The sequence below is a fragment of the Sphingomonas sp. Leaf208 genome (genome assembly GCF_001421415.1).
GTDB lineage: Bacteria > Pseudomonadota > Alphaproteobacteria > Sphingomonadales > Sphingomonadaceae > Sphingomonas.
The window spans coordinates 1-57671 of record NZ_LMKH01000037.1 but is presented as its reverse complement, the minus strand read 5'-3'; the positions used below and the strand labels follow the sequence as shown (position 1 = coordinate 57671).

Sequence of the window (57671 nt, the reverse complement as noted above, 5' to 3'; positions counted from 1 at the left end):
GCGGTGTTCCTCCTATGCGGGACTCCCGGACCAAACATGCTGCACGTCATGACGCGCAGCATCGCCTTCGGCGCGCGGCGTAGCGTCGCGGCGATGGCGGGGTGCCTGACCGCGCTGGTGCTCGTGCTGGCGGCGTCGGCGGCGGGCGTGTCCGCGTTGCTCACGGCATGGCCGCGGGTGTTCGACGCGCTGCGTTATGCCGGCGTCGCATATCTGATATTCCTCGGGATTAAGGCGTGGCGAGGGGCGGGGTCTCCGATCGACGTCGGCGACGATACAACGCCGGTGGCACTTCCCCCGACCGTACCGGCGTGGCGGCTGTATCGCGGCGGGTTCGTGATCGGGATCAGCAACCCCAAGCTCCTGCTGTTCGCCGCGGCATTCCTGCCGCAGTTCGTCGACCGCGCCTCCCCGCAGGCACCGCAGTTCGCGATCCTCGTGGCGACCTTCGCGGTCGTCGAAAGCTTTTGGTACGGCGTGTATGCAGCCGGTGGGCGGACGCTCGCGCGGTATCTGACGCGCCCTGCGTTGCGACGCGCGTTCGACCGCGTGACGGGGGCGATTTTCATCGGGTTTGGGCTCGCTTTGCTGCGGGTGCGAGCATAGCGAAAGCGTGCCGCGCCATTGCCGTTCGGAGCGATAGCGCGCATAGCTGATGCATCGCGGCGCTTCGTACGGGCAGGCTGCGACTGAGAGATGCTATGCGCTCGCGCTCCGAGCCGGGAATGCCGCATGACGATCTATTCTACCCTCGCGCCATCAGGGGCCGCAGCGTGACGACGGGCACCGACACGGTCGTGCCGATCTCGCGCGCCGTCAACGTCAGCGTCGAACAGCCTCAGGTGGTGGCGATGTGCAAGAAGCATGACGCGATCATCAGTGCGATCGAGACGCTGCCATCAGGTGGCACGCGCGTCGTGCTGATGAACAGTGCCGATGCCGCGAAGATTATCAAGGCGTTTGGGTCGAAGGTTCTGACCGGAAATGTCGCGCGGACGCACTGGATGCGCGCGGTCTAGGACTGAATGTTTGATCCTCTCCCGTCAGGGGGAGGTGGCTGGCGCTTGCCAGACGGAGGGGGAGGACACGGAACGGATGTTTCGCTTTCCTCCCCCTCCGTCACCTTCGGCGCCACCTCCCCCTGGCGGGGGAGGATCGTCCATCGGTCAGTCGGCGACAGTGCCGACGACCGCGCCACCAGCGCCGCCAACGGCTGCACCCTTTTCGACGCTACCACCGGTCGCGGCGGCGACGCCTGCGCCACCGGCTGCACCGATGCCTGCGCCCGTGAGCGTCGAGCATGCGCTCATCGAGACGGCGGATGCGACCAGCAGGGCGGAAACGGCAAACTTCTTCATCTTGGATACTCCTGTCTCTCCGGGGGTATCCGACAAATGCTGCACCGCGGCATCGGTTCCGAAATATTGATGCAGATTGTGTTGGCGAGATCAGATCCAGCCGTCGAGGACCTGATCCGGCGGGCGATGGCCATCCGCCCACATCCGGATATTCTGGATGACGCGCTCGCCCGATGCCATCCGGCCTTCGAGCGTCGCGGAGCCCATGTGCGGCAGCATTACAACGTTGGGCAGCGCGAGCAGCCGCGGATCGATTGCCGGCTCGTGCGCCCATACGTCGAGCCCGGCGCCAGCGAGCTTGCCCGCCTCCAGCGCATCGACCAGTGCGCCCTCGTCGACGATCCCGCCACGCGCGGCGTTGATCAGGTACACATGCGGCTGCAGCAGCGCGATCCGGCGGGCGTCGATCAAGTCGCGGCTGTCGGCATTCAAGGGCGTGTGGATCGTGACGATGTCAGCTGCCCCGAGCATGTCGTCGAGCGATGCATGGAAGGTGGCGGCGAGTTGCGCCTCGCGGACCGCGGGCAGGCGGGTGCGGTTATGATAATGGATCGTCAGCCCGAACGCGCGCGCCCTCAGCGCGACCGCTTGGCCGATCCGACCCATCCCGACGATCCCGAGCGCCTTGCCGCCGATCCGGTGGCCGAGCATCCCGCCCGGGCTCCAGCCATTCCACTGGCCCGATCGCACCAGCTTCTCGCCCTCCGCCAGACGCCGCGGTACCGACAGGATCAGCGCCATCGTCATGTCGGCGGTGTCCTCGGTGAGCACCCCCGGCGTGTTGGTGACGATGATCCCGCGCGCGCGCGCCGCCTTCAGGTCGATATGGTTCACGCCCGCACCGTAGTTCGCGATCAGCTTCAGCCGGTCGCCTGCGCCGGCGATCAGCGCCGCGTCGATGTCGTCGGTCACGGTTGGCACGAACACGTCGCAGTCGGCCATCGCCGCGGCAAGCTGCTCGCGGTCGAGCTTGGTGTCGGCGCGGTTGTTCTGCGTGTCGAACAGCGCTTCCATCCGATCCATCAGCGTATCGGCCAGTTCGCGGGTGACGACAACCTTGGGGTTCGGACAGCGGCGTGTGTCGATCATGCGACCGGCTTGGCGAAGCCGCTCCTGCCCGTCAACGTCCCGTCACCGTCGGGGCCGCAACTTCGGTTGAGGAAAGAGGTTCGTCGCGATAGGAGTTCGGCTCGCCAGTTAGGACATGACCATGCGCATTTTCGCCGCCGCGCTTTCCGCTCTTGTTGCCGCCGCGCTGGTGCCCGACCCGGCGACCGCAGCCGACGCGACGAAGAAGAGCGTGCCATATTACGCGTCGATCTCGGCGTCGCGCGCGCGGATGCGGACCGGGCCGGCGCGGACCTATCCGGCGAGCTGGCTGTATCAACGCCAGGACCTGCCGATCAAGGTGGTCGCGATCTTCAAGGAGTGGCGCAAGGTCGCTGATCCCGATGGCACGGAAGGCTGGATGCAGGCGAATCTGCTCAGCGGCACGCGCACCGCGATCGTCCACGGCGCGGGGCCGGTGGAGATGCGCGAGAAGCCCGTCTCGTCCGCCAAATTGCTGTGGCGTGCAGCGCCCGGCGTGGTCGGGCGGCTGAGCCAGTGCGGCAATGGCTGGTGCAGGATGGACGTGAAGGGGCAGGCGGGGTTTGTTGCGGTTGGGGGGCTTTGGGGTGTCGAGGCTGGTGAAGTCTTGCCTTGAGGGTTGAGAGGGCTGTTTTGGTGGCGGCGTCGCATGATGCGGAAACCGACCCACCCCCGGCCCCTCCCTTCCAGGGAGGGGGGAGAAGGGGAGGGCGCCATAGGGTTGGTCTTCTGACTTGTTAGCTCCCCTCCCTGGAAGGGAGGGGGTGGGGGTGGGTTGGCCGCCGAAGACGGACAACGCTTGCCAGGATCGTCTCGGCTACGCCGTCTGGATTGCGGGCAACGTCCGAGTTCCAGAACCGGATTACCGTCCAGCCGAGATCTTCCAACCGCCGGGTCCTCGTCGCATCACGAAACGAGTCGATATGTTGGCTCCCGTCAAATTCGACGGCCAGCCGCACCTCCCGACACGCCAGATCGACGATGAACCTCTCCACGACCAACTGTCGCGTGAACCGCGGGCGGAAATATGCGACCTTGTGCCAGATCGCGATCTCCGCATCCGTCGGATGATTGCGCAGCTCCCGAGCGCGTCGCGTCATTTCGGGGGGAACGCGCGGCATCCTGTGAGACTGCGCTTGCGCGCTGCCGAGAGCAACCCACCCCCGGCCCCTCCCTTTAGGGAGGGGGGAGGTCAGTTCATTAGTTCCACTGCCATCGCGGTCGCTTCGCCACCGCCGATGCAGAGCGAGGCTAGGCCGCGCTTCTGACCAGTCGTCTCTAGCGCCGACAGCAACGTCGCCAAAATCCGCGCACCGCTCGCGCCGATCGGGTGGCCCAGCGCACAAGCCCCCCCGTGAATGTTCACCTTGTCGTGCGGCAAGCCGAGGTCGCGCATCGCGATCATCGCGACGACGGCGAAGGCTTCGTTGACCTCGAACAGGTCGATGTCCGACGCCGACCAGCCGGCCTTCTCCATCGCCTTGCGCATCGCGAACACCGGCGCGGTGGTGAACAGGGCAGGCGCGTGGGCGTGCGCGGCATGCGCTACGACGCGCGCGATCGGCGTGACGCCGAGCCGCTCGGCGACGCTCGCCCGCGTCATCACCAAGGCCGCAGCGCCGTCGGAGATCGACGAGGCGTTAGCGGCTGTGATCGTGCCGTCTTTCGAGAAGGCAGGCTTCAGCGTCGGGATCTTGGCGACGTCGCCCTTGGCTGGCTGCTCGTCGAGCGAGACCGTGGTCGTGCCCTTGCGACCGGCAATATCGACGGAAACGATCTCGCGGTCGAACGCGCCGGACTTCTGTGCACGCTGTGCCCGGTGCAGCGAGTCGATTGCGTAGTCGTCCATCTGCTTGCGCGTGAACTGGTATTCGTGCGCAGTGTCCTCGGCGAAGTTCCCCATCAGCTTGCCGGGTTCGTACGCATCCTCGAGCCCGTCGAGATACATGTGGTCGTACATCCGGTCATGCCCGATCCGCGCGCCGCCGCGGTGGCTTTTCGAAAGGTACGGTGCGTTGGTCATGCTCTCCATGCCACCCGCGACGAGCAGGTCGACCGAACCGGCCGCGAGCGCATCGGCGGCTAGAATCGCCGCCTGCATCCCCGAACCGCACATCTTGTTGACCGTCGTCGCCTCGACATGATCGCCAAGCCCGGCATTGATCGCCGCCTGTCGCGCCGGCGCCTGGCCTAGCCCGGCGGGGAGCACGCAACCCATGTAGATCCGCTCGATCTCGGCCGCCGACACGCCCGATCGCGCGACTGCACCGCGCACCGCGTCGGCGCCAAGCTGCGTCGCGGTCGCGCCGGCGAGCGCGCCCTGGAACGATCCCATCGGCGTGCGCGCGTAGGACAGGATGACGATGGGATCTCGATCGACGGCCACTTCACTCTCCATATATTCTTCTGCCCCCGTATCTGGGGTTGATGTGCGGCAATACAAAGCACTGCGGGATGCGCCTAGACCTCCCGTCATGGAAACACTCATCACGACGCTCAAATGGTGTGCAGCAGGGTCGGGGGTGATCGCCGCGTTCATGGTGTCGCTCGACTTCGGGCGGCGCGTGACTGGGTGGGGTTTCGTGCTGTTCGTCGGCTCGTCGATCGCGTGGCTGAGCGGTGCGGCCTTGACCGGGGACTGGGCGCTAGGCACGCAGAACATCGTGTTGTTCGGGATCAACCTCCTCGGCGTGTATCGCTACCTGGTGCGGAAAACGGGTGTCTGAGGCTGCGTTCTGGGCGGTGCTGCTGGGGGTGCTCGGAGCGATCATCGGCAGCTTCGTCGCGGCGCTGGTGACGCGCTGGCCCGACGGGCGATCGGTGATGCAGGGGCGCTCGGCGTGCGATGGCTGCGGGCGGACTCTCCGCGCGGTCGAGCTGGTGCCGCTGCTGAGCGCGCTAGTCCTGCGCGGCCGGTGCAAAGGGTGCGGCGTCGCGATCAGTCCGGTGCATTGTCGGATCGAGTTGGCGGGGTTGGTGATCGGCTTGGCAGCGGGGATCGTCGCGCCGGGGACGGTCGGCATAGCAGGCGCGGTGTTCGGATGGCTGTTGCTGGCGTTGGCGAGCCTCGACCTCGTCGCATTCTGGCTGCCCGATCGACTGACGATCCTGCTGGCTGCGACCGGACTCGCCAGCGTCGCGTTCGGTATCGACCCACCGCTTCAGGAACGGCTGATCGGCGGTATCGCGGGGTTCGGCACGCTGTGGCTGGTCGCGTTCGGCTACCGACATTTGCGTGGCCGCGACGGCATGGGCGGGGGCGATCCGAAGCTGTTCGGTGCGATCGGGCTGTGGCTCGGGTGGCAGATGTTGCCCGCCGTCCTGCTGATCGCGAGCATGATCGGGCTCGGCGTCGTCCTTGCCGCACACCTCAAGGGACGCAGCATGGCGGCGGACACCGCGCTTCCATTCGGCGCGTTGCTGGCGATCGCGGCTTATCCCGCGTGGCTGTTCATGATAGGCGTGACGCCATGATATCGCTCGCTCTTATGCTCGCGCTGCAAGCCGCGACGCCTGCGCCAGCTGCCAATTCAGGTCCGGGTCCCCTCGGCGCGATCGGCCAGCAGAAGCTCCCCGCCAAGGGGTGCGCCGCGTATCTCTGGAACATGGATGCCGGCCGCCAACTCGTCGCGATGGCGACCGCCGACCCCGCGCAGATCCGTCTCGCGATCGATGGCAAGACCTCCGACTACGCGATGACGACCCAGTCGCCTGCGATCGGCTTCGGCTTTGGCGGCGTCACGCAGTATCGCGGCGGCGACGTGACCGCGACGCTCGACATGGCGGTCGCGGTCCGCGCCGACATCTCGGCGGGCGCGACCGTGACGTCGGCGACGCTACGGATCGACCGTCCCGGGCGCGATACTGTCGTCATGCCGGTCGGTGGCCTAATCGGCTGTGTCTGAGGTTAATTTTTGTGAAACCAAGCCGTCCTATGTGCGTTACGTGGACGAAGATGGGGGTGAATCGAGCACGATCGCTGCCTGTAAAGGGGATCGTGTGACAGCTTCTAACAGCCGGCATCATTGGCTCGCTCTGGCGTTGGTAGCGTCGACAACGGGATTCGCGGGCGTCGGTTCCGCGCAGTTGGTGAAGCCTGGTACCGCCCCAGCCAAGGGTCCCGATGCGCCCAAGCCAAGCGATCAGCCGCAGTCGAACGATCCGCGTTCCGACGCGCCGATCGTGCCCGACGCCGAGTTCGACAGCGCGTTGCCGCGGTTGAGCGGTGACCTGAATGCGCCGCTCGAAGCGATGGCGCCGCTGCCCGCTCCCTCGACGCAAACACCGGCAACACCCGCCACTGCGACAGCCCCCGCGACAACGCTGGCGGGCGACGTCCTGCCGCCGACCGGCCCCAGTGATCCGCAACTCGCGCAGCCGCTGACGCCATTGTCGAGCTTCGACACGACCCCGCTTCAGACCGCGGCGGACATCAAGGACAAGGACGCGCCCGAGATCCGCTACGAGACCGCGACCAAGGGTCTAGACAAGGCGGGCGACGGGCTCGAAGGCGAATACAAGGCGCTGTCCGCGCTCGCCGAGGGCAAGGGCAAGGCCGCGAACGCCACGCAGGTCGCAGCGCGTGCGCGTGAGGACGAGGCGCTGGCGGTGCGGCTGTTGAAGTCGCTCGGCTATTACGATGCGACCGCGATCTCGACGATCGAGACGATCCCCGATGCCGACAAGACCAAGCCCGCGCGGCTGAAGGCGACAGTCAGCGCGCAACCCGGCCGGCTCTATTCGCTGTCGTCGATCACCGTGAAGGCGGACGCGACGACGCCCCCCGACCTTGTCCGCACGCAATTGCCGCTGAAGGTCGGCGATCCGATCGAGGCCGCGCGGATCCAGGGCGCGGAGGCGAACGTCAGCCTGACGCTGCCGCAGCAAGGATATCCGTTCGTCAAGGTCGGCGAGCGCGACATCCTGCTCGACGACCAGACCCCGACCGGCGCGTACACGCTGCCCGTCGATACGGGACCGCGTTCGTCGTTCGGGCAGCTTCGCACCGAAGGCGATCCGGTGTTCAATCTCGAGCATCTAAACCTGTTCCCGCGGTTCAAGTCGGGCGAACTCTACGACAACCGGATGACCGACGACCTGCGCGATGCGCTGGTCGCGACGTCGCTATTCTCGACGGTGTCTGTCGAGCCGGTGCGAACGGGTACGATCAATCCGGATGGCACCGAGCAGGTCGACCTGCTGGTGCGCCAGAGCGAGGGGAAGCCGCGCTCGCTCGGCGGCAATGTCGGGTTCTCGACCGGGCAGGGCTTCCGCGCGGAAGGCACGTGGCAGCACCGCAACCTGTTCCCGTATGAGGGCGCGCTGATCGGATCGGTGATCGCGGGTACGCAGGAGCAAGGTGTGTCCGGCACGTTCCGCCGCGCCAACGCTGGTCGCCGCGACCGCACGTTCAGCCTGACCGCGGGCGCGAACCATTCGAATTACGACGCCTATGACGCGTTCACGACCAGCGTCGGCGTCCGCTGGAGCTATGATTCCACGCCGATCTGGCAGAAGCCGCTGACCTATTATTACGGCGGCGAGCTCGTCGGTACGAACGAGAGCGTCTATGATTTCGGTCGCGGCGAGAACGTCCGGCGCACCTACGGCATCGTCGCGCTGCCGGGCCAGGTGAAGTTCGACCGCTCGGACAGCCTGCTCAACCCGACCAAGGGCTATCGCCTGACGCTGAACCTCAGCCCCGAGACGTCGGTCCAGGGTTCGGTCAAGCCGTACATCCGGACGATGATCGAGGGGACGTTCTACTACCCCGTCTCCAGCAGCATCGTCATCGCCGGGCGCGCCAAGGCGGGCTCGATCCAGGGCGTCTCCCGCGACGACCTTGCGCCATCGCGGCGCTATTACGGCGGCGGCGGCGGATCGGTGCGCGGTTACGGATACCAGCGGCTCGGGCCATTCGATCCCAACGGCGATCCGGTCGGCGGGCGCTCGCTCAACGAATTCGCGCTCGAGGCCCGCTACCGGTTCGGCGATTTCGGCATCGTGCCGTTCATCGACGCCGGCAACAGCTATGAGAGCAGCACGCCGAACCTGTCGTCCCTACGCTACGGCGCGGGCATCGGCGGGCGCTTCTATACCAGCTTCGGCCCGATGCGTTTCGATGTCGCGACGCCGCTGAACCCACGCGAGGGCGACGGCAAGATCGCCCTCTACATCTCGATCGGGCAGGCATTCTGATGGCCGAAAACGGCACTCCACCTGTTGAACAGGGCCCTGCTGAGCGGGACCAGTTCGAGCAGACCGAAACGGTGATCGTCGAGCGGCGCCCCCTGTGGCAGCGCATCCTGAAATGGCTCACGATCCTGATCGTGAGCCTTGTCGCGCTCGTCCTGATCGTGCTGTTCGGGATCAACACCGATCCGGGCCGGCGGCTCGTCGCGGACCAGATCGGCGGCTACACCACCGCGTCCGGCCTCAACATCAAGGTCGGCCGGATCGACGGTTCGATCTACGGCGCGATGACGTTCAGCGACGTGCGCGTATCCGATCCCAAGGGCGTCTTCCTGACCAGCCCGAAGCTCGCCGTCGACTGGCGCCCATTCGCGTTCGCCAAGAACCATGTCGACGTGCGTTCGCTGACCACGCCGCTGGTAACGTTGCAGCGCCGCCCGATACTCAACGCGACGCCGACCGATCCCAACGCGCCGCTGCTCCCCGATCTCGATATCGACGTGAACCGCCTGGTGATCGACCGCTTCCTGATCGCCAAGCCGGTCACCGGCCAGACGCACATCGTCAAGATCAACGGCGCGGTGCACATCGCCGACAAGCGCGCGCAGTTGACTACCAACGCGACCGCACTGACCGGCCCTGGTATCGCCGGCGGCGACCGCCTCGTGCTGAAGCTCGACGCGGTGCCCGAGCAGAACAAGCTCGACGTCAATTTGAAGCTGACCGCACCGGTCGGCGGCGTCGTGTCGACGATGGGGTCTTTCAAGGCGCCGCTGACGGCAAGCGTCGACGGACGCGGTAGCTGGGCCTCGTGGCAGGGTCGCGCCGTCGCAACACTCGGCGGCGGACAGCTGGCGAACCTCGGCCTGACCGCCAAGAACGGCCATATCGAAGTGCGCGGTTCGACGCGTCCCGGCCTGTATCTCGAAGGTCCGGTCGAGCGCCTGACGTCGCCGCAGTTGGACGTGGCGATCGATACCACGCTCAACGACCGCAAGGCCGACACGCGGATGACACTGAAGTCAGACGCGCTGGCGGTCGACGCCGGTGGTCTGATCGATCTCGCCAACAGCCGTTTTGGTAATTTCGCGGTCAACGCGAAGCTGCTGACGCCCGGCGCCATCCTGCCGAACCTGCGCGGTCGTGATGTCACGGCGCGCGTCGTGCTCGACGGTGCGTTCGCGACGCCGACAGTCGACTACAAGGTCCGCGCGGCGACGATCGCGTTCGGCGACATGGGCGTCGAGAACCTCTACGCCGAGGGTCTCGCGCGCGTGAACTCGGACCGTATCCTCGTACCGATCAAGGCGCGTGCACGTCGCGTGACGGGGCTCAATGCCGCCGTCGGCGGGCTCGCGACCAACGTCGCGATCGACGGCGACTTCGCGATCTCTGGCGTCAACGTCCTCTCCGACAACCTCAAGATCCGTTCGGACAAGATCGATGCGACCGCAGTGGTCGTCGCGAACATGGCGACCGGGCGTTACACCGGCGCGCTGAAGGGGCGGATCAACAACTACCGCGTCGACGGGATCGGGATCGTCAACCTGACGACCGATGCCAAGCTGGTACCGGGCCCCAACGGCGGCTTCGGGATCACCGGCCGCGTCGTCGCCCAGACGTCGCAGATCTTCAACGAAGGCGCGCGCAGCTTCCTCGGCGGCAACGCGATCGTCCGCTCGGACATCGGCTACAGCCCCGAGGGAATCGTCACCTTCCGCAATCTGCGCATGAACGCGCCACAGTTTCGCGTCACGCGTGGCGAAGGTCGGTTCGATCCGGCCACCGGCGCCGTGCTGGTGGATGCCGATGCGTATTCGACCGCATACGGCCCACTGTCCGCCCGCGTCACGGGCAGCGCGACCGCACCGGTCGTCGTCCTACGCGCGCCGCGTCCAGGGGTCGGCGTTGGCCTCGTCAATCTCAACGCGCGGATCGTTGGCCGTGGCGGCGCCTATGCCGTCACCGCGAGCGGCGGTACGAACTACGGCCCATTCACCGCTGACGTGCTGGTCAAGCCGGGCGCGCAACTCGCGGTCGACGTCCGCCGCGTGGTGTTCGCCGGGATCGTCGGCAGCGGCCGCATCGTCCAGACCGCGGCCGGCCCGTTCGCGGGCGCGCTCCAGTTCGCCGGGCAAGGCCTGTCGGGCAACGTGCGCCTCGCCAATCAGGGCGGCTATCAACGCGCCGACGTCGCAGTCCGTGCCAACGGCGCCAAGATTCCCGGCATGGTCGACTTCACCATCGGCCGTGCGATCGTCAACGCCACCGCGGTGCTGACGCCGACGCCACAGATCGTCGCCGACGCACAAGTCGCCGACATGCGCTACGGTGCGATCGTCCTCTCCGCGGCACGTGCGAAGGTGAACTATGTCGGTGGCAACGGCACCGCACAGGCGCTGCTGACCGGCTCCAACGGCGTACCGTTCCGCCTCGCGGTCAACGCCAAGCTCAGTCCCAACAACTACCTCGTCGCCGCGCAGGGCCAGGCAAACGGCATCGACTTCCGCACCGTCAATCCGGCGCGCATCCAGGCGGTGAAGGGCGAGTATCGCCTGTCGCCGACCCGGATCGACTTCGGTGGCGCAGGCGGTGGCTCGGCGCGCCTGGCGGGCAGCTACGGCCGCGGTACGAACGCGCAGGTCCGGCTCGATCGCCTCGACCTGTCGACGCTCTCCGCTCTGGTCCCGAACCTCGGGATCGGCGGCAAGGCGACCGGCAGCCTCGACTTCTCGCAGGCAAACTCGGCCGCACTGCCGACCGCCGACGCGCGTGTGACCGTCACCAACTTCACCCGTTCGGGTCTCGCCGCCGTCTCCGATCCCGTCGACATCGTGTTTGCAGGCACGCTCGGCGGCGACGGCGCGACCGGTCGTGCGCTGGTCCGTCGCGGGACGTCGGTCATCGGCCGCATGGTCGCCAACCTCCGGCCGCTGCCGGCCGGCGACGGCTCTTGGAGCACGCGTCTGATGGCCGCGCCGCTTTCGGGCGGGATTCGCTATAACGGCCCTTCGGCAGTGCTGTTCAGCTTTGCCGCGATCCCGAACCAACAGCTGTCGGGGCCGATCGCGGTCGCCGCCGACTTCTCCGGGCGTTTGTCCGCGCCACAATTGAACGGCGTCGTCCGCGCGGACAACCTGACCTACGACAACGAGACCTATGGCACGCGCCTGTCGCAGATGCGGATCGCCGGGCGGTTCTCGAACACCGACCTGCAACTGACCCAGCTCAATGCGAAGGCCGGCGATGGCACCGTGCAGGCGCAGGGCAGGATCGGGTTCGCGGCGGATAGCGGTTTCCCGATCGATATCCGCGCGACGCTGAACAATGCGCAGCTTGCCAAGAGCGACGCGATTAGCGCGACCACGACGGGCACGGTCCACCTTACCAACGGGCGCAATGGTGGACTGATCCAGGGCGATCTTCAAATCCCCGAGGCACGCTACCAGATCATCCGCCAGGGCCAGGCCGAGGTTCCCGAACTGACCGGTGTCCGCCGCAAGAGCGACATCCGCACGCCGGTTTCGACCGATCGCTCGGACGTGCCTGCGATCGGCAAGTTCAAGCTCGACCTTCGTGTCCGGGCGCCGAACCAGCTGTTCGTCTCGGGCATGGGCCTCGAGTCCGAGTGGGAGATGGACATGCACATCGGCGGCACGTCCGCCGCGCCGATCGTCACCGGCGGCATGGACGTGGTCCGCGGCACCTATTCGTTCTCGGGCAAGCGGTTCGAGGTGAACAAGGGCCAGATCCGCTTCCGCGGCGGTGCGCTAACCGATCCGGACATCAACATCCAGGCGACCACGACTACCAGCGACATAACCGTCATCATCAACGTGACGGGTACCGGTCAGCGTCCACAGATCGCGTTTACGTCGACCCCGGTCCTGCCGCAGGACGAAGTGCTTAGCCGCCTGTTGTTCGGGTCGAGCCCGGCCAATCTGTCGGCGACCGAGGCGATCCAGCTGGCGTCCGCACTGAACTCGCTGCGCGGGTCGGGCGGGGGGGGGCTGAACCCGCTCGGCAAGCTCCGCTCGGCGACCGGGTTCGATCGGCTGCGCGTCCTCGGCGCCGATCAGGCGACCGGGCGTGGCACCAGCCTCGCGGCGGGCAAGTACATCACGAAGAACATCTATGTAGAGATCGTGACCGATGCGAAGGGGTTCACCTCGACGCAGCTCGAGATCGCGCTGACCAAGGCGCTCAGCCTGTTGTCGGCCGCGGGATCGAGCGGCGGGCAGAGCGCGAGCGTGAAATATACGAAGGACTATTGAGTAAAGATCACAACAGGATAGGTTCGGTTATGAAACCTACGGCGTAACGCCGGGGCGCGAGGATGCAGCATGACCGAACATGTCGACGTGATCGTGGTGGGTGCCGGCATTTCCGGGATCGGCACCGGCTACCACCTCCAGACGCGTTGCCCCGACCGCAGCTACATGATCCTCGAGGGGCGGCAGTCGATGGGCGGGACATGGGACCTGTTCCGCTATCCCGGCATCCGCTCCGATTCGGACATGCACACGCTGGGATTCGTCTTCCACCCTTGGACGGCGGCCAAGTCGATCGCCGACGGCCCCTCGATCCGAGCCTATGTCGAGGAAACGGCGCAGGCGTACGGAATCGACCGAAAGATCCGCTACGGCCACCACGTAAAGTCCGCTGCGTGGTCGACCGAGGACGCGCGCTGGACCGTCGAAGCCACCGGCCCCGACGGTCCGATAACGTTGACCTGCAACTTCCTCTCGATGTGCGCGGGCTATTACAATTACGCCAAGGCCTATTCGCCCGAGTTCGAGGGGGCGGACAGTTTTGCCGGGCAGATCGTCCACCCGCAATTCTGGCCAGAGGACCTCGACTATAGCGGCAAGCGAGTCGTCGTGATCGGCAGCGGCGCGACCGCCGTGACGCTCGTGCCGTCGATGGCGAAGACCGCGGCGCACGTGACGATGCTCCAGCGCTCGCCGACGTATATCGTCGCGCGGCCGGGCGAGGACGGCGTGGCGAACTGGCTGCGCGGGAAACTGCCGGCAAAGGCTGCGTATGGCATCACGCGGTGGAAGAACGTGCTGATGGGGATGTTCTTCTACCGGATGGCACGGAAGAAGCCGGCTGTCGTGAAGGAGCGGATGATCGGCATGGTCCGCGACCATCTCGGCGCCGACTACGACGTCGCGACACACTTCACCCCGCGCTACAACCCGTGGGACCAGCGTGTCTGTCTGGTTCCCGACGGCGACCTGTTCACCGCGATCAATGCCGGCACAGCCTCGATCGTCACCGACACGATCGCGCGGATCACGCCTGACGGCATCCATCTTGATTCGGGGAAGGACCTGCCTGCCGACGTGATCGTCACCGCGACGGGCCTCGAACTGCAACTGATGAGCGGAGTGGCGTTCAGCCTCGACGGCAAGCCGATCGAACTCGCCGGCCGGCTACAGTACAAGGGCATGATGTTCGACGGCGTGCCGAACCTGTCCTCGACCTTCGGCTACACCAACGCGTCGTGGACGCTGAAGGCGGACCTGACGGCGATCTACATGTGCCGGCTGTTAAATACGATGAAGAAGCGCGGCCTGCGTCAGGCGACGCCGTTCAATGACGATCCGACGATGAAGAGCGAGTCGTTCCTCGATTTCACATCGGGGTACGTGCAGCGCGCCGCTGCGGCTTTACCGACGCAGGGAGAGCGCAAGCCGTGGAAGCTGAACCAGAATTACGCCCTGGACGTGCTCGCGCTCAAGTTCGGCTCGATCGATGATGCGATGCGGTTCTCCAACCCGGCGCGGGTCCCGGTGCGGCGGGAGGACGTTGCCGCCTGATGGAAATCTTGCAGGCCGGCATCTGCGATCAGGGTAGTGCCAAACGGCATCGACCGTGTCTGTAAGTCTATGTTCGTATGGTCGCGACGCTCGGGAATCTCGCGGCGAATGAATGTCGATCGACGAGTCACGGCAGCGGTGTCGTCTCGCTGTAGCATTGCCACCTTAGAGTGTCGGCTCGAACACCGAAACACGCTCTTATTCAGCGCGTCAGTGTCCGAGCCGATTCGGCATTCACCAGGGGCGAATGTTCTGGCCGTAGACCAGCGAGATAAGAAGATTCAGCATGTTTTTCTCCCTAATTGGCACCCGAAGATGCGCCCTCCGAGTATAGGTTAACGAAGCGTTAAACAATAACATTTGTAATTTGTTAACCATCTTTGTTCGACTGGTACATGCTAGGTGCTTAAGGGTATGTTTATGCGTCCGAGCTATCCGGTAAGGAATGAGGGACATTCCGCACGGTGAGTTCGAAGCCAGCCCGCACGTTGCGGCCATGCGCTTGCTGGATGCAGACTCGTCGGTCGAGCGTTCGCGCAACGCGATCTTCAAGGCATCGCAAGCTTCGTGGCGGTTCCTCGTGCTTGCCGAGATCTCTAATTTTTCTTTGCTACGCCGGCACTTGGGACGTCCGAGAGCGGACACCTTGATCGTCGATGTGGCGGCGCGAATCGCTGATACGTTGCCTGACGCTAGGATCGTGGTTGCGGGACGCGACTTGGCGGAGATCATTTTCGAGAGCGAGGCACGGCTGGCCTTGGACGTCGCTGTCGCCGCGCTGGAAGTCGCGTTCGAGGAACCGTTCGACATCGACGGGGAATCCTATGTCATCCACGTTCAGTTGGGCGCAGCCGCCGCGTCTGCGCACCGCGACGAGGTCCTGTTGATCGAGGAGGCCGAGCACGCGTTGCGGGAAGCGCGCGACGAACGCATTGCAATCGCGCGCGATGTGACCGGAACCCCAGCGGCAATGGATCGTGTCGAGCTGTCGCTGGACCTGACGCGTGCGATCGAGAAGGAGGAGCTGTTCCTTCAATACCAGCCTAAGGTTCACCTCCGCCGCCAGGAGGTTACGAGCGTCGAGGCACTGGTCCGCTGGAACCACCCGACGCGCGGGCTCGTGCTGCCCAACGACTTCATTCCTTTGGCCGAGGAATCGCGGGATATCGTCGCGCTCACATTGTGGACGATACGCCGTTCGATTGCCGATCAGAAAGCGCTGGCTGCGAGCGGTCACGACCTGCGAATCTTCATCAACATCGCGGGGGCATTGCTCGCCGACAAGCGCTTCGTTCGTCGCGCTTGCGAGCTGGTGCAGGCGAGCGGGGCGCAACTCGGGTTTGAGATCACCGAGACATCGGTCATCCGTGATCCGGAAAGTGCGATCGCGAATCTCAAGGTATTCGCGGATATCGGGATCGTTATAGCGATCGACGACTATGGGGCAGGCCTGTCGTCGCTGGCGTATCTGAAGCAGCTGCCGGCACGCGAACTGAAGATCGACAAGCTGTTCGTCACGCAACTCACCAGCTCGAATCGCGACCCATTGATCGTCCGGTCGACGATCGATCTCGCGCACGCGCTCGAGATGGAAGTCGTCGCTGAGGGCGTAGAGAGCCAAGCGGCGATGGCATTGTTGTCGGTGATGGGCTGCGACATGATCCAGGGTTTCCTGATCAGTCGACCGATCAATCTTGATGCGCTTATCCACTTTCTCGATGATGGAAAGTATCAGGCTATCGCGGCGGATATGCGCGCGCCGTTCAATCGGCTCGCGACCGTCTGGAAGCGTGCCTGACCGCAATGGCGCAACGCTGGATCGTAGCTGTTGCTGCCGTAGTTTTCGCGGTGATCGGACCGGCGGTATCCGGGCAATCCACCGCGGGTCAGGATAGCGATACCGTTGCCGTCAGGTACGAAGCTACCGTCGCCGATGTGAATGCGACGATGTTGATCGATCCTGCCAAGGCATTGCCGAAAGCGGTGGCTGCCGAACACCTTGCAGCGACGATCACCAACCAGAAGGCCCGTGGTATCGCGATCGCGAAGGCGCAATGGCTCCAAGGGGAATCGTATCTCCGGACGAACGATACCGACAAGGCCGACGCACCGATCCGCAGTGCGCTTGCCGCGGTAAAGACGTTTCAATCACAATCGAAGCTGCACGCCGACTTGTTGATTTCGATGGGCTGGCTAGATAGTTCACAAGGCCGCGCCGGCAGTGCGTTGATAGATTATCAAAGGGCGTTTGCGATTTATCGCAAGCTTGGAGATCTGCGTGGGCAATCGCGTACCTTGGTCTTCATCGCGATGCTCTATACCGAGGCCAAAGATCCGGATACTGCAGATAGATATTATCAGCAGGCTTTGGATATATATCACGCTGATGCCAATATTGCCGTATCAATTTATAACAATCGAGCTTTAGTACTGGCGGAGGACAAGCGGTTCAAGAAGGCGGCGGTCCTGTTCAAGAAGGCGCTCGATCTAGCTAAGCAGCTGAACAGCAAGAATTTGCTAGAACTCATCTACATGAATGTCGCGCGCGTGCAGTTGGCACTGGGCAATCTGGCGATAGCAGACCGTGCTATTGCGAGCGGACGGTCGATTGCCGACCCTGCCGATTCCAGTCTAGCCGGACGACTCACTGCAACCGCGGCGCAGTCTGCGCTGCAGCACGGTGACGTACCGCGCGCGCAACGGCTGATCGAAAGTGCATTGGCCGGAATTAATCCAACGACAACGGACACGGCGTACCGCGATGTTCATCTGACGGCGTATGATATCTTTACGGCGGCAGGCGACTCACCAGCAGCGCTCGTCCATCTCCAAGCCCTCAAGCGCCTTGACGACGCAGGCACCAAGCTCGCCACCGACACGAAGACCGCGCTGATGGCGGCGCGGTTCGATTTCGCTAATCAGGAGTTGAGGATCAGCCAGCTCAAGGCCAGCGAATTGCAGCGCAGCATCGCGTTCGAGCGCACGCAGGCGCGGACCCAGCGGAATATCTTCATCGCGACGGGCGCGGCGGTCGCGATCGTTATCGCGCTGTTGGCGATCGGGTTGGTTACGATCCGCCGCAGCCGGGATCAGGTCCGCGCCGCGAACGACGATCTCGCGGTGACGAACAGCGCGTTGAGCAAGGCGCTGGCCGCCAAGACCGAGTTCCTGGCCACGACCAGTCATGAAATCCGGACGCCGCTTAACGGTATTCTGGGTATGACTCAGGTGATGCTGGCGGACCCGAAGCTTCCGGCGGACATGCGCGATCGGCTTGGGGTGGTGCATGGCGCCGGGATCACGATGCGGGCGCTCGTCAATGACATCCTGGACATCGCCAAGATGGAAACCGGCAACCTGACGATCGAGGCTGCTGCGTTCGACGTCTGCGCGACAGTGAAGGACGCGGCGCGGATGTGGGAAGAGCAGGCGCGCGCGAAAGGCCTCTCCTTCACCGTCGATGTCGGCGGTTGCCCCGCGATGATCATGGGCGACGCCGCACGGGTTCGGCAGATCGTCTTCAATCTCCTGTCGAACGCGCTGAAGTTTACCAAGGCCGGCCATGTCGCGCTGAGCATCCAGGTCGGCGACGACGACCGGTTGCGTGTTGGCGTCACCGATTCCGGTATCGGTATTCCCGCCGACAAGATCGAGGAGATCTTCGAATCGTTCCGCCAAGCCGATGCCGGGACGACACGGCAATTCGGTGGTACTGGTTTGGGGCTGTCGATCTGTCGCAATCTGGCGCGTGCCATGGGCGGTGACGTGTCCGTCAGCAGCATCGTGGGGCAGGGGGCGACCTTCACTCTCGTCCTGCCGTTGGTCCGTGCCGTCTCGAAGGCGGTCGATATCGTCGAAACGGATACGCGACCGGGTACGCTCATCGTCGATCGCAACCCGATCACGCGCAGCATGTTCAAGACCTTGCTTGCACCGCACGGCGGCCCGATCACCTTCGCAGCGTCGGTAGAAGAAGCGGTCACGCGTCTTGCCGATGGCGACATCGCACGCGTGTTGATCGACGATGCGACGGTGCGTGTCGGCGACGACGCGCTGGGCGGGCTGTCTCGGGTTGCCGAGGCGGCGTATATTTCGGGTGCCGAAACGACGTTGCTGTGGCCTATTGCCGCAGAGGAAGAGCGTAAGGAACTGCTGGGTACGGGGATCACGCGGGTCGTCGCGAAGCCGGTGAGCGGAGGCACGCTGATTGCGAGAATGTTCGATGGATCGGTATCGACCAACGGCGTGAATCCCGACCTTGTATCGCATGCTGCATGAGGCGTAGAGGCGGCCATATGGCCACGATATATCCTCCTTTGATCTATGTTAAGCGGGGGGTGCGGTGAACGTTTTGTTCATCGAGGACGACCGGATGAACCGCCGCGTCGTCAAGGATATGCTCGACGTTGCCGGCGTGTCGATGGTCGAGGCGGAAAGCGCGGAGCGCGGTCTCGAAATCCTCGATGAACAGGAGTTCGCGATGATCCTTGTCGATCTGCGGATGCCGGGCATGGATGGCATCACCGCGATCCAGCATATCCGTGCTCGGGGCGACACCAAAGCCAAGGTGCCAATCATCGTCGTTACCGCGGATATCGCGCCCGATCTGCGGCAGCGCTGTCTTGCGGCGGGCGCGGACGACGTTATTTTCAAGCCGGTCGCGATGGATTCGCTGTTCGACGCGATGGGTATGATCCTGGCACGGGGCGCGGACGGCGACGGCCTGATCGTCTAGGCGTCGCTTTGACCGTGGCGCCCGAGCGCCGCGCCGAGCGATGCAGTCGCGCTGCCGCGTTTCGCTGGCTTGGGCTGAGACGGGTCTGGCGACCAGCCGGTCAGGAACACGATCTGGAATGTCTCGTGGGTCCGGCCACGATCGTCCGATGCGCTAGCGAAGGCAGCGGCGGTCCGTCCCACCGTCGCCGACACGAGAGGCTGGCGCTGGGCCAGGATGTTACCCGCCGCCATTCCGCGCAGATCACCGAGCAGCCGGCTGAGATCGCGGTAGCCGACGTCGAGCGTTTCGACATCGGCGACGGGCAAGGCGAACCCCGCCCGCATCAGCAGGTCGCCGGCGGATCGCACGTCGATCTGCGGGTGGAGACGCGCGGCGGGCCGCTCGCTTTCCGCGGACCTCAGTGCGCTGCGCAGGGCGGGCAGGCTCCCGGCACCGACGAACGCACCGAGAAACAGGCCGTCAGGACGCAGCACGCGGCGGATCAAGGCCAGCGCGCCGGGCAGGTCGTTGACCTGATCGAGTACGCCGGCGCTCACCACGAGATCGAACGAGCCATCGGCGAAGGGTAGGCGATCCTCGTCTGCCTGCACGCCGCCCGGCTTGGCGGCAAATGCGAACCCCGCATCGCAGCGTGCCACGCGGGCACCCGGCGGCGGGGTGAAGGCGCCGTCGAAACAACCGAGATCGAGGATGTCGGTAAAGTCGCGCGTCACTGCATCCAGTCGTTCCGCGATCCCGTCGAGCATCGTCGCGCGCAGGAAGTCGTGCTCGGCATAGCCAGGCGCGGCGCGATCCCGGCGGACACGGCGCGCGGCGCGGTCGAAGATCTCGGGGGCGGAGTTTTCTGAAACGATATCGGACACGTCTTCGCTTGTGCCGTGGTCGGTCGCCTCGGACAAGGGCTGGCACTCATGGGGGGCTGGATGAAGATACTCGCCCCGTTCCGCTTCATCGCCGGGATCGCCTTGCCGCCACGGTGCGCCGGTTGCGGCACGCCGGTTGCCGAGGATCACCGGTTTTGCGCGATTTGCTGGACCGGACTGCGGTTCCTGGGGCCGCCCCGGTGCGCCGGCTGCAACCAACCTTTCGCATTCGACCGCGGTGACGACGCACGATGTGCGGCATGCCTCGCCGATCCGCCGCGTCATGCCGGCGTCCGTGCGGCCGTCGCGTACGGTCCGATCGCGCGGACGCTGGCGCTGCGCCTGAAATATGGCGGGCGTATCGCCTTTGCGGAGACTATGGCGCGACAGATGCGGCGCTTGCTGCCGGACGAGGTCGACTTGCTGGTGCCGGTGCCGCTGCACCGCTGGCGAATATGGTCGCGCGGCTTCAACCAGGCGGCGCTGATCGCCGACGCCATTGCGAAGCTCTCCGGGGTAGGGCACGATCGCACCGTTCTGACGCGGCCCAGGCGAACGATCCTGTTGCGCGGACTTGGCGGACGACAGCGAGCAAAGGCGGTGTCCGGCGCGTTCGCGGTTACGGCGCGGGACCGCGTGCGGGGCAGGGCGATCGCGTTGGTGGACGACGTCTACACCAGTGGCGCGACCGCCGACGCGTGCACGCGCGCGCTGCTCAAGGCGGGCGCGCGATCGGTCGTGATCCTGTGCTGGGCGCGGGTCTTGCCGGCATCGGACGATTGACAACGGCAAACCGAGACCACATTTCCCGATTTATGGCTAAAGTCGAAATCTACACCAAGGCGTTCTGTCCGTATTGCACGCGCGCGCTGAAGCTCCTCGCATCGAAGGGGGTCGAGCCCGAACAGTTCGACGTCACGATGGGTGGCCCGAAAAAGGCCGAGATGGTCGAGCGGTCTGGCGGCCGTATGACGATGCCGCAGGTCTTCATCGACGGAAAGCACATCGGCGGATCCGACGATCTGGCGGCACTCGACGCGAAGGGCGGCCTCGACGCACTGCTCGCCTGATGGCGAAGATCGGCGTCCTCCAGATGACGAGCGGGATCGATCCCGCCGTCAACGCCGCGACGCTGGTTGATGCGATCAGGGACGCCGTAGCGGCGGGCGTGGAAATGCTGTTCACGCCCGAAATGTCGGGTCTGATCGATCGCGATCGGGCCCGCGCTGCCAACTCGATCGTCGCCGAGGATAATGACCCCGTGCTGGCGGCCGTCCGTGACGGTGCGGCATCGGCCGGCATTTGGGTCCACCTGGGATCGCTTGCGGTACGACGCGCGGACGGTAAATTCGCTAACCGTGGGTTCGTGATCGACCCGAGCGGCGCGATCCGCGCGCGCTACGACAAGCTTCATCTGTTCGACGTCGACCTCCCGTCCGGTGAAAGCTGGCGGGAATCGTCAGCCTATGTCGCGGGCGAGACGGCGACGGTCGTCGATACGCCCGCGGGCAAGCTCGGTACGTCGATCTGCTACGATCTCCGGTTTGCCGACCTCTATCGCGCGTTGAGCGATGCGGGCGCGACTATCCTGTCGGTCCCAGCGGCGTTCACGCGACCGACTGGCGCAGCGCATTGGGAAATCCTCTTGCGCGCGCGGGCGATCGAAGCAGGCGCGTTCGTCGTTGCAGCGGCGCAGACCGGCGTTCACGAGGACGGACGCGAAACCCACGGCCATTCGCTTGTGATTGATCCATGGGGCGATGTGCTGCTCGACATGGGTGAGGGCGCAGGGCTGGCGTTCGCGGAGATCGACGTCGCTCGGATCGAGGAGGTGCGGTCGCTTATTCCGGTCCTCGCGCACCGCCGGACGATTCCTCCGGTATCGACCGTCGGTTGATCGTCTTCGACCTGAAGTGCGGTGGTGGCCATGTGTTCGAGGCGTGGTTCGGATCGAGCGGCGCCTATGAAGAGCAACGCTCGGCGGGCCATGTCCGCTGTCCGGTTTGCGACGATGGCACGATCGCCAAGGCGGTGATGGCGCCCGCCATCTCGGCAAAGAGCAACAGCAAGGCGGCACCGCCGACCCCGGACGCGGTCAAGGTCGCGATGAAGATGCTTGCCACCCGGCAGGCAAAGGCGCTCGAGTCCTCGGAATGGGTCGGCACCGCGTTCGCCGACCGCGCCCGCGCGATGCATCTCGGGGACGAGAAACAGGCGACCATCCACGGTCAGGCGAGCCTTGCTGAGGCGAAGGCCCTTGTCGACGAAGGCGTTCCGGTTGCCCCGCTTCCCCTGCCAATCGTTCCACCGGGAAAAGTGAACTGATCCGCGGCTAACCGCGCCTTGGCGGAAGAGGTGGGATTCGAACCCACGGATGAGTTACCCCATCGCTGGTTTTCAAGACCAGTTCCTTAAACCACTCGGACACTCTTCCAACCTGTACCCGGCGAGCCGGGAGGACTGCGTCTAAGCGGAGAGCGTCGGGATCGCAACCGTTGCGATACGCCGTCTGTACGGTTGCATCAGATTGCGCGGAGAGTAGGTGGTCCGTTAGGCTGTTGGCATGGACCTAGACGCTATTTCGCACCACTTCTTCGGCACGACCGACATCGATACGCTTAGCTCAGGGGCTCTGGAGGCCGGTCGCGAGCGCGTTTCGATCGCGTTCGGTACCGAGCGGGATGCTGGGCGAAAATTCGCGCTTTGGGCCGTGTTGCGTGCGACCGGCGACGCGCTCGACCCGATGCGGGCGTTCAAGGATCCGCGTGAACAGCGTGCGGCTCAGATGTACGCATCCGCGATCGGAGCCGCCGACGCGGACGACTAATGGTCAGGCCGCGCGGCGTTCCACCAGCGCACGGTCGATCCGCCGGATCAGGTCCGCGATCGGCGGCATGTCGCTATCGCAACGACGCCCGCGAAGCGACGGCTGGTCGATCTGCATACGCTTGCCGAGCAGCGTAAAGACATCCTGTTTGCGTGCCATCGAGTCCGATCCTTACCGTTGGATGGGAGTATGCCGGCCAAGCGTTAACCAAAGGTTCGGCCGCGCGTCGGACGCGTAAATTAGTTCCGCTCTCCATGATGGCGATACGCAACGCTGGCGCCTGTCCCGCGTTCTGTGTGACGAAGCTGGCGTACCGCCATGGGTTTCACGGGGAGTCGGCCACTGACCACATATCCAACCGGCTGGACCGTTCTGGAGACCGTCCGGCACCTCGCCGCGGCATGGGATCAGGACAATTCGCACGAGACATTCCCGGCGGAGCGGATAGCCGACCTCCACGGCGCGGGCGCGCTGGCCGCGTTCAAGACGCTTGGCACGGGCGTGCAGACCGACGCGCTGCTCGACGTTCTGCGCGCGATCGGGGGCGCCGACCTCAGCCTCGGACGAGTATTCGAAGGGCATGTGAACGCCGTCCAGCTCGTCGCGACCTACGGCAACGACGCGCAGCGCAAGGCGCTCGATGCCGATCTCGCAGCGGGCAAGGTCTTCGGCGTCTGGAATACCGAACCGGCGCCGGGGCTCGCGATCCACGCCGCAGGCGACGATCGCTGGACGCTCGACGGTGCGAAGAGCTTTGCGACCGGGGCCGGGCATCTCGATCGCATCCTGGTGACCGCGCGCGACGCGAATGGCGACAAGCAGCTCGTGCTGGTCCGGATCGCGGGCGAGACTACGCGGACCGACAATTCCGGATGGCAGGTGCGCGGGATGCGGGGCACGTGCAGCGGGCGGTTCGACTTCACGGGTATGGAAATCGGCCGCGAAGGCGTGATCGGCGCGCCGAACGACTATGAACGCGAGCCACGCTTCAGCGCGGGCGCGTGGCGGTTTACGGCGGTCCAGCTCGGCGCGGTCGAGGCGCTCGTCCGGCATCTGCGCGATCACCTCGTCACGACCGGAAAGGGGGCGGACCCGATCCAGCGCGCGCGGTTTGCCGCCTGCCTGACCGAGACGCGGAGCGCAGGCTTGTGGGTGCGCCAGGCGGCGCATCTGGCCGAGGCGCAGGCGAGCGACGCCATCCCGCTGGTGCTGATGACGCGCGGCGTGGTCGAGGAGGCGGGCTTGAAAACGATGGAGGCGGCGGCGCGCTCGGTAGGTACTGCGTCGTTCTTCGCGGCCAGCCGGATCGACCGGATCACGCGCGATCTGGGGCTCTACCTGCGTCAGCCGGTCCCGGATCAGGCGCGCGACCGCGCGGCGGCGGCGTGGCTCGAGGATGACTGCTGGGGCGACGATCGGTGGTGGTAGCACCGGGCGGCAAGGCCTGGAGCAACCTTACGCGGCGCGCAGGGCGAATGACGGCCCAGACGGCTGCGGGGCAGGGGCCCTGGCTCGTGCTGGCGCCGCATCCTGACGACGAGACGCTCGGCTGTGGCGCGTTCATCGCCTCGGTAACGGCGGCTGGCGGCCGGGTTCATACGGCGTTCCTGACCGATGGCTCGGGATCGCATCCTGATGCGCCTGGCTGGACGGGAAAGCGGATCGCGGGGCTACGGCGCGGTGAGGCGCAGGCGGCGTTGACGGCCTTGGGTGGTCAGCATGACGCGCTCTATCTCGATTGGCCCGACGCGTCGCCGGCTTCGAACGGCGATCCGCTGTTCGTGCGTAGCGTCGATCGACTGGCCGCCTGGTGCAAAGCCCGCGGTGTCCGCCAGATTGTCGTGACATGGTCGGGCGAACCGCATTGCGACCACGAGGCCGCAGCCGCGCTCGCTGAGGCGGTGGCGAGCCGCGCGCGTTGCCGTCTCTGGCAGTATCTCGTCTGGGGCTGGACAGTCCCCGACCTGACCGAGCGCCTGCGCGGCGCGCGTGTGCTGTCGATCGCCACGGCATCCGGACGGCCCCGACAGCGTCGCGCAATGGCGTGCCATCGCAGCCAGCGCGGCGGGCGGATCGTGGGCGCGCGCGAGAACTTCCGGCTGCCCGGCGCGATGATGCGGCTGATGGACCGGCCGAACACCCTGTTGCTGGAGACTCGCGATGCGCCGTGAACACTCGATCGAGCCCGAATATTTCGAGGCGCTCTACAAGGACAAGGGCGACCCGTGGGCGTTCGAGACCAGCCCGTACGAGGCGGCGAAGTATGACGAGACACTGGCCGCGTTGCCGAAGGAGCGGTTCGAGAACGCGTTGGAGGTCGGCTGCGCGAACGGCGTCCTGACCGCGCGGCTCGGTGCCCGATGCGACGCGTTGCTCGCGCTCGATGTGTCGGAAACCGCGGTGGCGGCGGCGCGGGCACGGTGCGCGGACCAGCCGCATATCCGCATCGAGCAACGCCGACTTCCCGAAGACGCTCCCGCAGGTATGTTCGACCTGATCCTGCTGTCGGAGGTGGTGTATTACTGGGACAGCGCCGACATCGTCCGGCTGGCCGCGTACGTCCGCTCGGTGGCAGCGTCAGGCGGGTATGTGATGCTGGTCCACTGGATCGGCGAGACCGACTATCCCAAAAGCGGGGACGATGCCGTCGCCGAACTGCACGCCGCGCTCGGGCCCCGCGTCACGGTCGTTCGCAGCGATCGGCACGAAGCGTATCGTCTCGACCTCTGGCGACTGGAAGACGCGGGTTAGGCGGATCAGCGTCTGCGCCTCGCGGATCGCATCGGGCAATGTCGCGAAGCTGAGCTGGTCGCCTGGGTTCGCGGAGGCGGGATTTAGCGCCGCGGTCACCGCATACGTCTCGTGGAGCGGCGCATCGACCGGCTGGTCGATCCACCGCGCGACCGCGTCCGCCATGCCACCCGGCGCACGGCCAGAAATTCTGCACGACGTGAAGACGCGGACGTCGAGCGGGTGCCGAACCTGCCCACCATGCGCACGGATCCGGTCGAACAGGGCGCGGTCCTCGGCAACGGGAGGAGTGGGGGCGCCACCGATCCGGCGGTACATCGCGTAGGTCACCGCAATACTCGCGCCGCCTTCATAGAAATGGCGCGGCCAGGGATCATGCGGTTCGGTCTCGGCGCGCGCGCGGAGATAATCGAGCGCCGTATAATAGCGCCCGAGCTGATCGAGCCGCCGCCGTGCCGCCGCGCCAAGGCTTGCACGGTCGGACCGAAGCGTCAGCGCGCGCCCGGCTACCGCGTCGTTACCCGCATCGACATGCGCGACGATCCGCACGATCCAGTCCGCGGAGACGTTCGTGTCCGCATCGGTCGACAGTAGAAGATCGGTGGGATGCTTGAGCAGCGCGGCGCCAGCGTCGAGCGCAAGGCGGCGTGCCCAACCGGCGTGGCGCGCGCCCGGTAAAAGCGAAACGGCCGACCATGCGATCGTCGCATGCGTCGGCCGCCAGTTCGTCAGGATATCGATCGTGCCGTCGGTGCAGTCGTTCGCCATCGCAACGATGACGACCTTGCCGCCGTAGCGCCCCGCCGCACGATCCAGCGCGTCGAGGCAGCCGAGCAGATACTGATCTTCGTTCTTGACCGGAATGGCGATCGCCACCGCACGCTTAGCGTACGGTGGCGACGACCCGGGTTTGAACGAAGCGATCAAGCCGCCTCGGGGTTTTCGAACGCTGGTGCGTCGAGATCGACGTTCAGTTCGCGCTCCCAGATGCGGAGCTTGCCGAGCGTCTTGAGGAACGCGTCGACATCCCCCTTGTCGCCCAGCGCGATCACGCCGTCGTCCATGTCCTCGTCCTCGATGCCGGCCTTTTCGAGGAACGGCTTCGCGTCGGCGTTGAAGCCGATGAACTTGGCATGCCCGAAAGCGTCGCTGACGAAGTCCTTGGCGGTCTTGTCTTTGCCGAGCTTCTTAGCCCCGTCCGCCGACACCACGATCGCGACGGCATCGTAGAGCACCGACGGCGCGCCATCGATCTTCTGCTTGCCCTCCGCGAGCGTCCCGTCGTCGAGCGTCGCACCGGCAACCTTCGGTGCGATGATCTCGTACGTGGCCTTCGCCGCGACGATCCCGTCGACCAGGGCCTGCACGATCGCTGCCGGAGCACCGTCGGTAACAAGGATGCCGAGCTTGCGACCCTCGAAGCTGCCGCTGGTGTTCTTCAGGATGCTGAGGGCATCCGAAGCCGGCAGGTCGGTCCGCGTCTCGACCGCAGCCTTGGCCTTTGGCGGCATCGCCTTGAGCCCGAGACCGGTCGCAACCGTCTTCGCCAGCTTCTCGTCGATGTTGAGCAGATGCCCGACCATCAGTTCGCGGATATCGACCCGCTCGACCTTCGACAGCTCGAACGTCAGCGCATCGCCGATGTGCTTCTGCTCGATTGCGGTCTGGCTGATGAAGAACTGGCGCGCCTGGCTGTAGTGGTCGGCGAACGTCGCCGATCGCACCTGCGCCTTGCGTCCCGTCTCCTGCGACGGGAAGTGCTTGTAGCCCTTCGACGGGCTCTCGCGCGGCGTACCCGCCCAGCTGTTCGGCTCATAGTTCGCACGACCCTTGCGGGCATGCATCGCCATGTGACCGTCCTGCTGGTAATTGTTCACCGGGATCTTCGGCGCGTTGATCGGAATATGCGTGAAGTTGGGGCTGCCGAGGCGCTTCAGCTGCGTATCGAGATACGAGAAGTTGCGGCCCTGCAGCAGCGGATCGTTGGTGAAGCCGATCCCCGGCACGACGTTTTGCGTGCAGAACGCGACCTGCTCGGTCTCGGCGAAGAAATTGTCGACCAGGCGATCGAGCTTGAAGCTGCCGATGATGCGGACCGGGATCTGCTCCTCGGGAATGACCTTGGTCGCATCGAGCACGTCGAACTCGAAATTGTCGGCGAACTCGTCGTCGAACAACTGCACGCCCATGTCCCACTCTGGGAAATTGCCCTGATCGATCGAGTCCCAAAGATCGCGACGATGGAAGTCGGGGTCGGCACCGTTGATCTTGACCGCCTCGTTCCACGCGACCGACTGAAGGCCCAGCTTCGGCTTGAAGTGGAACTTGACGTACGTGCCCTTGCCCTCGGCATTGACGAGGCGGAACGTGTGTACGCCGAAACCCTCGACGAAGCGGAAGCCGCGCGGGATGGTGCGGTCGGACATAATCCACATGACCATGTGCATAGATTCCGGGGTCAGGCTGATGAAGTCCCAGAAATTGTCATGCGCGGTCTGCGCCTGCGGGAAGCCCCGGTCGGGCTCCTGCTTGGCGGCATGGATCAGGTCGGGGAACTTGATCGCGTCCTGGATGAAGAACACCGGGATGTTGTTCCCGACGACGTCCCAGTTACCCTCCTTGGTGTAGAACTTGACCGCGAAGCCGCGTACGTCGCGTGCGAGATCGGCCGAGCCCTTGTTGCCCGCGACCGTCGAGAAACGAAGGAACATCGGCGTCTGCTCGCCGACTTCGGTCAGGATGCCGGCGCTGGTGAACTCTTCCAGGCTCTCGGTCAGCGTGAACGTGCCGTGCGCGCCATAGCCGCGCGCATGGACGACGCGCTCGGGGATACGCTCGTGATCGAAGTGGAAGATCTTCTCGCGGAAGTGGAAATCCTCGAGCAGAGTCGGCCCGCGATCGCCAACCTTGAGCGAATTCTGGTCGTCGAACACCGGGATGCCCTGCTGCGTCGTCAGCACGTCGCCGTCGCCGCTGGCGACCTGATGGAGTTCGCCGCCTTCGCCGATCAGCGTCTCGAATTTGGCGCCCTGCGGTGGCGTGCCGGTATCCTTGGCGATGGTCTTGGTCATGTGCCGTCCTCGTAGCTTCTCAGGACCCACAGCGCGCGGGACGCGCTAAGAGTTGCACCGGAAACGGTGACTTAATGCAGATCAGCAAGATTGCGGGGAGAGGGCGTGAGCAGGGAGAAATGCCGGAGGGCGCGCGTTAAGCCGCGATAATCCCCAGCGAAAGACCAGCCATGCACATCGACCTGACAGGCCAGGCCGCGATCGTTACCGGCGCGAGCTCCGGCCTCGGCCGCGCCTCCGCCATCGCTTTTGCGAAGGCGGGCGCGAAGGTCGCGGTCAATTACAACAGCAGTGCGGACAAGGCGCGCGAGGTGGTCGAGGCGATCGAGCAGGCCGGCGGTGAAGCGTTCGCCTGCGAAGCAGATACGTCGGACGAGGCGGCGGTACTGAAATTGTTTGACGAGACGGTCGAGCGGTTCGGCGGGGTCGACATCGTCTTCGCCAACGCCGGGATGCAGAAGGACGCGGCCTATGCCGACCTGACGCTGGAGGACTGGAAGCGAGTCATCGACGTCAATTTGACCGGCCAGTTCCTCGTCTCGCGCGAAGCCGTGCGGCGGTTCCGCAAGCAGGGCGACCGCGGTGTCAGCCGATCGATCGGAAAGATCCTGTTCATGAGTTCTGTGCACGAGGTCATCCCCTGGGCGGGCCATGCCAATTACGCCGCGTCGAAGGGCGGCAGCGGGATGCTGATGCGCACGCTCGCGCAGGAAATCGCCGGCGACCGCATCCGCGTGAACGGCATCGCCCCCGGTGCGATCGCGACCGAAATCAACGAGGACGCGACCGCCGACCAGGACAAGCTGCTCGAACTGATCCCCTACGGCCGCATCGGCGACCCCGAGGACGTCGCCCGTGCGGCCCTGTTCCTGGTGTCGGACGCAGCGGACTATATCGTCGGATCGACGATCACCATCGATGGCGGCATGAGCCTGTATCCCGGCTTCCGCGATAATGGCTGACCATGGGGATAAGCACGCCATATCGATCGCGGATCACGGCGCGATCGGTAATCTGGAGACGATCGCGCTGGTCGATACGGCGGGCACGATCGACTATCTCTGCTGGCCGTGCCTCGATAGCGCGTCGGTCTTCGCGCGGCTGCTCGACGGCGACAAAGGCGGTCATTTTTCGGTCGAGCCCGACCTGCCCGACGCAAACATCGTCCAGATGTACCTGCCCGAGACCAACATCCTACTGACCCGCTGGATGGCGAATGCCGCGAGTGTCGACTTGGTCGACCTCATGCCGGTCGGCAACGACAAGGACGACGCGCCGTCGCGGCTGGTCCGTCGGCTGACCTGCACGCGCGGATCGGCGAGGGTCCGCGTCCGGTGCGCCCCGCGGTTCGACTATGGCGTGATGGGACGCATGGCCTCCGTCACGACGTCGGAGGCGGACGTATCGCGCGGGCGGTTCGATCACGAAAGCGGTCTTGCGCTCGCGGTTCACGGTGCCGCGACGCTCGTCGCAGACGGCTGCGACCTGACCGCCGAGATCCACCTGACCGAAGGCGACACCGTCTCGCTGATCCTCAGCAACCCCGACGACGTTTCGCTCGATACCGAGACGCTCGATGCGATCGTCGAGAAGGACATCGCCTATTGGCGCGCCTGGAGCCGCAAGTCTCGCTACCGCGGCCGCTGGCGCGAGACCGTCGAGCGCTCGGCGATGGCATTGAAACTGCTCACCTCGCGCAAGCACGGCTCGATCGCCGCCGCCGCGACTTTCGGCCTGCCCGAAGCGCATGGTGGCGTGCGAAACTGGGATTACCGCGCGACGTGGGTCCGCGACTCATCCTTCATCGTGTATGCCTTGCTCCGGCTCGGCTATCAGGGCGAGGCAGTCGGCTTCCTCCACTGGGCGATGGACCGCGCGCAGGCGTGTTCGAAGGGTCATCTCGGCGTCATGTACGCGCTCGACGGCGGCGAGATCGCCGACGAACGCAAGCTCGACCTTGCCGGGTTCGAGGGCGCGACCCCGATCGTCGTCGGCAACGAGGCGAAGGACCAGACGCAGCACGACATCTACGGCGCGCTGCTCGATGCGACCTATCTGGGCAGCAAATACGGCGAGCCGATCGCGCATGACTCATGGGTCGCGATCGGGCGGATCGTCGATCAGGTCTGCGAGACGTGGGACACACCGGACTCGGGCATCTGGGAAGTCCGCGGGCCGAAGAAGCATTATCTCCATTCGCGACTGATGAGCTGGGTCGCGGTCGATCGCGCGGTGCGGCTGGCGCAGAAGCGTTCGCTCCCCGCGCCGTTGGTCCGCTGGTCGGAGACGCGGACGGCGATCCACGACGATATCTGGGCGAACTTCTGGAACGACGATCTTGGCCGGTTCGTCCGCGCGATCGGCGATGCGCCGGATGATCTGGCGGTCGACGGCGCGTTGCTGATGATGCCGCTGGTCCGCTTCGTCGGCGCGACCGATCCCAAGTGGCTCGCGACGCTGGAGGCGATTGGCGAGGATCTGTCCGACGATGGGCAGGTCTATCGCTACCGGATCGACGACGGCCTGCCGGGGCAGGAGGGGACGTTCGTCGCCTGCTCGTTCTGGTACGTCGAATGCCTCGCGCGAGCAGGGCGCCTCGACGAGGCGCGGCTGAACTTCGAGAAGCTGCTCGCGCATGGCAACCATCTCGGCCTGTTCGCCGAGGAGATCGCGCAGGACGGCAGCTTCCTCGGCAATTTCCCGCAAGGCTTCAGCCACTTGGCGCTCATCAGCGCGGCCTTCTACCTCGACCGTGCGCTCGACAGCGACGGGCCGCGGGAATGGGCATGACAATTTTCACTGACGTAAGGACGACAGCATGAACCTCGATATTACAGGCAAGATCGCGCTCATCACCGGCGCGGACAGCGGCATGGGCAAGGAAACCGCCCGGATGCTGCTCCAGGAAGGCGTCCGCGTCGCAATCACCGACCAACCCGGCGGCGATCTCGACGCGAGTGTCGAAGACCTTAAGGCGCACGGCGAAGTGATTGCGGTCGAGGCGGATCTGACCAAGCTCGACGACGTGAAGGCCTTGTTCGCCAAGGTCCGCGAACAGCTCGGCGATCCGGACATCCTGGTCAACTGCGCAGGCGTGACCGGCGCAACCGGCGACTTCCTTGAAGTTGATGATGAAGGCTGGCAGTCAACGCTCGACATCAACCTGATGGGCGCGGTGCGCGTCTGCCGCGAGGCGATCCCGGCGATGCGCGCCGCGAAATGGGGCCGCATCGTGCTGATGAGCTCCGAGGATGCGGTGCAGCCCTATGTCGACGAGCTCGCCTATTGTGCGTCGAAGGCGGGGATCTCCAGCCTGTCGAAGGGGCTGTCGAAGGCCTATGGGTGCGACAACGTGCTGGTAAACACCGTCTCGCCCGCGTTCATCGCGACGCCGATGACTGACAAGATGATGCAGAAGCGTGCCGACGAGAAGGGCACGAGCTTCGACGAGGCGATCGAGACGTTTCTCGAGGAGGAGCGCCCGGGGATGACCCTGAAGCGTCGCGGGACGTCGGAAGAGGTCGCGTCGGCGATCGTGTTCCTGTGCTCGGAACGTGCGAGCTTTATCAACGGTGCGGATATCCGAGTGGATTCGGGTTCGGTGATGACCGTCGCGGGGTGAACGCTCAGGCATCGCTAGAGCGTAACGAAGAAATCCTCCCCCGCCAGGGGGAGGTGGCAGGCGCAGCCTGACGGAGGGGGAGGCAGGCAAAACCTCTGTTCCGTGTCCTCCCCCTCCGTCGCTCCGCGCCACCTCCCCCTGGCGGGGGAGGATCGTGGAAGCAGAGGCTGCTTACCCCTCGAACAAATCCTTAAACTGCCGCGGCTGCGACCGGAGATACTGCTTCGGCGCCTTCACCTTACCCCCAAGATGCGCCGCCGCATGCCAGGGCCAGCGCGGATCGTAAAGGATCGTTCGAGCCAGCGCGATCATGTCCGCATTGCCCGTCCCGACGATCGCCTCGGCCTGCTCGAAATCGGTGATCAGCCCGACCGCGACGACCGGGATCGACACCGCCTGCTTCACCGCCCGCGCGAGCGGCACCTGATAGCTCGGTCCGACCGGGATCTGCTGCTCGGGCGTGATCCCACCGCTCGATACGTGGATCGCACTACACCCACGCGCCTCCAGAGCCTTCGCGAACGCCACCGTCTGCTCCGAATCCCAGCCGCCTTCGACCCAGTCGGTCCCCGATACACGCATCGTCACCGAGCGTTCGGCCGGAAACGCAGCCCGAACCGCATCGTAAACCTCCAGCGGGAAGCGCATCCGGTTCTCCAGGCTGCCGCCATACGCATCCTCGCGCCGGTTCGACAGCGGCGACAGGAACTCGTGCAGCAGATACCCATGCGCCGAATGCAGCTGGATCGCATCGATCCCCAACCGAGTAGCACGCACTGCGGCCGCCGCAAACGCATCGCGCACCCGCGCCAGCCCCTGCGCGTCGAGCGCCACCGGCGCGTTATCGTCGCGCAGGAACGGGACTGTCGAAGGCCCCTCGGTCTGCCACCCGTTCGGCTCGCCCGGCGCGATCTGGAGTCCACCCTTCCACGGCACCTCGCACGATGCCTTGCGCCCGGCATGCGACAACTGGATCGCGATCGGCATGTCCGACCAGCGCCGCACGCTCTCGATCACCCCAGCCATCGCCGCCTCGGTCGCATCGTCGTACAGCCCGACGTCGCCATAGGTGATCCGCCCTTCCGGCAGCACCGCGCTCGCCTCGATCGTCAACAGCGCCGCGCCGGACAGCGCAAGCTGCCCAAGATGGATCTGGTGCCAGTCGTTCATGCAGCCGTTGGTCGCCGAGTACTGGCACATCGGCGCGATCACGATCCGGTTGGCGAGCTTGAGGTTGCCGACCTTGAGCGGCTCGAACAGTTTCGGGCCGCTCATGCGAGGATCGATCGGATGGTGTAAGGCATGTGCATGTCCTTGATACGTAGAAGAGTGCCGCGAAAACTCGCTGCTGCCTGCGGAACATAGGAACGGGCGGGCGGGTTTCACGGCAAGGAATGCTGCACCGCGATAAAGTCGTGCCCGCAGCGATGATTACGACACGAAGAGGGTCCTCGCATTGCATCTACTGCCCGACACGCTCGACGCCGGCTCGGCCTATCCCCTCGGCGCGTCGTTCGACGGCCTCGGCGTCAACTTCGCGGTCTATTCCGCCAATGCCGAGAAGATCGAACTCTGCGTCTATGACGAGACCGGCCGCCGCGAGCTGAAGCGCTATCCGCTCCCCGAATGGACCGACGAGGTCTGGCACGGCTACCTCCCCGATGCGCAACCCGGCCTCGTCTACGGCTATCGCGCGCACGGCCGGTACGCGCCCGAGGAAGGCCACCGCTTCAACCCGAACAAGCTGCTGCTCGATCCCTACGCCAAGCAGATGATCGGCGAACTCCGCTGGACCGACGCGATGTACGGCTATCAGGTGAAGTCGCCGCGCGCGGACCTGAGCTTCGACAAGCGCGACAGCGCGCTGACGATGCCGAAGGGTGTCGTGACCGACAGTCATTTCGACTGGTCGCGCGACGTACGCCCGAACACGCCGTGGTCCGAGACGGTGATCTACGAGGCGCATACCAAGGGCCTGACCAAGCTGTTCGAGGAGGTCCAGCCCTCCGAGCGCGGCACCTTCGCGGCGCTCGGCAATCCCAAGGTCATCGATCACCTCAAGCGCCTCGGCGTCACCGCGATCGAGCTGCTGCCGATCCACACCTATATCCAGGACCGCTTCCTCCAGGAGAAGGGTCTGCGCAATTACTGGGGCTACAACACCCTCAACTTCTTCACGCCCGAGCGATCGTTCTTCGCGACCGACAGCCACGACGAACTCCGCCGCTCGATCCGCCGCCTCCACGCCGCCGGGATCGAGGTGATCCTTGATGTCGTCTACAACCACACGTGCGAAGGCTCCGAACAAGGGCCGACGCTCTCCTGGCGCGGGCTCGACAACGCGAGCTATTACCGCCTCGTCAAGGACGACCCCCGCTATTCGATCAACGACACCGGCACCGGCAACACGCTGAACCTGACAAAAGCCCGCGTAATCCAGATGGTCGCGGACTCGCTCCGCTACTGGGCGACCAGCTTCGGCATCGACGGCTTCCGCTTCGATCTCGGGCTGACGCTGGGCCGGACGGACACCGGCTTCGATCCCGGCGCAGGGTTCTTCGACGTGCTCCGCCAGGATCCCGTGCTCGGGAGGCTGAAGCTCATCACCGAGCCGTGGGACATCGGCCCCGGCGGCTACCAGCTCGGCAACTTCCCCCCCGGTTTCGCCGAGTGGAACGACAAGTACCGCGACACCGTGCGGAAGTTCTGGCGTGGCGATCACGCCCAGCGCGCCGATCTTGCCGCGCGCCTGACCGGCTCCGCCGACCTGTTCGACCGCCGCGCACGCCGCCCCTGGGCGAGCGTCAACCTGCTCGGTGCGCACGACGGCTACACGCTCGCCGACACCGTCGCCTACGAGGAGCGCCACAACGAGGCGAACGGTGAAGACAACAACGACGGCCACTCGAACAACTGCTCGCGCAACTGGGGCGTCGAAGGCCCGACCGAAGACCCGGCGATCCTCGAGACCCGGTCGCGCGTGATGCGCTCGATGCTGACCACGCTGTTCGCCTCGCTCGGGACGCCGATGCTGGTCGCGGGCGACGAGTTCGGCCGCACGCAGAACGGCAACAACAACGCGTATTGCCAGGACAACGAGATCAGCTGGCTCGACTGGAACAAGGCCAAGTCCCCCGAGGGCGACGCGCTGATCGACTTCACCGCGCGCCTGATCGCGCTGCGCCGCGACTACCCGATGCTCCGCGCCGGCAACTTCCTCTACGGTGAGGACACGCCGGCCGAGGGCCTCAAGGACATCGAATGGTGGGACGAGCGCGGCCTGCAACTGACCTCTGAAGATTGGGAGAACACCAACGGCCGCGCGCTGGTGATGCGCCGCGCCTGCGAGCAGGAGTCGGGTGAGGTGCAGGTCATCTCGTTGCTGCTCAACGCGTCGGAAGGCCCGCTGACCTTCCATATGCCGCCGCCAGCAGAGGTCGAGCGCACCGTGTTGATCGACAGCAGCAAGCCGGAGCAGAGCGCGACCTTGATCAAGGACAGCTACGAACTGCCGCAACAGGGCGCGGCATTGCTGTCTTGGACGATCGCAGCAGCATGACCTGGGGACCGACGCTTTCCGAGGACGGGACGGTCTTCCGCCTTTGGGCACCCGACCGCAACGAAGTGACCCTGGAGATCGCGGACGGCGACGCGGTCCCTATGACCCGCGACCCGGAGGGGTGGTTCAGCGCGAAAGCCCCCGTCAATCCCGGCACCCGTTACCGGTTCAAGCTTGCCGACGATCTGACGGTCCCAGACCCGGCCTCGCGATTCCAACACGGCGGCGTCCACGGCTGGAGCGTCGTCGTCGATCCTGACGCCTACACGTGGAGCACCTTGGACTGGCGCGGCCGGCCGTGGGAAGAGATGGTCATCCAGGAGGTCCATGTCGGCACGCTCGGCGGCTTCGCGAGCGTCGCGGACCACCTCCCGGCGATCGCCGAACTCGGCATCACGGGAATCGAACTCATGCCCGTCAACGCGTTCGGCGGCACCCGCAGCTGGGGCTATGACGGCGTGCTGCCCTACGCCCCCGCCGAAAGCTATGGCACCCCCGACGAGTTGAAAGCGTTGGTCGACCGCGCTCATGAACTCGGCTTGGCCGTGTTTCTCGACGTGGTCTACAATCACTTCGGCCCCGACGGAAACTACCTCGGCGCCTATGCGAAGGGTTTCTTCCACCCCGAAGTCGACACGCCCTGGGGTGGTGCGGTCGCGGTCGACCAGGCGCCGGTTCACCGCTATTTCGTCGATAACGCGCTGATGTGGCTGAACGAGTACAAGTTCGACGGCCTCCGTTTCGACGCGGTCCACGCGATCGAGAACGACGCGTTCCTAGACGCGATGGCCGCCGAACTGCGCGCAAAGACCGCCGGCCGCCACGTCCACCTCGTCCTCGAGAACGAAGGCAACGACGCCGATCGCCTCCATCCCGCCGCGTTCGACGCACAGTGGAACGACGACTTTCACAACGTCCTCCACGTTCTGCTCACCGGCGAGACTAGCGCCTATTACGCCGACTTCGCCGATCGCCCCGCAGAGCGCCTCGCGCGCTGCTTGGGCGAAGGCTTCATCTACCAGGGCGAAGGCTCCCCCAACCATGACGGTAAGCCGCGCGGCAAGCCCAGCGCGCATTTGTCTCCGACCGCGTTCGTGGCGTTCCTCCAGAACCACGACCAGATCGGCAACCGCGCGATGGGCGAACGCCTGACGCTGCTCGCCGACCGCCGAAAGCTCCGCGCCGCTACCGTACTGCTGCTGCTGGGTCCACAGATCCCCTTGCTCTTCATCGGCGACGAGCATGGGAGCGAAAGCCCGTTCCTGTTCTTCACCGACTTTCACGACGAGCTAGCGGACGCGGTGCGCGAAGGCCGACGCAAGGAATTCGCCAAGTTCGCCGCCTTCGCCGATCCCGAAGCGCGCGAGGCAATCCCCGACCCAAACGCGCATGAAACCTTCCTCCAATCGCGCGCGCATCCCGGCGCCGATGCGGCCGAGTGGCAGGACCTGTACCGCACCCTGCTCAAGATCCGCCACGAGCAGATCATCCCCCGCCTGCGCGACACGACCGCGACCGGCGCCGAAGCGATCGGCAAGGGGGCGGTCGTTGCGCGCTGGAAAATGGGTGACGGTGCAATCCTGACAATTGCGCTCAACCTCGGCGACGATGTCGTTGATTTTCCCGCAATAGAGGCTTCGCCGATCTTCGCCGATGGCGGACCTGGGGAGGCTGCCAGCGTGGCAGTCTGGCTGGATCGATGAGCAGCCTCCGGACACTCGCTGTTGCGGCCGGCCTGCAACCCGAATGGCAGGACGCAGCGGGTCGTCGCCAGACCGTCACCGACGGTGCGTTACAGGCGATCCTGGACTGCCTGGGCCATCCATCAAAAAGCGAAAAGCAGATTGCCGAAAGCCTCGCCGCGATCGAAGCGCGAGATGCGCGAGGCGTCCGCTTCTTGTCTGTCGATGTGGGAGACCCGATCCGGCTGACATCGAAAGTATCAGGCAGAGCCGAGCTTACGTTCGAAGACGGTACGACGCGCTCTGTCACGGTCGATAACGGCGAATTGAGTCCGATAAGCAAAAGCGGCTACCACATGCTTGAAATCGATGACAAAGTCATCGACCTGCTCGTGGCGCCGTGCCGCTGCTACACGATCGCCGATGCGCTACCTCGCCGCAAACTCTGGGCGCCCGCCGTCCAGATCCCGAGCCTCCGCACCGACGTGCCGAAGGCGTTCGGCGACTTCGTTTCGCTAGCCGACGCCGCCCGAGCCTTCGGCCAGTGCGGCGCCGATGCCCTCGCGATCAGCCCCACCCACGCGCTGTTCCCCGCCGACGCCAGCCGGTACAGCCCCTACGCACCCTCGAGCCGGCAATTCCTCAACGCGCTGTACGGTGACCCGGCCGCATTCGGTGCAAAGTCCGACGGCCGCGACTTTCCCGAACTGATCGACTGGAACGCCGCAATCCCCGAAAAGCTCGCGCGACTACGCAAGAGCTTCGACCAAGTGCTTTCACCGATTGAAGAAACGCTGACAGCGTTCAGGCGGCAAGGTGGCGACGACCTCGAACGCCATTCCGAGTTCGACGCCCTCCACGCGCACTTCTGCGCGACCACGGGCGCGCGCGGCTGGCAGCAATGGCCCGTCGAATATCGCGATCCCACAAGCCCTACCGTCCGCCGCTTCGTCGCGGAGCATGCGAACGACGTCACGTTCTACATCTTCCTCCAATGGCTAGCCCGGCGCGACCTCGACGCCGCGCAGACGGCCGCCAAGGACGCCGGCATGGCGATCGGTCTCATCGCCGATCTCGCCGTCGGCATGGACCCCGGCGGCAGCCACGGCTGGAGCCGGCGCAGCGACTTGCTCACCGGCCTGTCGATCGGCGCGCCACCCGACCCGCTGGGGCCGGACGGTCAAAGCTGGGGCATCACTGGCTTCGACCCGCAAGCGCTCCGTGACACCGCCTTCGCCCCCTTCATCGCGACCATCCGCGCTGCGCTCGCCCATGCCGGTGGCATCCGCATCGACCACGCGTTCGGCCTTCGTCGCCTCTGGGTCGTTCCCGAAGGCGCGTCTGCCGCTGAGGGCGCGTACCTCGACATGCCGTTCGAAGACCAGATGCGGATCGTCGCGATGGAATCGCAGCGTGCCAAGGCGATCGTCATCGGCGAAGACCTCGGCACCGTCCCCGATGGCTTCCGCGAGGCGATGGACGCGCGCGCCATGCTCGGCATGCGCGTCCTCTGGTTCGAGCGCGACGCGGACGGCTTCGTGCCTCCCGCCAAATGGTCGCGCGACGCGGTGGCGATGACCGGTACGCACGACCTTGCCACCGTCGCAGGCTGGTGGAGCGGCCGCGATATCGACTGGACATGGGACCTCGGACGCAAATCCGACGCTGCCGACAAACCAACGGACCTTGCCGCTCGCGCCGAAGACCGCGTCGCGCTCTGGTCTGCATTCGACACCGGCACCGAACAGCCAACCCCCGAAGACACCGACCAAGTTGTCGACGCCGCCATCGCGCACGTCGCCAGCACGCCCTGCGCGCTCGCCATTATCCCGATCGAGGATCTCGCCGGACTGGTCGAGCAACCCAACCTCCCCGGCACGATCGACGAACACCCCAACTGGCGCCGCCGCATGCCCGACACGACCGACGCGCTGCTCGCCCGCCCCGAAATCGCCGCCCGCATCGACACGCTCAACGCCACGAGACCCGCATGATCCCGCCTACAACGCCGCGCGCAACCTACCGCTTCCAGTTCCACAAGGACTTCACCTTCGCCGACGCCGAAGCGCTGGTGCCGTATCTCGACGACCTCGGGATCAGCCACCTCTACGCCTCGCCGATCACCACCGCGCGAAGCGGGTCCACCCACGGCTACGACGTCGTCGATCCGACCCGGATCAATCCCGAACTTGGCGGCGAAGAGTCGTTCCGCAGTCTCGTCGCAGCGCTTCGCGCGCGCGACATGGGCGTCATCATCGACATTGTTCCAAACCATATGGGCGTTGCCGGAGGTGAGAATGCGTGGTGGAACAACGTTCTAACACACGGCGAAGACAGCGAATTCGCGCGCTACTTCGATATCGACTGGCGCGAGAAACTCGTCCTCCCGATCCTCGGCGATCCGCTCGCCGAGACGCTCGCGAGCGGCGCGTTGAAGCTGGAAAAGGTCGACAGCGGCTACGTCCTCAAAGCGTACGGCGAACATCGCCTGCCTATCCGCGACGAGGACCAAGCAACCGCAACGACCGAAGAACTCGCATCGCTGATCGACCGCCAGCACTACCGCCTTGCCTCATGGCGCGTGGCGAACGACGAACTCAATTGGCGGCGGTTCTTCACGATCAACGACCTCGCCGGCCTTCGCGCGGAAGACCCGGCCGTGTTCGACGCCACCCACGCCCTCTATTTCCGCCTCTACGCAGAGGGCCTGATCGACGGCGTCCGCGTCGATCACGTCGACGGCCTGACCGACCCGGCCGGCTATTGCCAGCAACTCCGGGCGCGTCTCGACGCGATCGAACGTCCCGCGGATGCACCGGCTGGACTTTCTTACATCGTCATCGAGAAGATCCTCGCCGACGGCGAACCGCTCAACACCGACTGGGGCGTCGACGGCACCAGCGGGTACGATTTCATGGAGCAGGTCACCGCCTTGCTCCACGCACCCGCCGGGGCAGAACCGCTCGCCGAACTCTGGGCTGACATAAGCGGCCGCTCCGCCGACTTCGCGCCCGAGGAACTGCGCGCGCGGCAGGATTTGCTCGCGTGGCAGTTCGATGCGCAGCACCGCCGTTGCGTCGAGGCGTTCGTGGCGCTGGCCCGCTCGACACCAGACTGCGATGGGTTGACGAGGGGCATGCTCCGCCGCGCGATCGAGCGGCTGCTCTGGGTCTTCCCGGTGTATCGAACCTATGGAACGGGCGAGGGGGCGCCCCTCGCAGACGCCAGGATCCGCGACACCGTCCGACAGCGGGTTGCCGAGTTCGTCCCGCCCGGCGAAAGCGCGGTCGTCGACCGGATCCTGGGTTGGTTGGCAGGCGAGGGGCCAGGCGACGTCGCACTCGCCGCCGAAGCGGTGCGCAAATTCCAGCAACTTTCGGCACCGATCGCCGCCAAGGCGGTCGAGGACACCGCGTTCTATCGCTATGGCCGCCTGCTTTCGCGCAACGACGTCGGGTTCGACGCGGCGCGTATCTCGCTCGATATCGACGCCTTCCACGCCGCGATGATCGAGCGCGCTCGCGACTGGCCGTCCGCCATGCTTGCCACCGCGACGCATGATCACAAGCGCGGCGAAGACGTCCGCGCGCGGCTGGCGGTGCTCAGCGAGATACCCGATCTCTGGCGTTCGCGTGTGGAGCATTGGCGCGAACTGGCTGCACCGTATGCGGGCGGCGTTGATCCCGCCGACACCTATATGCTCCTCCAGACGCTGTTCGGGGCATGGCCGGCGGACCTCAAGGTGTCGGATGCCGAGGGACTTTCGGACTATGCCGAGCGGATCGTCGCCTGGCAGGAAAAGGCGTTGCGCGAAGCCAAGCTCCGGTCGTCCTGGGAGGCGCCGGACGAGGCGTACGAGACCCGCTGTCACGATCTGGCGCGGGCCTCACTCGATCCCGAACGGTCGACGGACTTTATTGAGGACATGACGGCATTCGTCGATCGGATCGCGCCCGCCGCAGAGCAGAACAGCCTCGCGCAGGTTGTGTTGCGCTATACCGTGCCGGGCGTGCCGGATCTGTATCAGGGTACCGAGATCGCCGATCTGAGCCTAGTCGATCCGGATAACCGGCGGCCGGTCGATTATGCCGTCCTGCGCGATACGCTGTGGGCTGGCGGTGCACCCAAAATGCGGTCGATCAAGCATCTGCTGGATCTCCGGCGGAAGCATCCTGCGCTGTTCTCGAACGGTAGCTACGCGCCGATCGCCGTCACCGGGGAGCGCCGCGACCATGTCATGGCGTTCCAGCGGGAGCATGAGGGCGCGACGCTTCGCTGCACCATCGCATTGCGGTGTGCCGAGCGGTATCTCGACGGGATGACGGCGGCCGACTGGTGGGGCGATACCGCGTTGTCGTCTGGCGAGCGGATCCTCGAACTGCTCGGCGAGGATGGCGTGCGGGTCGATCTCATGGCATCGGATCCAGCGCTGGCAGCGTGACCAAGACGCTGCCGGGGAACGGTTTCAGAAGGAACAGAACGATGAAGATCAGCGCACGCAACCAGATTTCCGGCACCATCGTCTCGATCACGCCGGGTGCGGTCAACGGTTCGATCAAGGTCGACATCGGCGGTGGCAACGTCGTCACCGCGAACATCACAGAGGAAGCGATCGCCGACCTCGCACTTGCGACCGGCGATACCGTGACCGTCCTGATCAAGGCGAGCGATGTCCTGATCGGCAAGTGATCGCATACCGGCCGTTCCCGCTTCGATGCGGGAACGGCCAATAGGGGTTACAGCCCGAAGCGCAACGTAGCGCGGAAATCGCGGCCGGCGAGCGGTGCGAAGTCCTTGAGGAAGCTCGTTGCGCGGCGTGCGTTCACATCGAACAGATTGTTCGCGCTCAGCAACAGCGTCGTCTTCGAATCCTTGCCGAACGGGCTGAGACCGATCGAGGCGTTAACCATCGTGTACTCGTTGGTCTTCGTCTCGAACGCGGCGATGCGGTTCTGGTCGAACACGTGCTCGACCTCGACGCGGCCGTTGATCCGGTCGCCCTGCGCCTCGATACCGCCCAGCACGCGCATCGGCGGAATGCGTGGGACGGGGCCTTGGTCGACGATGTTGGCGTGGACGTAGTCGCCGAGCACGTCGGCATTGACCGCATAGCCGCCGATCTGTGCGACCTTCACCGACGCATCAGCCTCGAACCCGTAATAGCGCGCATCGGCCTGCTGGTACTGGAAGCAGGGCAGGTCGACGGTGCGGCCCGAGTGATCGGCCGCCGCCTGGCAGACGGTCGACGCGACCTGGTTCTCCGAGATGTAGTTCGAGAACCAGTTGTAATAGGCCGATGCGTCGAAGCTGAAGCCGTCGCCATGTGCGTGCAGCGTGCCTTCGAGACCCCATGACTTCTCGAGCCGGAAGTTCGGATTGCCGAGTTCGTACGCCTGCGTGCCGGCGTGGGCGCCGTTCGCGAACAATTCTTCCGCCGATGGCGCACGCTCGGTGCGCGAGCCGTTCAGGCCGACGCGGATGCTGTCGGTCAGCGCGTAGGATGCGCCAAGCGAACCCGAGACCGAATGATAGCTCTGGCTGCCGCGGAAGAAGCGCAGGTCGTCCTCGGGCGTGCGCGCGGCGAGATCGGTGATCTCGTAGCGGACGCCACCCTCGGCGTGGAACTTGCCGGACTCGTATTGCTGGAGCGTGAAGAGGCCCGTCTGGTTGGTCTCGTTCTTCGGCAGGAAGGCCTCGTCGCCGACCACGTTGAAGATGCGGTTGTAGAACTGCACGCCCGATGCGCCCTGCCAGCCGCCGCGGTTCGCCTGGACGACTTCGAGACGACCTTCGAGGCCCTTGTTATAGAAGGCGGTGCCGACGGAGTTGTCCTCCTCGAGTTCGAAATGGCGATAGCTGGCCTGGCCGGCGCGAACGCGGATCTTGCTGATGAAATCGCCGCCGGTGTCGATCTCGCCGCGCAGGTCGACGCGGTTCTGGACGACGTCGAGGCGCGGCGCTTCCTGCTCCTGGCCAGGCTGCGTGGCGTAGCGGATCGGCACGCCGTAGAGGCTGTCGTAGTGGCTGTACGAGATGCCGAGATTGCCGTTGTCGGTAATGATCGACGCGCCGGCACCAGCGGTCCAGGTTTCGGCCTGCGTGTTGGGGAGCTTGCCCTTCAACTGCGCCGATGCGGCATAATCGATCGGGTCGGCTTCGTTGGGATCGACGGGGAGGGCGGCGGTGGCCTGCGCCTGGGCGCGGGCATCGCGCGAGAGGATGTAGCCGCCAGTGCGCAGGTCGCCCGACTTGAGGTACGAGCCATCGGCGTGAAGGACGAGGTGCTGGCCCACTGCGACGTCGCCGGCCATGCCGCCGGAACGCTCATTGGCGGCCGAACCGTAATTGGCGATGCCGTTCACGCGGTAGCCGTTCTCGGGCACCGTGCGCGGGATGCGGGTGTCTATGACGTTGACGACGCCGCCGACGGCCGACGTGCCATAGAGCAGCGCGCTGGGGCCGCGGAGGATTTCGATGCGCTCGGCGAGCAGCGGGTCGATGATGACGGCGTGGTCGACCGAGGTGTTCGAGACGTCGATCGAGCCGATCCCGTCTGTCAGCACTCGGATACGGTCGCCCTGGAAGCCGCGGAGGATCGGGCGTGAGGCGCTCGGGCCGAACGAACTGGCCGACACGCCGGGCTGGCGGGCGAGCGTCTCGCCGATCGACGGGCGCAGCTGGCGGGTGAGTTCCTGACCGGTCAGGACGGTGGTGCCTTGCAGAACGTCGCGCTCGCTGGTCTGTATCGGCGCGGTGACGATGATGTCGCGCTGGTTGGTCGAGCCCACCGATGTGGGAGTCGGGGCAGGGGCCGGAGCATCCGTGGCGACGGTTTGCGCATGCGCCTGCGAGGAGAGGAGCGCAGCCAGGGCGGTGGCGCCGAACAGCATCGTCTTCATGAAATTCCCTTGTGTCGTCCCTGTACGACAAATCGGGTAGATTTGATGATACATCATATCAAGTGACAATGTTGCCATGAATGCGAATGGCGTCGCGACTGTTACCGCGATGCAACATGGTTTGAGGTTCTACGGGGGATCAAAACATCCGACGTTATCCTGACGAAAGTCAGGATCCAGCGCCACGATTGGCGGCGCCCGTTGCTCTGGATGCTGACTTTCGTCAGGATGACGGAGTGGGGGAGGATCCGACTCCACACGCCGCCCCATCATCCCGCAACGATCAGATCCTTGATGCGCGTGGCCAGGGCTTCCATCGCGAACGGCTTTGTCATGACATGCATGCCGGGATCGAGATGACCGTTGCCGACGACCGCATTCTCCGCATAGCCGGTGATGAAGAGGATCTTGAGGTCCGGCCGCCCGATCCGCGCCGCGTCGGCCATCTGTCGCCCGTTCATGCCGCCGGGAAGGCCGACGTCGGTGACCAGCAGGTCGATGCGAATGTCGGACTGGAGCAGTTTGAGCCCTGATGCCCCGTCTGCCGCTTCGATCGCCGCGTAGCCAAGCTCCTCGAGCACCTCCATCACCAGCATTCGGACGGTCGGTTCGTCGTCGACCACGAGCACCGTTTCGCCGGCGTTCGCACGCGGGGCTTCGGCGTGTCCGGCGACGGTCTCGGTATCCTCGGCTTCACCGAAATGCCGCGGGAGGTAGATGCAGACGTTGGTGCCCTCGCCGACCTCCGAGTAGATCCGGACATGCCCGCCGGATTGCCGGGCAAAGCCGTAGATCATTGACAGGCCGAGGCCCGTGCCGAGCCCGAGCGGCTTGGTCGTGAAGAACGGATCGAACGCTTTGGCGATCACCTCCGGGGTCATGCCCGTGCCGGTATCGGACACGCATAGCGACACATATTGTCCGGCGTCGAGTTCGCGCTCGCGCGCCGTCCTCGCATCGATCCAGCGATTGGCAGTCTCGATCGTCAGTCGCCCGCCACCCGGCATCGCGTCGCGGGCGTTAATGCACAGGTTGAGTAGCGCGTTCTCCAACTGGTGAGGATCGACCAAGGTCGCCCACAACCCGACCGAGGCGACGACCTCGACCTCGACTTCGGGACCGACCGTGCGCCGGACCATATCCTCGATTCCCCCGACCAGTCGGTTGACGTCGGTCGGCTTGGGATCGAGTGTCTGTCGCCGTGAGAAAGCAAGCAACCGGTGGGTCAACGCCGCCGCACGCTTTGCAGCTCCTTGCGCGGCCAGCGAATAGCGTTCGACATCGTTCAGCCGCCCCTGGGCTATCCGTATGCCGAGCAGTTCCAAGCTGCCGGTAATGCCGGTCAGCAAATTATTGAAATCATGTGCGATCCCGCCGGTAAGCTGGCCAACGGCCTCCATCTTTTGGCTCTGCCGCAACGCTTCCTCGGCCACCATGAGTTCGCGCGTCCGGGTCGCAACCTGATCCTCCAGCGTCTCGTTCCAGCGCGCGAGTTCGGCCGTTTGGCGGCGGCTGTCGTCGATGTCGGTGTTGGTCCCGACCCAGCGAAGAATCGTGCCGTCGGGCGCTCGGACCGCGTCCGCACGAACCAGGAACCAGCGATAGTCGCCATCCTTGCTCCGCGCCCTATACTCGACGCTGTACCGCTCACCGGTTGCAAGAGAATGCCGCCAAGCTTCGGAGGCAGCTGGGTAATCGTCGGGATGGACGCGGTCCCTCCAGGTGCCGATACCGTCGAGCGCACCGGGTTCGAGGCCGTTATAGTCATAGACCTGGCGGTTGAACCAATAGAGATGCCCGTCAGGCCTGGCCGCCCAGATCTGGTTCGGCACGGCTTCGGCGAAGACCCGGAACTGTTCCTCGCTCTCGCGCCGCGCGGTTTCCGCACGCAGCCGTTCGGTGGCGGCCCGGACTCGCTCGGCAACTTCCCGCATGAGGACAAGGTCATCGTCGCTCCACACCCGCGCAACGGCGTGGTTGGCGTAGAGCAACGCGACGAAATCATCCTGTTCGAGGAGCGGCATGTTGACGAACGACCACGCGTCGATCGCCTTCAAAACATCGGCGGTGTCGCGCGTCCGGTCGTCCTTGTCGACATCGGCGATCGCCACCGTTCGTCCGGCCTTGAGGTCCTCAATGTATGTTCCGTGCGCCCGGAAATGCAGCGTGCCGGCGAGCGTCGTGACGCCGTTGGCGTTCCAGTCGCGCTTGACCGTGATCGTCTCGTTCACCTTGTCGATGGTGCCATAGCCTACCCGGCTGACCTGCCAGGCGCGGCCCAGGATCGCGGAGGCGGCATAGGCGATCTCGTCGGGTTCGGTCAGATCGCGGATCGCGTCGCTCAACTCGAGCAGCGCGCGCTGTCGCAATTCGGCCTGCTTGCGCTCAGTGATGTCGAAGCTGATGCCGGGGAAGCGGAGCGGCGTACCATCGGCGGCCAACCGACAGCGACCTTGCGCGGTCACCCAATGGATTGCGCCGTCGGGCTGTACGAGACGGTATTCCGCATTGAAATCGCCTCCAGTCCGTAAGGCCGTGTCGATTGCGGACTGCGCGGCTTGCACATCGTCGGGATGGATGTTGCCGAAGAAGCGCGCGATCGGCGCACCGGCGCGTCCAAGCTCGGGGGAGACGCCGTACAACGTCGAGAACCGCTCGTCGGCGGTGACGCGGTCGTTCGGAACGTCCCAGTCCCATGTGCCGATGCCGTTGCCAGCAGCCAGCGCCTGGCCGAGCCGTTCCTCGCTGGCTTGCGCCGCGGTGAGGATGTTGCGGCGCTCGGAGATATCGGTGAACAATACCGCGACCTGCCGGGCTTCGGGGTTGCCGACGCGGAAGGCGTGGACGTCGAACCACCGTCCCATCTGCTCCGAGCCATGATCGAACCGTGCGGATTGGCCGGTCGACGCCACGCGGCCATAGGTCTCGAACCAGAAGGCTTCGAGATCGGGGACCAGTTCACTCGCAGTCCTGCCGACCGGATCGACCAGCCCGGTCTGGCTCTCGAACCGCGGATTGACCTCGATAAAGCGGTAATCGACGGGGCGTTCGCCGTCGAACAGCAGGTCTATGATGCAGAAACCGGCGTCGATCGCGTCGACCAAGGCGCGGTATCGGTCCTCGCTCGCATGCGACGAAACAGGGGTATCGGTGGTCGGGGCCGTCGGTCGCTGCATCGTATCTCAGGGGTCGGAGGACGCGACCTCATAATCCAAGGCCTGCGGCCTAACGCGCCAATTTGAAAACCGATCCCGGTTCGGGCGCTGGTTCAAGCTACGCAGGTGCGTGCCGCGGCCACCGGCAGCAGCCGCGCCAGCCGATCCGCCCACGCCGCGCACTCTTCCGTCGAGCCCAGCAAATCCTGCCGGATCTCGATCTCCGCATAGGGGCGGGCGGGGTAGGCGTGGCGCGGAATGGTGTAGTCGATCTGGTCCATGCGGTAAGGTTCGTTGTCGCCGACGGTCAGGTCGGCCTCTTCGCGCAGGACGTCGAGCAGGGCGTGCGCAAATCCGGTATCGCCGCCGTCATGCAGGATGCCGATCTGCCATGGCCGGGCCATGCCGCGCATCGACGGCGTGAAGCTGTGCAACGCGACGAGTGTCGTCGTGATCCCCAGAGCGTCGCGGCGGGCGAGTTCGACCGCGATCGCCGCCTGATAAGGCTCGTGGATCTCCGCGAACCGGGCGGTGACGTCGGCGTCCGACAGCGCCTGGTTGCCGGGCACCATGGTCCCGTCGCTGACGGCGGCGATCGCATCGGGCTGCTGCGCGCTACGGTTGCAGTCGATCACCAGCCGCGAATAGGTCTGGCGGAGGAAGACCGCGTCGAGCCGCTCGGCCAACAGCAGGCCAAGCTCGGCGATGCCGATGTCCCAGCCGATGTGCCGCGAGAGTTCGGCATCGCTCAACCCCAGCGAGCCGAGCGCGGCCGGCACGGCTTTCCCTGCATGATCGCCGATCAGCAGGAACGATGACGCACCTTCGGGGTTGACCAATGTGACCGGTGCGGCATCTCCGGTCCCAAGCAGCGATTGGCTGATAGCGGTCTTCATGCGACACGGATCCTCGATGCCATCTCTAACTCTCTCTCATGTAACCCGATACTCCTACCGCCATCCGGTAGCGTTTGGCGAGCATCGGATCATGGTTCGCCCGCGCGAGAGCTTCGACCAGCATCTGATCGATGCGCAGCTGACGATCAGTCCAGAGCCTTCGGACGTCCGCTGGCTACAGGACGTGTTCGGCAATTCGGTCGCGATCGCGACGTTCGACAAGCGCGCGAAGGAGCTCGTCTTCGACAGCCGCGTGCAGTTGCTGCACACGCCGGCCGAACTGCAGAACGTCGATATCGAGCGGTATGCGCGGCTGTATCCGTTCACGTATTCGTCGGAGGAGATGCCCGACCTGCTTCGTTCGATCGAGCGTCAGCATCACGATCCGCTGCGCCAGATCGACAGCTGGGCACGGCGCTTCGTGCGGACCGACGGGCCGACCGACACGCTGGCGATGCTGTCGGACATGACCGCGACGATCCGGCGCGAGTTCACCTATGTCCCGCGACCGGAAAAGGGCACGCAGTCGCCGATCGAGACGCTCGCGACGCGCAAGGGGACGTGTCGCGATTATGCCGTGCTGATGATCGAGGCGGTCCGCGCGCTCGGCTTCGCGGCCCGATTCATCTCGGGCTATGTCTACAACCCCAGCGCGCGAGAACAGCGGACCGGCGGCGGCAACACGCATGCCTGGGTCCGCGTGTACCTGCCGGGATCGGGCTGGGTCGAGTTCGATCCGACCAACGGGATCGTCGGCAACCGCGGGCTCGTCCGCGTCGCGGTCGCGCGCGACATCTACCAGGCCGTGCCGATCTCCGGCACCTGGAGCGGCTTTCCCGGCAGCTTTCTCGATATGACCGTGTCGGTCGACATCACGCTCGATGATGCCGACGCTGCGGGGCAACACTCGGCACAAACTTTAAAACAGGCGTGAAAAGGGGCTCTTCCATGCTGATCCGGACTGGCTACGACATAGTTTTCGAGACCGAGGTCGCGACGCCGATGATGGCGATGCTGAGCCTGCACCCGTCCCGCAACAAGGATCTCGTGACGCCGCACCGGATCGTTGCGACCCCCGACGTGCCGACCTACGATTACCTCGACGCGTTCGGAAACGTCTGCACGCGCGTCACTGTGCCGAAGGGCGGCCTGACGCTGTCGTGCGACTTCACGATCGAAGACAGCGGCGAGCCAGATCCGATCACGCCGGACGCCGTCCAGCACGCAGTCGAGGATCTGCCCGACGACGTCCTGATCTACCTGCTCGGCAGCCGCTATTGCGAGACCGACCGGCTGACCGAGACCGCCTGGTCGCTGTTCGGGCATGTCCCGGCCGGCTGGCTGCGGGTTCAGGCGATCGTCGATTTCGTCCATGATCATGTCGAGTTCGGCTATCACTATGCCCGCCCGACGAAGACCGCGTGGGACGTTCATCAGGAGCGCCAGGGCGTATGCCGCGACTTCGCGCATCTGGCGATCACGCTGTGCCGGTGCATGAACATCCCCGCGCGCTATTGCACCGGGTATCTCGGCGATATCGGCATCCCGCCGGTCGACGCGCCGATGGATTTCTCGGCATGGTTCGACGTGTATCTGGGCGGGACGTGGCACACCTTCGACGCGCGCCACAACCGGCCGCGGATCGGCCGCATCCTGATGGCGCGGGGCCGCGATGCAACCGACACTGCGCTGACGACGACGTTCGGTCGGGCGCAGTTGGTAAGGTTCGACGTGCATACCGACGAAGTCTTTGCCGACGACCAGCCCAGCGGGTAAAAGCGCAGCCGAAGCGGTGGCCGCGAAAACTTAACCCTTGTGGGTAAGGTCGCGTTCGGCCTAACGGCACCGATCCTCAAACTTATGCTGCGATGCACAACATGACTTCGACCCCAGACACCTCCGCGCCGAACAACGCGAACGCGCTGCTTCTCCAGGCGATCGCGTTGCGCAAGTGCATCACCGCGACCTACAACCGGATGGTTTGCACGCTTGCGCCGCACATCCTCTACACCAAGCACGACGATGTGTTCGTCGATGCGGTGACGCTCGAGCGTGACGGCCAGCCACCCAAGGAGATCAAGCTCGGGACGTTCAAGCTCGCCGGGCTGAAGGATATCGAGGTGACGGATCGTCCGTTCGTACCCGATGCGATCTTCAACCCTGGCGATATCAAGTACGACCGCGTCACGCTGTTCGTCGTGGATCGCAGCTGACCCTAAAATCCTCGTCCGCCCGGGGGAGGTGTCGCCGAAGGTGAAGGAGGGGGAGGACACGGAGCAGAGGTGGTCGCCATCCTCCCCCTCCGTCTGGCAAGGGCCAGCCACCTCCCCCTAGCGGGGGAGGATTGGGACGACCTCAAACCGCTGGCGGCAACCACGCGGTTTCGATCTCGCCGTAGCGGTCTGTAAACCCGGTCGCGGCGACCAGCGCCGCTTCGTCGACGATCCGGACCCGCCGCCCGTTCCGCTCGATCACGCCCGCCTTCTCGAGCGCACGGATCGTTCGGTTCACATGCACCTTGGTCAGCCCGAGCGCGTCGCCGATATCGGTCTGCGTCAGCGGTAGGTCGAAGGAATCGACGATCCCGCCCGCCGTCACGCGCAGCCGCGCCATGATGTCGAGCAGCAGCGTCGACAGCCGTTCGCTCGCCCCCATCCGTCCGATCGTCGTCAGCCGGTCGCTCATCGCGACGTTCTCGGCGGCGGCGATCGCATAGAGCAGCCCGGCGATCCGCGGTTGCGCGCGGAAGAGCAGCCCGAGTTCGGTCTTCGGCAGATCGATCACAATGCAGTCCGAGATAGCGGTCAGCGTCGCGGCTGCCTGCGACCACGCCATGCTCGACGTTCCGATCAGGTCGCCCGCGTAATGAAACCGCAGAATCTGGCGCCCGCCGGTGACCAGCTTGGTCGACGAGTGCAGCCACCCCTGTCGTACGACATACAGCGCGTGGCTTTCGCCACCTTCTGCGACGAGCACGTCACCCGCACGCAACCGCCGCTCGCCGCGTTCGGCGTGCAGGATCGCCTCGCGTTCGGCGTCGGTGAGATCGAGATGCCGCCCCAGTCGTGCGATCAAACCGCTCAATTGCATGCTTTACCCTTTTCCTTGCGCGCGGCTATTGCCGTCCCGCCGCCAAATTATCGCACCGCGCGTCGTGGATCGCGCGATCCTTCGTAAGTCTATCGATGACGATGCAATGCCGTCATCGCGACCGTCCTAACGCGCTTTCCACCAGTGGCGCAACGCGGGCGGTGATCCGGTCGACGCCGGTCCGGTTGGGATGAACGTGATCCGCCTGCATCAGTGCGGCGTTACCGATGACGCCATCCAGGATGAACGGGTACAGCGTCACATGATAGGTCTTGGCCAAGTCGGTCCATATCCCGTTGAACTGTAAGGAATACTCCGGACCCAGATTAGGCGGCGCCATCATGCCGGTCAGCATCACCGGGATGCCGCGACGCTTCGCCTCGTCCATCATCGCCGTCATATTGGCGCGCGTCTCGGCCGGCGAAATCTGGCGAAGAACATCGTTGCCGCCCAAGCCCAGCAGGATGAGGTCTGGTTTGCGCTTCATGTTGTCGAGCGCGAACGCGAACCGCTGCCGTCCCGCCGCGCTGGTATCGCCCGAGACGCCGGCATTGACGATCGTCGCGTTGATCCCGTCCTTGCGCAATCGGTTCTGCAAGGCATCGGGCAGGCTCTGGCCGCGGTCGAGGCCGTAGCCGGCATACAGGCTGTCCCCGAAGGCTAGGATCAGGCGCTCGGGACCCTGCGGGGCTGGGGTCGCAACAACCGGCGCGACCACGTTCGTCGCAGGCGGCGGGGCAGGGACTTCGGGTGTCCGATCGCAGCCGGCCAGCAACCCCGCTTGGAGAAGCGCCAGTCCGCCCCCATAAAGAGGCCAGAATCGCATCTGTTTCTCCAAGATATTGGTCTCCATGTCCGAACCTGCTTCCGCCGATATGGTGATCTCGGCGCGCGATGTCACGCTGACACTCGGCGCCTCGACTGCCGCGACGACGATCCTCAAGGGCATCGATCTCGACATCGCGCAGGGCACCAGCGTCGCGCTGCTCGGGCCATCCGGATCGGGCAAGTCGTCGCTGATGGCGGTGCTCTCTGGACTCGAGCGCGCGACGAGCGGCCAGGTTCGGGTGGCGGGGCTCGATTTCGGCACGCTCGACGAGGATGCTTTGGCGCGCGCGCGGCGTGGGCGGATCGGGATCGTCCTTCAGGCCTTCCACCTGCTCCCGACGATGACCGCGCTCGAGAACGTCGCCGTGCCGATGGAACTGGCCGGGATGTCCGACGCATTCGAGCGCGCGGAAGTGGAGCTTGCCGCGGTCGGTCTCTCGCACCGGATCGGCCATTATCCCACGCAGCTTTCCGGCGGCGAGCAGCAGCGTGTGGCGATCGCCCGTGCGCTCGGCCCACGGCCAGCGCTGGTCTTCGGCGACGAACCGACCGGCAATCTTGACGCCGCCACCGGTGCCTCGGTCATGGACCTCCTCTTCGACCGCCGCGCCGCGACCGGTGCTACGTTGATCATCATCACCCATGACCCCGTGCTCGCCGCGCGTTGCGATCGCATCGTCGAACTCGCCGACGGCCGGATCGCCGCGGATCGCTTGCGGTGAGCGAATGGCGGCTGGCGTGGCGGCTTGCCCGTCGCGAACTCGACCTTCGGTTTCGCGGGTTGCGGCTTCTGCTCGCCTGCCTATTCCTCGGCGTCGGTGCGCTGGCCGCGATCGGCAGCCTGACGCAGTCGATCGACGGCGAACTCGCGGCCCGCGGTAGCGCGATCCTCGGCGGCGACATCGAGTTCGGCACCTCGCAGCGCGCCGCCACGCCTGACGAGCGCGCGGCGATGGGACGGCTCGGCACGGTGTCCGAAACCGTGCGGATGCAGGCGACCGCGATCCGCGGCACCACCAGCGTGCCGGTCCAGCTCAAGGGCGTCGACGCGGTCTACCCGCTCTACGGAACGCTGGCCGTACAGGGCGGGTCGGTCGCGAAGGTCGACGACCCCGAGGCGATCTGGATCTTCCCCGCCCTGGCACAGCGGCTCGGCATCGGCCGCGGCGCGCGCATACGGCTTGGGATCGCGGACTTCACCGTCGCTGGCGTGATCGCGAACGAACCGGACCGGCTCGGCGAGGGCTTTACGCTCGGCCCCGTCGCGATCGTCTCGATGGCAGGCATCGCGCGCACCGGTCTCGTCCAGCCCGGCAGCCTGTACGAGAGCAAATATCGCGTGCGCCTGTCGCCCAGTGCCTCGCCGACGACCGCGGTCGATCGGTTCAAGGCGGCATTCCCGACCGGCGGCTGGGAAACCAAGACGCGCGACCGTGCCGCGCCCGGTGCCGAACGCTTCGTCGACCGTATGGGGCAGTTCCTGCTGCTGGTCGGGCTGTCCGCGTTGGTTATCGCCGGGATCGGCGTCGGCAACGGCGTGTCCTCCTATCTCGCCGCCCGCCGGAGCAGCATCGCGGCCTTGAAGGTGCTCGGCGCGACGTCCGGCCTCATCGCGAAGATCTACCTTCTTGAAGTCGCCGTCGTCGCCGCGATGGGGATCGTTGCCGGTCTGGTTGCAGGCGCCGCCACAGTGCCGCTGATCGTGTGGCTAGCAGGCGACGTCCTGCCGGTCGCGCCGCAATTCTCGCTTCAGTTCGCGCCGCTCGCGCTTGCCACTGCCTATGGCATGCTGATCGCGCTCGCCTTCACCGCACCTCCTCTGATCGAGGCAGGCAGCATTCCCGCGGCGGGCCTGTTGCGCGGCGTGTTCGGTAATCGTGCCGTGCCGCTGCGCCGGACCTTGCCGTGGGTCCTCGGTGCAGGCGCCGCGATCGTCGCACTCGCGCTGTCGACCGCGGACCAGCCCGGTCTCAGCGCGGGGTTCCTCGCGGCGGTGGCCGGCGTATTGCTGGTTTTGGCGGGGTTCGGCTGGGCCGTACGCCGGATCGCCGCCGCGCTTCCCCGCTCGCGCAAGCCGTTGCTCCGCCTCGCCATTGCCGGACTCCACCGCCCTGGGGCGCGTACCGGTACGTTGGTCGTTGCGCTCGGTCTTGGCCTGACGCTGTTCGTGCTGCTCGCCGGTATTCGCACGAGCATCGATGCGAACATCGTGCTGACCGTACCCAAGCGCGCACCGGCGCTGTTCGCGCTAGACGTGCCGCCTGACCGCGAGGCGGAGTTCCGCCGGACCATCGAAGGCGTGGCGACCCACCCGGTCATCCGCACAGTGCCGGCGATGCGCGGCACGATCACCGGCTACGGCACCACGCGCGTTGCCGATCTCAAGACGCTGCCCGATGGCGCATGGGCGCTGCGCGGCGAACGCGGGCTGACCTACGCCGCGACCTTGCCCGAGGGCAGCGAACTCACCGCCGGTCGGTGGTGGCCGCGTGACTATACGGGTCAGCCGCTGGTCTCGATCGACGAGCGCCTGGCCAAGGTGCTCGACCTCAAGATCGGTGATCCGCTCACCTACACTCTGCTCGGCGTCGAGCGGACCGCGCACATCGCGTCGTTCCGCCGGATCAGCTGGGATACGCTCGGCTTCAATTTCGTGATGGTGTTCTCGCCCAACGCAATCGAGGATGCCCCGCATAATCTCGCGGCGACGATCGAGCTCGCACCGGGGCAGGAAGCGCCCGTCATGCGCGCGTTGCTGCCGCGCTTTCCGTCGGTCTCGGTGATCGAGGTTCGCGGCGTTCTAGGCCAGGTTCGCGACATCGTCTCGCAGATGGCGACCGCGATCACCGCGGCGGCGTCGGTGGCGATCCTCGCGGGGATCGCGGTGTTGATCGGCGCGATCGCCGCGGCGCGAGAGGCGCGCACCTATGACGGCGTGATCCTGCGCACGCTCGGCGCGACCCGGCGGCAGGTGCTCGCGGTACAGGCGCTCGAATACGCGTTCCTCAGCATCGTGCTGTCGGTACTCGCGTTACTGCTCGGGCTCGGTGGTGCCTGGTATGTCGTCACGCAGCTCTTCAGTTTCGAATGGCGCCCGGATTACGCGACTGTGTTGGTGACATTACTCGGCGGGGCGGGGCTGACGATGGTGATCGGGTTGATCGGTGCGTGGCCCATTCTCGGCGCTCGGCCCGCACAGGCTTTGCGGCAACTCTGAGGGTCCGTTTGCGTCCGTGCAGCGTTGGGCCGCAATATACCGAAGGGGGCAAGACGCTGAGCACGCACGAAACACCATCCGAGCATCAGGCCACCAGCCCCTGGTCGATGTCGGCACGCGAATGGTGGAAGGTCCTGAAGCGTACCTGGGCCGAGGGGAACGACGACAATATCGGTCTGATCGCGGCGGGTACCGCATTCTACGGGTTCGCTGCGATCGTCCCGCTGCTCGCGTCGGTCGTGTTGATCTACGGTCTGGTCGCCGACACCGCGACGGTGGTCGCGAACATCCGCGCGCTGTTCAACGTCCTTCCCGAAGATGCGGCAAGGGTAATCGGCGACCAACTCGCGACGGTCGTCAACACGTCGGAAGGCAAGAAGGGTTTCGGCCTCCTCATCGCGCTGGGCATCGCCTTGTACGGCGGCACGAAGGGCGCATCGTCGATCGTCACCGCGCTCAACATCGCCTATGAAGAGAAGGAAACCCGCGGGTTCATCGCGCTGAACCTGCTTGCCTTCGCGATCACCGGTGGTGCCGTGATGCTCGCTTTGGTCGCCGCCCTCTCGACCGCGGCGTTCGCGCTGCTCGATAGCCTGATACCCGGCGCGCCAGAGATCCTGCTCCTGGCGATCCGCCTCGTGAGTTACGGTGTGCTCGCGTCGCTGGGCGTCACGGCGGCGGCCTGCTTGTATCGCTTCGGTCCCGATCGTCACAAAGCCAAATGGGCGTGGCTGACCCCGGGATCGCTGGCAGCGACTGTCATCTGGCTCGGTGCGACAATAGGGTTCGGCGTCTACGTGTCGCGCTTCGGGAATTACGGTGCGACCTATGGCTCGCTCAGCGCGGTCATCGTCCTGCTGACATGGCTGTGGCTCTCTGCTTATGTGTTCCTGCTCGGCGCAGAGCTGAATTCGGAACTTGAACACCAGACGACGAGCGATACGACGACCGGCGGGGCCACTCCCATGGGAACGCGAGGCGCGACCGTGGCTGACACGGTTGCTACAGACATTGATCCGAAGTCAATCGTTCAGCCTGCAGAGCCGGACAGGGCAGGGGTCTTGGCCGTTGCCCATTTGGGGGGCGTGCATGCAGGCTTGCCCGCGTCGCTTCTGGCGCTGGGCGGTCTGCGATCGATCCGTCGTGGTTCGCCAGTCGCTGGCCTTGGCATGATCGCGATCGGCGCCGCGCTGGCACACAGGAAGCGTAACCCATCGAGTAAAGCAACGACGAAGGTGCGAGCGAAGGCCTGATGACATACGGGCAGTCGACCAAGCTGTTCTTCGATGGCGGATGCCGGCCAAACCCTGGCCCGTTCGAATGTGCTGTCGTCCGCAAGGGCGTTACCCACTACCGGCACGATCTGGGTGAGGGCACAAACAGCGACGCCGAATGGCTAGCCGCGATCCATGCGTTGGAGATCGCTCACCTAGAAGGCGATCGCGACATCACGCTGCTAGGCGATTCTACCCTGGTCGTGACCCAAGCCAGCGGTAAGGCGCGGTGCCGGTCGGCAGACTTGGAAGCGCACCTGAGTAGGTTCGCGGCACTGGCCGAACATTTTGACCGCGTCCGTATCCGGCATATCGGTCGAGCCCAGAACCTTGCCGGCATTGCGCTTACCCGGCTGCATCCTCGCTAAGGTCGACGGAGGGCTTGCTCAGGCGCGCGACACTGGTTTTTCCAAAAACTGACCTCAAACTGTAAAAAAGCGTTTGACGGTATCGGGAGGTGGCCCTAGAGGGGTGTCACCGCAGCGAACGGCCACACGGTCTGGGGCACTGGCCGAACATTTTGACCGCGTCCGTATCCGGCATATCGGTCGAGCCCAGAACCTTGCCGGCATTGCGCTTACCCGGCTGCATCCTCGCTAAGGTCGACGGAGGGCTTGCTCAGGCGCGCGACACTGGTTTTTCCAAAAACTGACCTCAAACTGTAAAAAAGCGTTTGACGGTATCGGGAGGTGGCCCTAGAGGGGTGTCACCGCAGCGAACGGCCACACGGTCTGG

Annotated in this window: 48 protein-coding genes, 1 tRNA gene and 2 pseudogenes (1 of these 51 running past the window's edge); 35 read left to right on the top strand and 16 right to left on the bottom strand. The window is 65.4% G+C overall.

Annotation, left to right across the window (positions count from 1 at the left end; translation table 11 throughout):
* A protein-coding gene (locus ASE69_RS19680; RefSeq protein WP_056490497.1) for a LysE family translocator crosses the window boundary here: on the top strand, positions 1–606 show its 3' portion. The gene continues 33 nt to the left of window position 1, outside the view; 606 of the gene's 639 nt are visible here — the last part of the coding sequence; its start codon lies beyond the left edge, outside the window; its stop codon occupies positions 604–606.
* A 167-nt stretch (positions 607–773) separates the two neighbouring features.
* A complete protein-coding gene (locus ASE69_RS19675) occupies positions 774–1019 on the top strand; it encodes a hypothetical protein (protein ID WP_156362429.1) in 246 nt (81 codons plus the stop codon).
* Positions 1020–1166: 147 nt separating this feature from the next.
* Here the strand turns inward: ASE69_RS19675 and ASE69_RS19670 are convergent, their stop codons facing one another.
* Together ASE69_RS19670 and ASE69_RS19665 are read right to left on the bottom strand one after the other, a co-directional pair.
* Entirely contained in the window at positions 1167–1358 is a 192-nt protein-coding gene (locus tag ASE69_RS19670) for a hypothetical protein (RefSeq protein ID WP_056490494.1), read from the bottom strand.
* Positions 1359–1448: 90 nt separating this feature from the next.
* Positions 1449–2447: a 2-hydroxyacid dehydrogenase gene (locus ASE69_RS19665; protein ID WP_056490491.1), complete on the bottom strand. Its 999-nt coding sequence runs from the start codon at positions 2445–2447 to the stop codon at positions 1449–1451.
* A 115-nt stretch (positions 2448–2562) separates the two neighbouring features.
* On the opposite strand from ASE69_RS19665, the gene ASE69_RS19660 reads away from it, so the two are divergent.
* Positions 2563–3063, top strand: a complete 501-nt coding sequence (locus tag ASE69_RS19660; RefSeq protein WP_082453266.1) for an SH3 domain-containing protein — start codon at positions 2563–2565, stop codon at positions 3061–3063.
* Between the two features lie 121 nt (positions 3064–3184).
* Here the strand turns inward: ASE69_RS19660 and ASE69_RS19655 are convergent, their stop codons facing one another.
* Together ASE69_RS19655 and ASE69_RS19650 are read right to left on the bottom strand one after the other, a co-directional pair.
* Positions 3185–3547 (bottom strand): endonuclease domain-containing protein, encoded by a 363-nt coding sequence (locus tag ASE69_RS19655; protein ID WP_321163592.1) that lies wholly within the window; start codon positions 3545–3547, stop codon positions 3185–3187.
* Positions 3548–3639: 92 nt separating this feature from the next.
* On the bottom strand, positions 3640–4833 hold the full coding sequence (locus ASE69_RS19650; protein WP_268795513.1) for an acetyl-CoA C-acyltransferase: 1194 nt from the start codon (positions 4831–4833) through the stop codon (positions 3640–3642).
* A gap of 88 nt (positions 4834–4921) precedes the next feature.
* Between ASE69_RS19650 and ASE69_RS19645 the strand changes: the two genes are divergently transcribed.
* The 9 genes from ASE69_RS19645 to ASE69_RS19605 all read left to right on the top strand — a co-directional run bounded on the left by ASE69_RS19645 (position 4922) and on the right by ASE69_RS19605 (position 19199).
* Positions 4922–5173: a hypothetical protein gene (locus tag ASE69_RS19645; RefSeq protein ID WP_165895429.1), complete on the top strand. Its 252-nt coding sequence runs from the start codon at positions 4922–4924 to the stop codon at positions 5171–5173.
* Positions 5166–5921: a prepilin peptidase gene (locus ASE69_RS19640; protein WP_056490480.1), complete on the top strand. Its 756-nt coding sequence runs from the start codon at positions 5166–5168 to the stop codon at positions 5919–5921. The genes ASE69_RS19645 and ASE69_RS19640 overlap by 8 nt, the downstream gene beginning before the upstream one ends.
* Positions 5918–6352 carry a hypothetical protein gene (locus ASE69_RS19635; RefSeq protein ID WP_056490478.1) on the top strand — a complete coding sequence of 145 codons (435 nt, stop codon included), beginning with the start codon at positions 5918–5920 and terminating at the stop codon, positions 6350–6352. The genes ASE69_RS19640 and ASE69_RS19635 overlap by 4 nt, the downstream gene beginning before the upstream one ends.
* 94 nt (positions 6353–6446) lie before the next feature.
* The gene (locus ASE69_RS19630; RefSeq protein WP_056490476.1) at positions 6447–8645 is read left to right on the top strand and encodes an autotransporter assembly complex protein TamA; all 2199 of its coding nucleotides are present in this window, start codon (positions 6447–6449) and stop codon (positions 8643–8645) included.
* Positions 8645–12913, top strand: coding sequence for a translocation/assembly module TamB domain-containing protein (locus ASE69_RS19625; RefSeq protein WP_056490473.1), 4269 nt, complete (start codon positions 8645–8647; stop codon positions 12911–12913). Before ASE69_RS19630 ends, ASE69_RS19625 begins: the two co-directional genes overlap by 1 nt.
* 69 nt (positions 12914–12982) lie before the next feature.
* Positions 12983–14464 (top strand): flavin-containing monooxygenase, encoded by a 1482-nt coding sequence (locus ASE69_RS19620; RefSeq protein WP_056490470.1) that lies wholly within the window; start codon positions 12983–12985, stop codon positions 14462–14464.
* Positions 14465–14909: 445 nt separating this feature from the next.
* Positions 14910–16262: an EAL domain-containing protein gene (locus tag ASE69_RS19615; protein ID WP_235519004.1), complete on the top strand. Its 1353-nt coding sequence runs from the start codon at positions 14910–14912 to the stop codon at positions 16260–16262.
* A gap of 149 nt (positions 16263–16411) precedes the next feature.
* The gene (locus ASE69_RS19610) at positions 16412–18742 is read left to right on the top strand and encodes an ATP-binding protein (RefSeq protein WP_235519003.1); all 2331 of its coding nucleotides are present in this window, start codon (positions 16412–16414) and stop codon (positions 18740–18742) included.
* Between the two features lie 64 nt (positions 18743–18806).
* Positions 18807–19199, top strand: coding sequence for a response regulator (locus tag ASE69_RS19605; RefSeq protein WP_056490464.1), 393 nt, complete (start codon positions 18807–18809; stop codon positions 19197–19199).
* Here the strand turns inward: ASE69_RS19605 and ASE69_RS19600 are convergent.
* Positions 19196–20101 carry a class I SAM-dependent methyltransferase gene (locus ASE69_RS19600; protein ID WP_056490461.1) on the bottom strand — a complete coding sequence of 302 codons (906 nt, stop codon included), beginning with the start codon at positions 20099–20101 and terminating at the stop codon, positions 19196–19198. The genes ASE69_RS19605 and ASE69_RS19600 overlap by 4 nt on opposite strands.
* A 24-nt stretch (positions 20102–20125) precedes the next feature.
* On the opposite strand from ASE69_RS19600, the gene ASE69_RS22275 reads away from it, so the two are divergent.
* Genes ASE69_RS22275 through ASE69_RS19580 form a run of 4 tightly spaced genes read left to right on the top strand, consistent with a single transcriptional unit; the run spans position 20126 to position 22390 of the window.
* Positions 20126–20848, top strand: coding sequence for a ComF family protein (locus ASE69_RS22275; protein WP_156362428.1), 723 nt, complete (start codon positions 20126–20128; stop codon positions 20846–20848).
* A gap of 32 nt (positions 20849–20880) precedes the next feature.
* A complete protein-coding gene (gene grxC, locus ASE69_RS19590) occupies positions 20881–21135 on the top strand; it encodes a glutaredoxin 3 (protein ID WP_056063132.1) in 255 nt (84 codons plus the stop codon).
* Entirely contained in the window at positions 21135–21962 is an 828-nt protein-coding gene (locus ASE69_RS19585; protein ID WP_056490457.1) for a carbon-nitrogen hydrolase family protein, read from the top strand. Before grxC ends, ASE69_RS19585 begins: the two co-directional genes overlap by 1 nt.
* Positions 21959–22390: a DUF1178 family protein gene (locus ASE69_RS19580; RefSeq protein ID WP_056490454.1), complete on the top strand. Its 432-nt coding sequence runs from the start codon at positions 21959–21961 to the stop codon at positions 22388–22390. Before ASE69_RS19585 ends, ASE69_RS19580 begins: the two co-directional genes overlap by 4 nt.
* Positions 22391–22409: 19 nt before the next feature.
* Here the strand turns inward: ASE69_RS19580 and ASE69_RS19575 are convergent.
* Positions 22410–22499, bottom strand: a tRNA-Ser gene (locus ASE69_RS19575).
* A gap of 129 nt (positions 22500–22628) precedes the next feature.
* Here ASE69_RS19575 and ASE69_RS19570 point away from each other — a divergent pair.
* Entirely contained in the window at positions 22629–22892 is a 264-nt protein-coding gene (locus tag ASE69_RS19570; protein ID WP_056490451.1) for a hypothetical protein, read from the top strand.
* A 3-nt stretch (positions 22893–22895) separates the two neighbouring features.
* Here ASE69_RS19570 and ASE69_RS22270 read toward each other — a convergent pair whose 3' ends face one another.
* Entirely contained in the window at positions 22896–23051 is a 156-nt protein-coding gene (locus ASE69_RS22270) for a hypothetical protein (protein WP_156362427.1), read from the bottom strand.
* A 159-nt stretch (positions 23052–23210) separates the two neighbouring features.
* Between ASE69_RS22270 and ASE69_RS19565 the strand changes: the two genes are divergently transcribed.
* The 3 genes from ASE69_RS19565 to ASE69_RS21590 are packed head-to-tail and all read left to right on the top strand — an operon-like array spanning position 23211 to position 25643.
* Positions 23211–24320: an acyl-CoA dehydrogenase family protein gene (locus tag ASE69_RS19565; protein WP_056490448.1), complete on the top strand. Its 1110-nt coding sequence runs from the start codon at positions 23211–23213 to the stop codon at positions 24318–24320.
* A complete protein-coding gene (locus ASE69_RS19560; RefSeq protein WP_156362426.1) occupies positions 24311–25063 on the top strand; it encodes a PIG-L deacetylase family protein in 753 nt (250 codons plus the stop codon). Before ASE69_RS19565 ends, ASE69_RS19560 begins: the two co-directional genes overlap by 10 nt.
* Positions 25053–25643 (top strand): SAM-dependent methyltransferase, encoded by a 591-nt coding sequence (locus tag ASE69_RS21590; RefSeq protein WP_082453262.1) that lies wholly within the window; start codon positions 25053–25055, stop codon positions 25641–25643. Before ASE69_RS19560 ends, ASE69_RS21590 begins: the two co-directional genes overlap by 11 nt.
* Positions 25644–26153: 510 nt before the next feature.
* On the opposite strand, the pseudogene ASE69_RS23095 reads toward ASE69_RS21590, so the two are convergent.
* Both ASE69_RS23095 and ASE69_RS19545 read right to left on the bottom strand, forming a co-directional pair.
* Positions 26154–26519, bottom strand: a pseudogene (locus ASE69_RS23095) (glycosyltransferase); the annotation flags it as partial.
* A gap of 47 nt (positions 26520–26566) precedes the next feature.
* Positions 26567–28714 (bottom strand): catalase, encoded by a 2148-nt coding sequence (locus tag ASE69_RS19545; protein WP_082453261.1) that lies wholly within the window; start codon positions 28712–28714, stop codon positions 26567–26569.
* Between the two features lie 170 nt (positions 28715–28884).
* Here ASE69_RS19545 and ASE69_RS19540 point away from each other — a divergent pair, with 170 nt between their 5' ends.
* Genes ASE69_RS19540 through ASE69_RS19530 form a run of 3 tightly spaced genes read left to right on the top strand, consistent with a single transcriptional unit; the run spans position 28885 to position 32336 of the window.
* Positions 28885–29676 (top strand): glucose 1-dehydrogenase, encoded by a 792-nt coding sequence (locus tag ASE69_RS19540; RefSeq protein WP_056490434.1) that lies wholly within the window; start codon positions 28885–28887, stop codon positions 29674–29676.
* Positions 29669–31504 carry a glycoside hydrolase family 15 protein gene (locus ASE69_RS19535; protein WP_056490431.1) on the top strand — a complete coding sequence of 612 codons (1836 nt, stop codon included), beginning with the start codon at positions 29669–29671 and terminating at the stop codon, positions 31502–31504. The genes ASE69_RS19540 and ASE69_RS19535 overlap by 8 nt, the downstream gene beginning before the upstream one ends.
* Positions 31505–31532: 28 nt before the next feature.
* Positions 31533–32336: an SDR family NAD(P)-dependent oxidoreductase gene (locus ASE69_RS19530; protein ID WP_056490429.1), complete on the top strand. Its 804-nt coding sequence runs from the start codon at positions 31533–31535 to the stop codon at positions 32334–32336.
* A 171-nt stretch (positions 32337–32507) separates the two neighbouring features.
* On the opposite strand, the gene ASE69_RS19525 is transcribed toward ASE69_RS19530, so the two are convergent.
* On the bottom strand, positions 32508–33611 hold the full coding sequence (locus ASE69_RS19525; protein ID WP_056490426.1) for an NADH:flavin oxidoreductase/NADH oxidase: 1104 nt from the start codon (positions 33609–33611) through the stop codon (positions 32508–32510).
* Positions 33612–33792: 181 nt separating this feature from the next.
* Here ASE69_RS19525 and glgX point away from each other — a divergent pair, with 181 nt between their 5' ends.
* The 5 genes from glgX to ASE69_RS19500 are packed head-to-tail and all read left to right on the top strand — an operon-like array spanning position 33793 to position 42266.
* A complete protein-coding gene (gene glgX, locus ASE69_RS19520) occupies positions 33793–35895 on the top strand; it encodes a glycogen debranching protein GlgX (protein ID WP_056490423.1) in 2103 nt (700 codons plus the stop codon).
* On the top strand, positions 35892–37598 hold the full coding sequence (gene treZ / locus ASE69_RS19515; RefSeq protein ID WP_056490420.1) for a malto-oligosyltrehalose trehalohydrolase: 1707 nt from the start codon (positions 35892–35894) through the stop codon (positions 37596–37598). Before glgX ends, treZ begins: the two co-directional genes overlap by 4 nt.
* On the top strand, positions 37595–39571 hold the full coding sequence (gene malQ, locus ASE69_RS19510) for a 4-alpha-glucanotransferase (protein ID WP_056490417.1): 1977 nt from the start codon (positions 37595–37597) through the stop codon (positions 39569–39571). Before treZ ends, malQ begins: the two co-directional genes overlap by 4 nt.
* Entirely contained in the window at positions 39568–42018 is a 2451-nt protein-coding gene (gene treY / locus ASE69_RS19505) for a malto-oligosyltrehalose synthase (protein WP_056490415.1), read from the top strand. The genes malQ and treY overlap by 4 nt, the downstream gene beginning before the upstream one ends.
* A gap of 41 nt (positions 42019–42059) precedes the next feature.
* Positions 42060–42266 (top strand): TOBE domain-containing protein, encoded by a 207-nt coding sequence (locus tag ASE69_RS19500; protein ID WP_056063255.1) that lies wholly within the window; start codon positions 42060–42062, stop codon positions 42264–42266.
* Positions 42267–42313: 47 nt separating this feature from the next.
* Here ASE69_RS19500 and ASE69_RS19495 read toward each other — a convergent pair whose 3' ends face one another.
* The 4 genes and pseudogenes from ASE69_RS19495 to ASE69_RS19485 form a co-directional block, all read right to left on the bottom strand.
* On the bottom strand, positions 42314–44476 hold the full coding sequence (locus ASE69_RS19495; RefSeq protein ID WP_056490413.1) for a TonB-dependent receptor: 2163 nt from the start codon (positions 44474–44476) through the stop codon (positions 42314–42316).
* Positions 44477–44745: 269 nt separating this feature from the next.
* Positions 44746–46821, bottom strand: coding sequence for a PAS domain-containing protein (locus ASE69_RS19490; protein ID WP_414883510.1), 2076 nt, complete (start codon positions 46819–46821; stop codon positions 44746–44748).
* Between the two features lie 69 nt (positions 46822–46890).
* Positions 46891–47652, bottom strand: a pseudogene (locus tag ASE69_RS23520) (PAS domain-containing protein); the annotation flags it as partial.
* 92 nt (positions 47653–47744) lie between these two features.
* Positions 47745–48527 (bottom strand): N-formylglutamate amidohydrolase, encoded by a 783-nt coding sequence (locus tag ASE69_RS19485; RefSeq protein WP_056490407.1) that lies wholly within the window; start codon positions 48525–48527, stop codon positions 47745–47747.
* Here ASE69_RS19485 and ASE69_RS19480 point away from each other — a divergent pair.
* The 3 genes from ASE69_RS19480 (at position 48526) to ASE69_RS19470 (ending at position 50740) form a co-directional block, all read left to right on the top strand.
* The gene (locus ASE69_RS19480) at positions 48526–49461 is read left to right on the top strand and encodes a transglutaminase family protein (RefSeq protein WP_321163591.1); all 936 of its coding nucleotides are present in this window, start codon (positions 48526–48528) and stop codon (positions 49459–49461) included. The two genes, ASE69_RS19485 and ASE69_RS19480, sit on opposite strands and share 2 nt — an antisense overlap.
* 14 nt (positions 49462–49475) lie before the next feature.
* Positions 49476–50303, top strand: coding sequence for a transglutaminase-like domain-containing protein (locus ASE69_RS19475; protein ID WP_056490401.1), 828 nt, complete (start codon positions 49476–49478; stop codon positions 50301–50303).
* Positions 50304–50404: 101 nt separating this feature from the next.
* Entirely contained in the window at positions 50405–50740 is a 336-nt protein-coding gene (locus tag ASE69_RS19470; RefSeq protein WP_056063484.1) for a hypothetical protein, read from the top strand.
* A 142-nt stretch (positions 50741–50882) separates the two neighbouring features.
* Here ASE69_RS19470 and ASE69_RS19465 read toward each other — a convergent pair whose 3' ends face one another.
* Both ASE69_RS19465 and ASE69_RS19460 read right to left on the bottom strand, forming a co-directional pair.
* Positions 50883–51611, bottom strand: coding sequence for a Crp/Fnr family transcriptional regulator (locus ASE69_RS19465; protein WP_162236896.1), 729 nt, complete (start codon positions 51609–51611; stop codon positions 50883–50885).
* 118 nt (positions 51612–51729) lie between these two features.
* The gene (locus ASE69_RS19460) at positions 51730–52443 is read right to left on the bottom strand and encodes an arylesterase (protein ID WP_156362424.1); all 714 of its coding nucleotides are present in this window, start codon (positions 52441–52443) and stop codon (positions 51730–51732) included.
* Positions 52444–52468: 25 nt separating this feature from the next.
* Here ASE69_RS19460 and ASE69_RS19455 point away from each other — a divergent pair, with 25 nt between their 5' ends.
* From ASE69_RS19455 to ASE69_RS19440, 4 genes are all read left to right on the top strand, one after another.
* Positions 52469–53167, top strand: coding sequence for an ABC transporter ATP-binding protein (locus tag ASE69_RS19455; RefSeq protein ID WP_056490396.1), 699 nt, complete (start codon positions 52469–52471; stop codon positions 53165–53167).
* The gene (locus tag ASE69_RS19450; protein ID WP_056490393.1) at positions 53164–55662 is read left to right on the top strand and encodes an ABC transporter permease; all 2499 of its coding nucleotides are present in this window, start codon (positions 53164–53166) and stop codon (positions 55660–55662) included. The genes ASE69_RS19455 and ASE69_RS19450 overlap by 4 nt, the downstream gene beginning before the upstream one ends.
* A 107-nt stretch (positions 55663–55769) precedes the next feature.
* Positions 55770–56915 carry a YihY/virulence factor BrkB family protein gene (locus ASE69_RS19445; RefSeq protein ID WP_082453259.1) on the top strand — a complete coding sequence of 382 codons (1146 nt, stop codon included), beginning with the start codon at positions 55770–55772 and terminating at the stop codon, positions 56913–56915.
* A complete protein-coding gene (locus tag ASE69_RS19440) occupies positions 56915–57304 on the top strand; it encodes a reverse transcriptase-like protein (protein WP_056490390.1) in 390 nt (129 codons plus the stop codon). Before ASE69_RS19445 ends, ASE69_RS19440 begins: the two co-directional genes overlap by 1 nt.
* Positions 57305–57671 lie beyond the last annotated feature (367 nt).

Bases quoted from the DNA above. Each gene is read 5' to 3' on its own strand.
- ASE69_RS19670 (WP_056490494.1), bottom strand. From the start codon at position 1,358: ATGAAGAAGTTTGCCGTTTCCGCCCTGCTGGTCGCATCCGCCGTCTCG.
- ASE69_RS19665 (WP_056490491.1), bottom strand. From the start codon at position 2,447: ATGATCGACACACGCCGCTGTCCGAACCCCAAGGTTGTCGTCACCCGC.
- ASE69_RS19660 (WP_082453266.1), top strand. From the start codon at position 2,563: ATGACCATGCGCATTTTCGCCGCCGCGCTTTCCGCTCTTGTTGCCGCC.
- ASE69_RS19655 (WP_321163592.1), bottom strand. From the start codon at position 3,547: ATGACGCGACGCGCTCGGGAGCTGCGCAATCATCCGACGGATGCGGAG.
- ASE69_RS19645 (WP_165895429.1), top strand. From the start codon at position 4,922: ATGGAAACACTCATCACGACGCTCAAATGGTGTGCAGCAGGGTCGGGG.
- ASE69_RS19635 (WP_056490478.1), top strand. From the start codon at position 5,918: ATGATATCGCTCGCTCTTATGCTCGCGCTGCAAGCCGCGACGCCTGCG.
- ASE69_RS19625 (WP_056490473.1), top strand. From the start codon at position 8,645: ATGGCCGAAAACGGCACTCCACCTGTTGAACAGGGCCCTGCTGAGCGG.
- ASE69_RS19620 (WP_056490470.1), top strand. From the start codon at position 12,983: ATGACCGAACATGTCGACGTGATCGTGGTGGGTGCCGGCATTTCCGGG.
- ASE69_RS19615 (WP_235519004.1), top strand. From the start codon at position 14,910: ATGAGGGACATTCCGCACGGTGAGTTCGAAGCCAGCCCGCACGTTGCG.
- ASE69_RS19610 (WP_235519003.1), top strand. From the start codon at position 16,412: ATGTTGATCGATCCTGCCAAGGCATTGCCGAAAGCGGTGGCTGCCGAA.
- ASE69_RS22275 (WP_156362428.1), top strand. From the start codon at position 20,126: ATGAAGATACTCGCCCCGTTCCGCTTCATCGCCGGGATCGCCTTGCCG.
- grxC (WP_056063132.1), top strand. From the start codon at position 20,881: ATGGCTAAAGTCGAAATCTACACCAAGGCGTTCTGTCCGTATTGCACG.
- ASE69_RS19585 (WP_056490457.1), top strand. From the start codon at position 21,135: ATGGCGAAGATCGGCGTCCTCCAGATGACGAGCGGGATCGATCCCGCC.
- ASE69_RS19570 (WP_056490451.1), top strand. From the start codon at position 22,629: ATGGACCTAGACGCTATTTCGCACCACTTCTTCGGCACGACCGACATC.
- ASE69_RS22270 (WP_156362427.1), bottom strand. From the start codon at position 23,051: ATGGCACGCAAACAGGATGTCTTTACGCTGCTCGGCAAGCGTATGCAG.
- ASE69_RS19565 (WP_056490448.1), top strand. From the start codon at position 23,211: ATGGGTTTCACGGGGAGTCGGCCACTGACCACATATCCAACCGGCTGG.
- ASE69_RS21590 (WP_082453262.1), top strand. From the start codon at position 25,053: ATGCGCCGTGAACACTCGATCGAGCCCGAATATTTCGAGGCGCTCTAC.
- ASE69_RS19545 (WP_082453261.1), bottom strand. From the start codon at position 28,714: ATGACCAAGACCATCGCCAAGGATACCGGCACGCCACCGCAGGGCGCC.
- ASE69_RS19540 (WP_056490434.1), top strand. From the start codon at position 28,885: ATGCACATCGACCTGACAGGCCAGGCCGCGATCGTTACCGGCGCGAGC.
- ASE69_RS19535 (WP_056490431.1), top strand. From the start codon at position 29,669: ATGGCTGACCATGGGGATAAGCACGCCATATCGATCGCGGATCACGGC.
- ASE69_RS19530 (WP_056490429.1), top strand. From the start codon at position 31,533: ATGAACCTCGATATTACAGGCAAGATCGCGCTCATCACCGGCGCGGAC.
- ASE69_RS19525 (WP_056490426.1), bottom strand. From the start codon at position 33,611: ATGAGCGGCCCGAAACTGTTCGAGCCGCTCAAGGTCGGCAACCTCAAG.
- treZ (WP_056490420.1), top strand. From the start codon at position 35,892: ATGACCTGGGGACCGACGCTTTCCGAGGACGGGACGGTCTTCCGCCTT.
- malQ (WP_056490417.1), top strand. From the start codon at position 37,595: ATGAGCAGCCTCCGGACACTCGCTGTTGCGGCCGGCCTGCAACCCGAA.
- treY (WP_056490415.1), top strand. From the start codon at position 39,568: ATGATCCCGCCTACAACGCCGCGCGCAACCTACCGCTTCCAGTTCCAC.
- ASE69_RS19500 (WP_056063255.1), top strand. From the start codon at position 42,060: ATGAAGATCAGCGCACGCAACCAGATTTCCGGCACCATCGTCTCGATC.
- ASE69_RS19495 (WP_056490413.1), bottom strand. From the start codon at position 44,476: ATGAAGACGATGCTGTTCGGCGCCACCGCCCTGGCTGCGCTCCTCTCC.
- ASE69_RS19480 (WP_321163591.1), top strand. From the start codon at position 48,526: ATGCGACACGGATCCTCGATGCCATCTCTAACTCTCTCTCATGTAACC.
- ASE69_RS19485 (WP_056490407.1), bottom strand. From the start codon at position 48,527: ATGAAGACCGCTATCAGCCAATCGCTGCTTGGGACCGGAGATGCCGCA.
- ASE69_RS19475 (WP_056490401.1), top strand. From the start codon at position 49,476: ATGCTGATCCGGACTGGCTACGACATAGTTTTCGAGACCGAGGTCGCG.
- ASE69_RS19470 (WP_056063484.1), top strand. From the start codon at position 50,405: ATGACTTCGACCCCAGACACCTCCGCGCCGAACAACGCGAACGCGCTG.
- ASE69_RS19460 (WP_156362424.1), bottom strand. From the start codon at position 52,443: ATGCGATTCTGGCCTCTTTATGGGGGCGGACTGGCGCTTCTCCAAGCG.
- ASE69_RS19455 (WP_056490396.1), top strand. From the start codon at position 52,469: ATGTCCGAACCTGCTTCCGCCGATATGGTGATCTCGGCGCGCGATGTC.
- ASE69_RS19445 (WP_082453259.1), top strand. From the start codon at position 55,770: ATGTCGGCACGCGAATGGTGGAAGGTCCTGAAGCGTACCTGGGCCGAG.
- ASE69_RS19440 (WP_056490390.1), top strand. From the start codon at position 56,915: ATGACATACGGGCAGTCGACCAAGCTGTTCTTCGATGGCGGATGCCGG.